This window comes from Roseovarius sp. MMSF_3281, assembly GCF_030733685.1.
Taxonomy (GTDB): Bacteria; Pseudomonadota; Alphaproteobacteria; order Rhodobacterales; family Rhodobacteraceae; genus Roseovarius.
This window is the reverse complement of record NZ_JASHIM010000011.1, coordinates 57,672-113,281: the sequence shown is the minus strand read 5'-3', so window position 1 is coordinate 113,281 and position 55,610 is coordinate 57,672. Positions and strand designations below refer to the sequence as shown.

55 protein-coding genes, 2 tRNA genes and 1 other RNA gene (2 of these 58 cut by a window edge) are annotated in these 55,610 nt (G+C 60.2%); 29 read left to right on the top strand and 29 right to left on the bottom strand.

Going from position 1 to position 55,610, the window contains the following annotated elements; genetic code table 11:
* A protein-coding gene (locus RBB32_RS12275; RefSeq protein ID WP_306152999.1) for a D-alanyl-D-alanine carboxypeptidase family protein crosses the window boundary here: on the bottom strand, positions 1–223 show its 5' end (the start). It extends 944 nt beyond the left edge of the window; only the first 223 of its 1,167 coding nucleotides appear in the window; it begins with the start codon at positions 221–223; its stop codon lies beyond the left edge, outside the window.
* Between the two features lie 13 nt (positions 224–236).
* Entirely contained in the window at positions 237–1,145 is a 909-nt protein-coding gene (locus RBB32_RS12270) for an SPOR domain-containing protein (protein WP_306152998.1), read from the bottom strand.
* Positions 1,146–1,343: 198 nt separating this feature from the next.
* Between RBB32_RS12270 and RBB32_RS12265 the strand changes: the two genes are divergently transcribed.
* A tRNA-Ser gene (locus tag RBB32_RS12265) sits at positions 1,344–1,433 on the top strand.
* A gap of 168 nt (positions 1,434–1,601) precedes the next feature.
* On the opposite strand, the gene RBB32_RS12260 is transcribed toward RBB32_RS12265, so the two are convergent.
* From RBB32_RS12260 to RBB32_RS12250, 3 genes are all read right to left on the bottom strand, one after another.
* A complete protein-coding gene (locus tag RBB32_RS12260) occupies positions 1,602–4,724 on the bottom strand; it encodes an efflux RND transporter permease subunit (RefSeq protein WP_306152997.1) in 3,123 nt (1,040 codons plus the stop codon).
* A gap of 12 nt (positions 4,725–4,736) precedes the next feature.
* Positions 4,737–5,927 (bottom strand): efflux RND transporter periplasmic adaptor subunit, encoded by a 1,191-nt coding sequence (locus tag RBB32_RS12255; RefSeq protein ID WP_371931053.1) that lies wholly within the window; start codon positions 5,925–5,927, stop codon positions 4,737–4,739.
* Between the two features lie 261 nt (positions 5,928–6,188).
* Positions 6,189–6,275: transfer RNA gene (locus RBB32_RS12250), tRNA-Leu, on the bottom strand.
* A gap of 148 nt (positions 6,276–6,423) precedes the next feature.
* Between RBB32_RS12250 and lipB the strand changes: the two genes are divergently transcribed.
* The gene (gene lipB, locus RBB32_RS12245; protein WP_306153013.1) at positions 6,424–7,098 is read left to right on the top strand and encodes a lipoyl(octanoyl) transferase LipB; all 675 of its coding nucleotides are present in this window, start codon (positions 6,424–6,426) and stop codon (positions 7,096–7,098) included.
* A gap of 119 nt (positions 7,099–7,217) precedes the next feature.
* On the opposite strand, the gene sugE is transcribed toward lipB, so the two are convergent.
* Positions 7,218–7,535 carry a quaternary ammonium compound efflux SMR transporter SugE gene (gene sugE / locus RBB32_RS12240; RefSeq protein ID WP_306152995.1) on the bottom strand — a complete coding sequence of 106 codons (318 nt, stop codon included), beginning with the start codon at positions 7,533–7,535 and terminating at the stop codon, positions 7,218–7,220.
* 336 nt (positions 7,536–7,871) lie between these two features.
* Here sugE and RBB32_RS12235 point away from each other — a divergent pair, with 336 nt between their 5' ends.
* The 5 genes from RBB32_RS12235 to folP all read left to right on the top strand — a co-directional run bounded on the left by RBB32_RS12235 (position 7,872) and on the right by folP (position 12,902).
* Positions 7,872–8,264, top strand: a complete 393-nt coding sequence (locus tag RBB32_RS12235; RefSeq protein WP_306152994.1) for a cytochrome c family protein — start codon at positions 7,872–7,874, stop codon at positions 8,262–8,264.
* Between the two features lie 213 nt (positions 8,265–8,477).
* Positions 8,478–10,151: a cytochrome c oxidase subunit I gene (gene ctaD / locus RBB32_RS12230; protein WP_306152993.1), complete on the top strand. Its 1,674-nt coding sequence runs from the start codon at positions 8,478–8,480 to the stop codon at positions 10,149–10,151.
* 80 nt (positions 10,152–10,231) lie between these two features.
* The gene (locus tag RBB32_RS12225) at positions 10,232–10,795 is read left to right on the top strand and encodes a hypothetical protein (protein ID WP_306152992.1); all 564 of its coding nucleotides are present in this window, start codon (positions 10,232–10,234) and stop codon (positions 10,793–10,795) included.
* Between the two features lie 88 nt (positions 10,796–10,883).
* On the top strand, positions 10,884–11,816 hold the full coding sequence (locus tag RBB32_RS12220) for a dihydroneopterin aldolase (RefSeq protein ID WP_306152991.1): 933 nt from the start codon (positions 10,884–10,886) through the stop codon (positions 11,814–11,816).
* Between the two features lie 72 nt (positions 11,817–11,888).
* A complete protein-coding gene (folP, locus tag RBB32_RS12215) occupies positions 11,889–12,902 on the top strand; it encodes a dihydropteroate synthase (RefSeq protein ID WP_306152990.1) in 1,014 nt (337 codons plus the stop codon).
* 118 nt (positions 12,903–13,020) lie between these two features.
* Here the strand turns inward: folP and RBB32_RS12210 are convergent, their stop codons facing one another.
* Entirely contained in the window at positions 13,021–13,902 is an 882-nt protein-coding gene (locus tag RBB32_RS12210; RefSeq protein ID WP_306153012.1) for a DMT family transporter, read from the bottom strand.
* 139 nt (positions 13,903–14,041) lie between these two features.
* Here RBB32_RS12210 and RBB32_RS12205 point away from each other — a divergent pair, with 139 nt between their 5' ends.
* The gene (locus RBB32_RS12205) at positions 14,042–14,182 is read left to right on the top strand and encodes a hypothetical protein (RefSeq protein ID WP_306152989.1); all 141 of its coding nucleotides are present in this window, start codon (positions 14,042–14,044) and stop codon (positions 14,180–14,182) included.
* A gap of 59 nt (positions 14,183–14,241) precedes the next feature.
* Here the strand turns inward: RBB32_RS12205 and ilvC are convergent, their stop codons facing one another.
* Both ilvC and RBB32_RS12195 read right to left on the bottom strand, forming a co-directional pair.
* Positions 14,242–15,264 carry a ketol-acid reductoisomerase gene (gene ilvC, locus RBB32_RS12200; protein ID WP_306152988.1) on the bottom strand — a complete coding sequence of 341 codons (1,023 nt, stop codon included), beginning with the start codon at positions 15,262–15,264 and terminating at the stop codon, positions 14,242–14,244.
* Between the two features lie 138 nt (positions 15,265–15,402).
* A complete protein-coding gene (locus RBB32_RS12195) occupies positions 15,403–16,566 on the bottom strand; it encodes a Hint domain-containing protein (RefSeq protein ID WP_306152987.1) in 1,164 nt (387 codons plus the stop codon).
* Between the two features lie 224 nt (positions 16,567–16,790).
* Between RBB32_RS12195 and RBB32_RS12190 the strand changes: the two genes are divergently transcribed.
* The 3 genes from RBB32_RS12190 (at position 16,791) to RBB32_RS12180 (ending at position 18,931) form a co-directional block, all read left to right on the top strand.
* Positions 16,791–17,246 carry an Lrp/AsnC family transcriptional regulator gene (locus tag RBB32_RS12190; protein ID WP_306153011.1) on the top strand — a complete coding sequence of 152 codons (456 nt, stop codon included), beginning with the start codon at positions 16,791–16,793 and terminating at the stop codon, positions 17,244–17,246.
* Positions 17,243–17,701 (top strand): Lrp/AsnC family transcriptional regulator, encoded by a 459-nt coding sequence (locus RBB32_RS12185; RefSeq protein WP_306152986.1) that lies wholly within the window; start codon positions 17,243–17,245, stop codon positions 17,699–17,701. Before RBB32_RS12190 ends, RBB32_RS12185 begins: the two co-directional genes overlap by 4 nt.
* Before the next feature lie 102 nt (positions 17,702–17,803).
* Complete coding sequence (locus RBB32_RS12180) at positions 17,804–18,931, top strand: aminotransferase class V-fold PLP-dependent enzyme (RefSeq protein WP_306152985.1); 1,128 nt, start codon at positions 17,804–17,806, stop codon at positions 18,929–18,931.
* Positions 18,932–18,934: 3 nt separating this feature from the next.
* Here RBB32_RS12180 and RBB32_RS12175 read toward each other — a convergent pair whose 3' ends face one another.
* From RBB32_RS12175 to RBB32_RS12165, 3 genes are all read right to left on the bottom strand, one after another.
* Positions 18,935–20,137, bottom strand: coding sequence for a UbiH/UbiF family hydroxylase (locus RBB32_RS12175; protein WP_306152984.1), 1,203 nt, complete (start codon positions 20,135–20,137; stop codon positions 18,935–18,937).
* Positions 20,138–20,168: 31 nt separating this feature from the next.
* Entirely contained in the window at positions 20,169–20,390 is a 222-nt protein-coding gene (locus RBB32_RS12170; RefSeq protein ID WP_306152983.1) for a hypothetical protein, read from the bottom strand.
* Between the two features lie 84 nt (positions 20,391–20,474).
* A complete protein-coding gene (locus RBB32_RS12165) occupies positions 20,475–21,119 on the bottom strand; it encodes a pyrimidine 5'-nucleotidase (RefSeq protein WP_306152982.1) in 645 nt (214 codons plus the stop codon).
* A 110-nt stretch (positions 21,120–21,229) separates the two neighbouring features.
* On the opposite strand from RBB32_RS12165, the gene RBB32_RS12160 reads away from it, so the two are divergent.
* Positions 21,230–21,874 carry a GntR family transcriptional regulator gene (locus tag RBB32_RS12160; RefSeq protein WP_306152981.1) on the top strand — a complete coding sequence of 215 codons (645 nt, stop codon included), beginning with the start codon at positions 21,230–21,232 and terminating at the stop codon, positions 21,872–21,874.
* Here the strand turns inward: RBB32_RS12160 and RBB32_RS12155 are convergent.
* A complete protein-coding gene (locus RBB32_RS12155) occupies positions 21,815–23,755 on the bottom strand; it encodes a glycosyltransferase family 2 protein (protein WP_306152980.1) in 1,941 nt (646 codons plus the stop codon). The genes RBB32_RS12160 and RBB32_RS12155 overlap by 60 nt on opposite strands.
* Positions 23,756–23,851: 96 nt before the next feature.
* Entirely contained in the window at positions 23,852–25,000 is a 1,149-nt protein-coding gene (gene carA / locus RBB32_RS12150; RefSeq protein ID WP_306152979.1) for a glutamine-hydrolyzing carbamoyl-phosphate synthase small subunit, read from the bottom strand.
* Positions 25,001–25,196: 196 nt separating this feature from the next.
* On the opposite strand from carA, the gene RBB32_RS12145 reads away from it, so the two are divergent.
* Positions 25,197–25,655, top strand: a complete 459-nt coding sequence (locus RBB32_RS12145; protein WP_306152978.1) for a GatB/YqeY domain-containing protein — start codon at positions 25,197–25,199, stop codon at positions 25,653–25,655.
* Positions 25,656–25,664: 9 nt separating this feature from the next.
* Here RBB32_RS12145 and RBB32_RS12140 read toward each other — a convergent pair whose 3' ends face one another.
* From RBB32_RS12140 to gatC, 6 genes are all read right to left on the bottom strand, one after another.
* Positions 25,665–26,171: a DUF2244 domain-containing protein gene (locus RBB32_RS12140; RefSeq protein WP_306152977.1), complete on the bottom strand. Its 507-nt coding sequence runs from the start codon at positions 26,169–26,171 to the stop codon at positions 25,665–25,667.
* Between the two features lie 94 nt (positions 26,172–26,265).
* Positions 26,266–26,666, bottom strand: an RNA gene (gene rnpB, locus RBB32_RS12135) — RNase P RNA component class A.
* Between the two features lie 11 nt (positions 26,667–26,677).
* The gene (locus tag RBB32_RS12130; protein WP_306152976.1) at positions 26,678–27,361 is read right to left on the bottom strand and encodes an N-acetylmuramoyl-L-alanine amidase; all 684 of its coding nucleotides are present in this window, start codon (positions 27,359–27,361) and stop codon (positions 26,678–26,680) included.
* Positions 27,362–27,373: 12 nt separating this feature from the next.
* Positions 27,374–28,105, bottom strand: a complete 732-nt coding sequence (locus RBB32_RS12125) for a hypothetical protein (protein WP_306152975.1) — start codon at positions 28,103–28,105, stop codon at positions 27,374–27,376.
* 35 nt (positions 28,106–28,140) lie between these two features.
* Positions 28,141–29,622, bottom strand: coding sequence for an Asp-tRNA(Asn)/Glu-tRNA(Gln) amidotransferase subunit GatA (gatA, locus tag RBB32_RS12120; protein ID WP_306152974.1), 1,482 nt, complete (start codon positions 29,620–29,622; stop codon positions 28,141–28,143).
* Positions 29,622–29,909, bottom strand: coding sequence for an Asp-tRNA(Asn)/Glu-tRNA(Gln) amidotransferase subunit GatC (gene gatC, locus RBB32_RS12115; RefSeq protein ID WP_306152973.1), 288 nt, complete (start codon positions 29,907–29,909; stop codon positions 29,622–29,624). The genes gatA and gatC overlap by 1 nt, the downstream gene beginning before the upstream one ends.
* Before the next feature lie 138 nt (positions 29,910–30,047).
* On the opposite strand from gatC, the gene RBB32_RS12110 reads away from it, so the two are divergent.
* Positions 30,048–30,740: a metal-dependent hydrolase gene (locus RBB32_RS12110; protein ID WP_306152972.1), complete on the top strand. Its 693-nt coding sequence runs from the start codon at positions 30,048–30,050 to the stop codon at positions 30,738–30,740.
* 67 nt (positions 30,741–30,807) lie between these two features.
* On the opposite strand, the gene RBB32_RS12105 is transcribed toward RBB32_RS12110, so the two are convergent.
* Positions 30,808–31,260: a nucleoside deaminase gene (locus RBB32_RS12105; protein WP_306152971.1), complete on the bottom strand. Its 453-nt coding sequence runs from the start codon at positions 31,258–31,260 to the stop codon at positions 30,808–30,810.
* 61 nt (positions 31,261–31,321) lie between these two features.
* Here RBB32_RS12105 and RBB32_RS12100 point away from each other — a divergent pair, with 61 nt between their 5' ends.
* Positions 31,322–32,128: a pseudouridine synthase gene (locus tag RBB32_RS12100; protein ID WP_306152970.1), complete on the top strand. Its 807-nt coding sequence runs from the start codon at positions 31,322–31,324 to the stop codon at positions 32,126–32,128.
* Between the two features lie 53 nt (positions 32,129–32,181).
* On the opposite strand, the gene RBB32_RS12095 is transcribed toward RBB32_RS12100, so the two are convergent.
* Positions 32,182–33,195, bottom strand: a complete 1,014-nt coding sequence (locus RBB32_RS12095; RefSeq protein WP_306152969.1) for a GlxA family transcriptional regulator — start codon at positions 33,193–33,195, stop codon at positions 32,182–32,184.
* 121 nt (positions 33,196–33,316) lie between these two features.
* Here RBB32_RS12095 and RBB32_RS12090 point away from each other — a divergent pair, with 121 nt between their 5' ends.
* The 10 genes from RBB32_RS12090 (at position 33,317) to RBB32_RS12045 (ending at position 42,216) form a co-directional block, all read left to right on the top strand.
* Entirely contained in the window at positions 33,317–34,135 is an 819-nt protein-coding gene (locus RBB32_RS12090) for a TerC family protein (protein ID WP_306152968.1), read from the top strand.
* A gap of 209 nt (positions 34,136–34,344) precedes the next feature.
* Positions 34,345–35,241: a 5-bromo-4-chloroindolyl phosphate hydrolysis family protein gene (locus tag RBB32_RS12085; RefSeq protein ID WP_306152967.1), complete on the top strand. Its 897-nt coding sequence runs from the start codon at positions 34,345–34,347 to the stop codon at positions 35,239–35,241.
* A 10-nt stretch (positions 35,242–35,251) separates the two neighbouring features.
* Positions 35,252–36,451 (top strand): toxic anion resistance protein, encoded by a 1,200-nt coding sequence (locus RBB32_RS12080; protein ID WP_306152966.1) that lies wholly within the window; start codon positions 35,252–35,254, stop codon positions 36,449–36,451.
* A gap of 5 nt (positions 36,452–36,456) precedes the next feature.
* On the top strand, positions 36,457–37,425 hold the full coding sequence (locus RBB32_RS12075) for a DUF2927 domain-containing protein (protein WP_371931051.1): 969 nt from the start codon (positions 36,457–36,459) through the stop codon (positions 37,423–37,425).
* Between the two features lie 23 nt (positions 37,426–37,448).
* Complete coding sequence (locus RBB32_RS12070; protein WP_306152964.1) at positions 37,449–38,564, top strand: SPFH domain-containing protein; 1,116 nt, start codon at positions 37,449–37,451, stop codon at positions 38,562–38,564.
* A 72-nt stretch (positions 38,565–38,636) separates the two neighbouring features.
* Positions 38,637–39,743: a TFIIB-type zinc finger domain-containing protein gene (locus RBB32_RS12065; RefSeq protein WP_306152963.1), complete on the top strand. Its 1,107-nt coding sequence runs from the start codon at positions 38,637–38,639 to the stop codon at positions 39,741–39,743.
* Positions 39,744–39,745: 2 nt separating this feature from the next.
* A complete protein-coding gene (locus RBB32_RS12060; protein ID WP_306153010.1) occupies positions 39,746–40,789 on the top strand; it encodes a proline racemase family protein in 1,044 nt (347 codons plus the stop codon).
* Complete coding sequence (locus tag RBB32_RS12055) at positions 40,786–41,457, top strand: nitroreductase (protein ID WP_306152962.1); 672 nt, start codon at positions 40,786–40,788, stop codon at positions 41,455–41,457. The genes RBB32_RS12060 and RBB32_RS12055 overlap by 4 nt, the downstream gene beginning before the upstream one ends.
* 21 nt (positions 41,458–41,478) lie before the next feature.
* Positions 41,479–41,973 carry a D-aminoacyl-tRNA deacylase gene (gene dtd, locus RBB32_RS12050; RefSeq protein ID WP_306152961.1) on the top strand — a complete coding sequence of 165 codons (495 nt, stop codon included), beginning with the start codon at positions 41,479–41,481 and terminating at the stop codon, positions 41,971–41,973.
* Positions 41,974–42,084: 111 nt separating this feature from the next.
* Entirely contained in the window at positions 42,085–42,216 is a 132-nt protein-coding gene (locus RBB32_RS12045; RefSeq protein ID WP_306152960.1) for a hypothetical protein, read from the top strand.
* A 44-nt stretch (positions 42,217–42,260) separates the two neighbouring features.
* Here the strand turns inward: RBB32_RS12045 and RBB32_RS12040 are convergent, their stop codons facing one another.
* Positions 42,261–43,274, bottom strand: a complete 1,014-nt coding sequence (locus RBB32_RS12040) for an NAD-dependent epimerase/dehydratase family protein (protein WP_306152959.1) — start codon at positions 43,272–43,274, stop codon at positions 42,261–42,263.
* Between the two features lie 196 nt (positions 43,275–43,470).
* Here RBB32_RS12040 and RBB32_RS12035 point away from each other — a divergent pair, with 196 nt between their 5' ends.
* Positions 43,471–44,499 carry an extracellular solute-binding protein gene (locus RBB32_RS12035; protein ID WP_306152958.1) on the top strand — a complete coding sequence of 343 codons (1,029 nt, stop codon included), beginning with the start codon at positions 43,471–43,473 and terminating at the stop codon, positions 44,497–44,499.
* Positions 44,500–44,895: 396 nt separating this feature from the next.
* Here RBB32_RS12035 and RBB32_RS12030 read toward each other — a convergent pair whose 3' ends face one another.
* From RBB32_RS12030 to RBB32_RS12015, 4 genes are all read right to left on the bottom strand, one after another.
* Entirely contained in the window at positions 44,896–45,300 is a 405-nt protein-coding gene (locus RBB32_RS12030) for a universal stress protein (protein ID WP_306152957.1), read from the bottom strand.
* 13 nt (positions 45,301–45,313) lie between these two features.
* The gene (locus tag RBB32_RS12025) at positions 45,314–46,621 is read right to left on the bottom strand and encodes a TRAP transporter large permease subunit (protein ID WP_306152956.1); all 1,308 of its coding nucleotides are present in this window, start codon (positions 46,619–46,621) and stop codon (positions 45,314–45,316) included.
* A 219-nt stretch (positions 46,622–46,840) separates the two neighbouring features.
* Positions 46,841–47,890, bottom strand: coding sequence for a TRAP transporter substrate-binding protein (locus tag RBB32_RS12020; protein ID WP_306152955.1), 1,050 nt, complete (start codon positions 47,888–47,890; stop codon positions 46,841–46,843).
* 78 nt (positions 47,891–47,968) lie between these two features.
* Complete coding sequence (locus tag RBB32_RS12015) at positions 47,969–48,463, bottom strand: TRAP transporter small permease subunit (protein ID WP_306152954.1); 495 nt, start codon at positions 48,461–48,463, stop codon at positions 47,969–47,971.
* A gap of 798 nt (positions 48,464–49,261) precedes the next feature.
* On the opposite strand from RBB32_RS12015, the gene RBB32_RS12010 reads away from it, so the two are divergent.
* Both RBB32_RS12010 and RBB32_RS12005 read left to right on the top strand, forming a co-directional pair.
* Positions 49,262–50,764 carry a CoA-acylating methylmalonate-semialdehyde dehydrogenase gene (locus RBB32_RS12010; RefSeq protein WP_371931050.1) on the top strand — a complete coding sequence of 501 codons (1,503 nt, stop codon included), beginning with the start codon at positions 49,262–49,264 and terminating at the stop codon, positions 50,762–50,764.
* A 181-nt stretch (positions 50,765–50,945) separates the two neighbouring features.
* Positions 50,946–52,415, top strand: a complete 1,470-nt coding sequence (locus tag RBB32_RS12005; protein ID WP_306152952.1) for a PLP-dependent aminotransferase family protein — start codon at positions 50,946–50,948, stop codon at positions 52,413–52,415.
* A gap of 634 nt (positions 52,416–53,049) precedes the next feature.
* On the opposite strand, the gene RBB32_RS12000 is transcribed toward RBB32_RS12005, so the two are convergent.
* Both RBB32_RS12000 and RBB32_RS11995 read right to left on the bottom strand, forming a co-directional pair.
* On the bottom strand, positions 53,050–54,522 hold the full coding sequence (locus tag RBB32_RS12000) for an FAD-binding oxidoreductase (protein ID WP_306152951.1): 1,473 nt from the start codon (positions 54,520–54,522) through the stop codon (positions 53,050–53,052).
* A gap of 47 nt (positions 54,523–54,569) precedes the next feature.
* The gene (locus RBB32_RS11995) at positions 54,570–55,460 is read right to left on the bottom strand and encodes a LysR family transcriptional regulator (RefSeq protein ID WP_306152950.1); all 891 of its coding nucleotides are present in this window, start codon (positions 55,458–55,460) and stop codon (positions 54,570–54,572) included.
* 142 nt (positions 55,461–55,602) lie between these two features.
* Between RBB32_RS11995 and comD the strand changes: the two genes are divergently transcribed.
* Positions 55,603–55,610, top strand: the start of a protein-coding gene (gene comD / locus RBB32_RS11990; protein ID WP_306152949.1) for a sulfopyruvate decarboxylase subunit alpha. It continues 490 nt past the right edge of the window; the window shows 8 of its 498 coding nt (coding positions 1–8); its start codon is at positions 55,603–55,605; its stop codon lies beyond the right edge, outside the window.

Here is a 55,610-nt window from a genome sequence, read left to right as displayed (position 1 = left end):
TCAGCCGCCCGTCGCGGATGGCCTCGAAAGCCACGTAAAGCGTCATCAGCTTGGACATCGAGGCCGGCGGCAAGGGTTGATCGGCATTCTTGCTCAGAAGCACCGTGCCGGTGCTCATGTCCATCACGAAGGCCGCCTTGGCACGCGTATCGAAGGCCTGCGCGGGCAAGGCCACCGCAACGGTCAAAAGCAACGCGGCGAAAACTCTGCAGATGCGGATCATGGCGGATCAGCCCCTAGTTTGTAACGGGATAGGCATCGTCGAATCCTACCCCCTTGATCTTCTTCAAAAGAACCGAACGTTCCGAGGTCGACGCCGCCGGCCCGACGATCACCCGCCAGAATGTCTTTCCTTGCGAGGTTTGCTCTTTCACCACGGGAACCATCCCTGCCTGGCGCATGGCGGTCGCGGTATTGCGGGCATTCTCCTCGACGCTGAAAATCCCGATCTGGATATAGGGCTTGTCCAGCGACGAGGCCTTGGGCCGCGGTTCGGGCGACGGCGACGGTGCAGCCGCCGCGGCGGGCGTAATCTCGTTGGTGCCTTCCACCTCGTCCAGCGCCGCGGCGGCGCCCGCCACCGCGCCGGAAGGCCCAAGCGTGGTTTCCTCAACACTGTCCGGAGCATCCAGCTCACCGGCCGGGGCCGCCGCCGCCGGGGCCGCCGCCGGATCCTGCGCTTCCTCGCGCCGCAGGGCCGTGACGTTCAATTGTGCCGGCGCCCCCGCCAACATGCCCAGCGCGGTCGCCGCATCCGACGACACCTGCAAAACCGGGCCGGGGTTTTCACGCTCGCGGCGGAACAGGGCCCCGATCACGAACTTTGAATTCTCGTTGTTGCGGATGATCACCCGCTCGGGCTCTTTCACGTCCGGGTGCGCCACCCAAACCCCGCCCAGCGAGGGGCGGCCATCCCAAAGCCCCATATCGGTGACCTGAAAAACATCCGGCGCCTCGACATCGCGCTCCACCAGCTTGACCGAGGATGTCTCGCCCGTGGCGGCCTCCTCGCCGGTCGGGGCCGTGTTCTGGAAAGGATTGGCAAACTGCCCGCTTTCATCACATGCCGAAAGAAACAGCGCCCCGGCACCCACCATCACGATGCGCCACATGCCACACCGGCTCTCATTACCTTTGACTGTCATGCCTCACCCCTTGCCTGTCACACGCGACGTTGCGCGCACACCGGTTTGCCCGGCCTTTGTTACGCCCCCGTGGGACACCCACTTGCGCGTATCCTAACGCCTTGCGCATCACAAGAAAAGTCCGGGCATCGGACTTCGGCGGATTTCCACACCAGACATCTTTCAGAATCGGAATCGGCGGTGTAGAGCATCCAGACCGGAGGAGTGGCAGAGTGGTCGAATGCACCGGTCTTGAAAACCGGCGTAGGTGAAAGCCTACCGTGGGTTCGAATCCCACCTCCTCCGCCACTGGGCAGTGAAATCCTTCATTAAACTCAAGAATTCTTGGGGTTATTCTTACCGTCAAGCTGACACAGGCAAAGCGTTGGGCTAGCGTTGCAACCCGATGCCTCGGCCCGATGCCCGCACCAAGCGCTTAGCGTTCCGCCGCCCTTCTGCAGGGCGGCGGTGCAAACCCTATCCCGCGTCCGAACCTTTGTCGGTTTTACGCCCGAACCTGAACAACCGGGTTACGATCACGAAGAACAGCGGCACGAATATGACGCCCAAAACGGTACCGGATATCGTGCCGCCAAGAACGCCCGAGCCAATCGCGTTACGCCCGCCGGACCCCGCGCCGGAACTGAGAACCAGCGGCAAGACCCCAAGCGAGAATGCCATCGAGGTCATGATGATCGGACGGAAACGCTGACGGGCGGCCTCGACCACGGCGTCGATGACGCGCTCGCCCGCCACGTGCCTGTCGCGTGCAAACTCGACGATCAGAATCGCGTTCTTGCCGGTCAGGCCGATCACCGTCAGCAGCCCCACCTGGAAGAAGACACCATTGTCGAACCCGCCGAAATAGGCGGCCGACAATGCCCCCACCACGCCGATCGGCATGGCCAGCATCACGGCGAAGGGAATCGACCAGCTTTCATAAAGGGCCGCAAGCGACAGGAACACCGCGGCAAGCGATAGCGCATAAAGCAAGGGCGCCTGGTTGCCCGATTGCCGTTCCTCCAGCGACAGGCCGGTCCAGGATAGCGCAAAACCGGGCGGCAATTGTTCGGCCAGGCGCTCCATCTCGGCCATCGCCGCGCCGGTGGACACGCCGGGGGCCGGTGCCCCCTGCAATTGCATCGACGGGATGCCGTTGAAGCGATACAGGCCTTGCGCGCCGTAGCTCCACGAGCCTTTCGCGAAGTTCGAGAACGGCACAAGGCCGCCGCTGGCATTGCGCACCCGCCACTTGTCAATATCTGTCGGGGTCGCGCGGTCGGCGGCGTCGCCCTGCACGTAGACGCGCTTGATCCGGCCCTGGTCGACGAAGTCGTTCACGTAGGACCCTGCCCATGCCACCGTCAGCAACTGGCCGACGTCGCTGGCCGTCACGCCCATCGCGCCCGCCTTGCGCCAGTCGATCTCAAGGTTGAACTGGGATGCGTCCTCCAAACCGTTGGGCCGGGCCGAGGCGATCAGATCGCTCTGCGCCGCCATTCCAAGCAGTTGGTTGCGGGCCTGCAGCAATTCCTCGTGGGTCTGCCCCCCGCGTGCCTGAAGGTAAACATCGAACCCCGAAACGTTGCCAAGTTCGATCACCGAGGGCGGCACGATCGGAAACACCATCGCGTCCCGTATCCCGCCAAGCGCCCCGAAGGCGCGCCCGGCCAATGCCTGCACGCTCTGCCCAGGCGATTTGCGCTCGGACCAGTCCTTCAACTGCACGAAGGCAAGGCCCATGTTCTGGCCGCTCCCCGCAAAGCTGAACCCGACGACGCCGAACATGGAATCCACCACGTCGGTCTCCTGCGTCAGGTAATAATCTTCGACCTGTTCCAGCACGTCCAGCGTCCGCTCCGCCGTTGCCCCGGTGGGTGTCTGGATCATCGTGAACAGGATGCCCTGATCCTCGTCGGGCAAGAACCCGGTCGGCGTGCGGGTGAACAGAAATGCCATGGCAACGGCAAGCGCGAGGTAAACCAGCCCCACCCGAAACGGGCGCTTGACGGTCCAGGCGACGGTGCCGCCATAGCGTTTCAACACCGCGTCGAACCCGCGGTTGAACCAGCCGAAGGCGCCTTTCGTCTTGTCGCGATGCTTGTGCTTCAGGATCGTCGCACACAGCGCCGGCGTCAGGGTCAGCGCGACCACCACCGACAGCGCCATCGCGGAAACAATCGTGATCGCGAACTGCTTGTAGATCACGCCGGTCGAGCCGGGGAAGAAAGCCATCGGTACGAACACCGCCGACAGCACCAGCGCGATCCCGATAAGCGCCCCGGTGATCTGTCCCATGGACTTGTGGGTTGCCTCCCGCGGGGACAGGCCCTCTTCTTCCATGATCCGCTCGACATTCTCGACCACGACGATGGCGTCATCGACCAACAGGCCGATCGCCAGAACCATGGCCAGCATCGTCAGCGTGTTGATCGTGAACCCCGCGACGGCCAGAACACCGAAGGTGCCCAGCAGGACCACCGGCACCGCCAGAGTCGGAATAAGCGTGGCGCGAAAGTTCTGCATGAACAGGAACATCACCAGGAAGACCAGGATGATCGCCTCGAACAGGGTCTTGATGACCTCCTCGATCGAGATCAGGACGAATGGCGTCGTGTCATAGGGGATGACGTATTCCACGCCTTCGGGAAAGAATTCCGCGAATTCGTCCATCCGCGCCTTAACGGCCTCCGCCGTGTCAAGCGCGTTGGCGCCGGGCGCAAGACTGACCGCAAGGCCCGAGGCCGGGTCCTGGTTGAAGCGCGCGATGGTCGAATAGTTCTCGGCGCCGATCTCGACACGCGCCACATCGTCCAGCAGAACAAGCCCGCCGTCGGTCTCGGCCCGCAAGACGATCTGGCGGAAATCCTCGGGCGACGTCAGCAGCGACTGCGCGGTGATCGTGGCGTTCAGCTGCTGACCCTCCACCGTTGGCCGCGTTCCGAATGCACCCGCCGAAATCTGGGCGTTCTGCGCGGAGACCGCGGCCACCACGTCGGCCGGCGTAAGTTCGAACGCCGACAGCTTGGAGGGGTCCAGCCAAATCCGCATCGCGTACTGGGCGCCGAACACCTGAACCGATCCGACACCCTCGACCCGGCTCAGTTCATCGACAAGGTTGGTGACCATGTAATCCGAAAGATCGACCTGGTCGAACCCCTCCCCGCGCGAGATCATCCCGATCACCATCAGGAACCCGGCCGAGGATTTCTCGACGGTCACGCCCTGCCGCTGAACCGTTTCCGGCAACAAGGGCGTGGCGCGCGACAGCTTGTTCTGGACCTGCACCTGCGCGATATCGACATCCGTGCCCGTCTCGAAGGTCAGCGTAATGCTCGCCTGCCCCGCCGAGGTCGAGTTGGACGAGAAATACCGCAAGCCGTCCAGCCCGGTCATCTGCTGCTCGATGACCTGCGTCACCGTGTTTGCCACGGTCTCGGCCGAGGCCCCGGGATAACTTGCGTTGATCGAGACCGATGGCGGCGCGATTTCGGGATACTGCGCGACCGGCAACAAGCGGATCGCCAGAACGCCGATCCCCATGATCAGGATCGCGATGACCCAGGCAAAGACTGGGCGATCAATGAAAAAGCGCGCCATCGGTTAAGATCCTTATGGGGATGTCTGTTCGCCCGCCTCGGCGGGCTCTTCGGTTTGCTCGCCGCTTGCATCGGCGTCGGCGTTCGGGCGTTCCTCGGGGGCAACGGTCGCACCGACCGCTGTTTTCTGGAATCCCGCGACGATAACCCGGTCGCCGTCTTCCAGCCCGCCCGTGACAACCCAATCGGACCCACGGTCCTGAAGAATCGTCACCTGCTGTTCCTTGACCACGTTATCGCCGTTCACCACCCAGGTGATCGGACGCCCGCGCCGGTCGCGCTGCACGGCTTCCTGCGGCACCAGCAGAACGTCCTCGGCGGTGCCCACCGGAAGTTCGACCTGCACATACATGCCCGGCAACAACAGCTCGTGCGGGTTGTCGAACTGCATCCGCAACACCACGACCCCGGTCTGCGGATCGACGCTCGGCTCGGCGGCGGTGATCTTGCCGGTTTCGCCATAATCCGACCCGTCCGCCAGCGTCAGCCGCACCGTCGTATCGGCATTGCTCAACTGGTCTTCCGTCTGCCCGCGGGTCCACCGCAGCAGGTCCGCGGCGGATTGGGTCACATCCACGTAAACCGGATCAATGTCACGGATCACGGCCATCGGCTCGGCCTGGCTGGCCGTCACAAGGGCGCCCGGACTGGTCCGCGCCAGGCCGATCTCGCCCGAAAGCCGCGCCCGGATCGTCGTGCGCTCAAGTTCGATTTCCGCCGACCGCAATTGCGCCCGGGCCACTTCAAGCGCGGCTGCCGCCGTGTCCCGAACCGCCTTGGCATCGTCGAAGGCGCGCTCGCTCGTCACGTTGCGCTCGCGCAGCTCCACCAGCCGCTCGGCCTCGATCTCTGCCGCATCCAGCTGCACCTGGGCCTGCGTCACCGCCGCCTGCGCCTGCTCGACCGCCGCGGAATAGGTAGCCGGATCAATACGGTAAAGCGCATCGCCGGCCTCGACATGCGCGCCCTCACGGAACAGCCGTTCGGTGATGATTCCATTGACCTGTGGGCGCACCTCCGCCTCCGCCGAGGCCGCGACCCGACCCGGAAGGGTCGAGGTAAGCGTCACCGTCTGCGCCTGCAGGGTAACGACCACGACAGGCGCCGGCCCCTGTGCCTGCTGAGACAATGCGCGCCCGGCGAAAAGGCTGGAAACAGTCAAGCCCAAGACCAACGTCGCGCTGACAAGGATGGAACGGTTCATCATACGTTTCGACCCCAAAATAACGGATTCTTGCCGCGATGTATTTGCGACACCGGCTTCCTAGCCTCTTCGCGTCCGAGTATCCATAGGAAATCCTGCGGGCCGATCGATGCCGCCTTCCCCCGCTGATAAAATGAGCACTGCCCCCGAACCGACCCTGCCGGGCAAGACCTCCCGCATGGACGAGCGGGGTTATGCCAAAGCAACAGCGCGGCACGAATGCCCGGAATTCAATGATACAAGGAACGGCCCTTGGTCAAATGGTGCGGTCGAGAAGACTCGAACTTCCACGGGTGTTACCCCACAGCGACCTCAACGCTGCGCGTCTACCAATTCCGCCACGACCGCACGTGATCCGGTAGGTGGGCGGCGTATACGCAAATCCTTTGCGCTTGTGAAGGGCAAAACGCATGGAATTTGCCCGCGGCTTGAAAATTTTCGCAACGCCCCGATCCGGCCCGTCCCCCGCACCGCCCAATGCTTCCCAAAGCGCGCCATTCGGGCTAAAGCGCACAGCATGGTAGAATGGATCACCTCCCCCGGCCTCACAGACTATGAAATGGCCGTTCAAACGATGGAAACCCGCGCCGAGGCCATCGCCCTCGGCACGGCGTCCGAGGCCATCTGGCTGCTCGAACACCCGCCGCTCTACACCGCCGGCACCTCCGCCAACCCCGCCGATCTCACCGATCCCGACCGTTTCCCGGTCTACCCCTCCAAACGCGGCGGGCAATATACCTACCACGGCCCGGGCCAACGGGTGATCTACGTGATGCTCGACCTCGACAAACGCGGCCGCGATATCCGCGCCTTCGTCAAACAGCTCGAACACTGGGTCATCGCCACGCTGGACCAGTTCAACGTCACCGGCGAGATTCGCGAGGGCCGCGTCGGCGTCTGGGTCCAACGCGACGACAAACCGCTGACCGCCACCGGCCAGAAACCCGAGGACAAGATCGCCGCCATCGGCATCCGCCTGCGCAAATGGGTTTCCTTCCACGGCATCTCGATCAATGTCGAACCCGAGCTTGACCATTTCACCGGGATCGTCCCCTGCGGTATCTCCGATCACGGTGTCACAAGCCTTGTGGACCTGGGCCTGCCGGTCACCATGGATGACCTCGACGTGGCCCTCAAACGCACCTTCCCCGACAGCTTCCCAACACCCTGACGGATTTCTTCCTTTTCCAAGATACCGGATAGGCGGATTAATGGCTGATGGGGCCTCGTCCCCCTAATCCGAAAGGTCGATAAGCCCAGCAACAAGATCCATCGTTAACACCCTCTATCTCAGGCGCTGGATAGCTTCATCAGCACCAGTCCTGAAACAATAAGGGTCACCGCAATGAGTCTCGCGGCGTTAACCGGTTCCGCCAAACATGCAATTCCGACAAGAAAAGCGCCGACAGCCCCTATGCCCGTCCAGATCGTGTAGGCGGTTCCAAGTGGAATGGTTCGCATCGCAACCGCTAACAGCCAAAAGCTAGCCATCATTGCGGAAATTGTAATGATTGATGGTATGAGCCGGCTGAAGCCATGAGATTGCTTCATCGCGTAAGCCCACACAATCTCAAGTACACCGGCAACAAGAAGGTAAATCCAAGGCATTGACCCCTCCGAAATATTACGGGGCCAGGTCGTCCTGGTCATTACGTCCCAAGATGGGGGAGGTCGTCCTCCTTTGTATGACTCTATGTAACGTGCCAAGGGACGCCGATCAATCATAACCTCCGTTAAGAAAATGACTTTGCGGCGCGCGACAGCACGCTTGAACCCGTGCGGCATCAGCCGCGCCTTTTGGCCCTCGCGAATCCTGAGTCGCGGATGCGACAATTCACCCGAAAGTCGCGCTTGCGCCCTGCCCTGGGTTACGGTTCATTCGCTGCCGAACGCGCAGTACGTACAGGACCACCCGGTTCAACCCAGACAACCAAGAGGTTCACAATGAAAACGCTTCTGACCGCTACCGCCGCCATGCTGGCCCTTGCCGCCCCCGCGCTTGCCGAAGGCGATGCCGCCGCGGGCGAAAAGGCCTTCCGCCAATGCAAGGCCTGCCACTCGATCCAGTCCCCCGATGGTGAAATGATCGTCAAGGGCGGCCGCGTCGGCCCCAACCTCTACGGCGTTATCGGTCGCACCGCCGGCTCGGTCGAGGATTTCCGCTACTCCAACGCGCTCGCCGCCAAGGCCGAGGACGGCCTTGTCTGGGACGAAACCAATATCGTCGAATACGCCAAGGATCCCAACGCATTCCTCGACGGGCGCGGCAAGATGACCTTCAGGCTGCGCAAGGGCGGCGAGGACATCGCGGCTTTCCTGGCAACCTTTTCCGAATAAATCTTTCCATATCAAGAACTTGAAAGGGTCCGACCTGTGCCGGGCCCTTTTTCTTTTACCCCGCCCTTGACGGGACAGGGTGCGACAAATTTATTTGATCTGGGTCAAACTCGCGCATTGCCCTACCCCGCCTGCCATTCTAAAACCTGAATGGATAGCGGGCACGCGGTGATTGGATTCGTGTGCTCAACGACCATCAGCAGGAGGCACACAATGGCAGACGCAGCCATTCACGGCCACGAGCACGAAGATCAGCGCGGGTTTTTCACCCGTTGGTTCATGTCCACAAACCACAAGGACATCGGCCTTCTTTACCTGGTTACTTCGGCAATCGTCGGCCTGATTTCGGTAATCTTCACCGTTTACATGCGCATGGAGCTCATGGAGCCCGGCGTTCAATACATGTGCCTAGAAGGCGCACGTTTCACCGCGGCCGCGGCGGGCGAATGTACCCCCAACGGCCACCTCTGGAACGTCATGATCACCTATCACGGTGTCCTGATGATGTTCTTCGTGGTGATCCCGGCGCTCTTCGGTGGCTTCGGCAACTACTTCATGCCGCTGCAGATCGGCGCGCCCGACATGGCCTTCCCGCGGATGAACAACCTCAGCTTCTGGCTCTACGTGGCCGGGACATCGCTGGGCGTGGCCTCGCTGCTCACACCGGGCGGCAACGGTCAGCTCGGCTCGGGTGTCGGCTGGGTGCTGTATCCGCCGCTCTCCACAACCGAGGCCGGTTTCTCGATGGACCTGGCGATCTTTGCCGTGCACGTTTCGGGCGCAAGCTCGATCCTCGGCGCGATCAACATGATCACCACTTTCCTGAACATGCGCGCCCCGGGCATGACGCTCTTCAAGGTGCCGCTGTTTGCCTGGTCGATCTTCGTCACCGCATGGTTGATCCTTCTGGCCCTGCCCGTGCTGGCCGGTGCCATCACCATGCTGCTGATGGACCGTAACTTCGGCACCACCTTCTTCGATCCTGCAGGCGGCGGTGACCCGATCCTCTACCAGCACATCCTGTGGTTCTTCGGCCACCCCGAGGTCTATATCATCGTCCTGCCGGCCTTTGGCATCATCTCTCACGTGATCGCCACCTTCAGCCGCAAACCGATCTTCGGCTACCTGCCGATGGTCTGGGCGATGATCGCCATCGGCCTTCTGGGCTTCGTCGTCTGGGCGCACCACATGTATACCGTCGGTATGTCCCTGACCCAGCAAAGCTATTTCATGCTGGCCACCATGGTCATCGCGGTGCCCACCGGCGTGAAGGTCTTCAGCTGGATCGCCACCATGTGGGGCGGCTCCATTGAATTCAGAACGCCGATGCTCTGGGCCTTCGGGTTCCTCTTCCTCTTCACCGTGGGCGGCGTGACCGGCATCGTCCTGTCACAGGCCGGCGTCGACCGCGCCTATCACGACACCTACTATGTCGTGGCGCACTTCCACTACGTGATGAGCCTTGGCGCCGTCTTCGGCATCTTCGCGGGGATCTACTTCTACTTCCCCAAGATGACCGGCAAGATGTACCCCGAATGGGCCGGCAAGCTGCACTTCTGGGCCATGTTCCTCGGTGCCAACCTGACCTTCTTCCCCCAGCACTTCCTGGGACGTCAGGGCATGCCGCGCCGCTACATCGACTACCCCGAGGCCTTCGCGGTCTGGAACTACTGGTCGTCGATCGGGGCCTTCATCAGCTTCGCCAGCTTCGTGTTCTTCTTCGGCGTGATGTTCTACTCGCTGACCCGCGGTGCCCGCAGCACGCAGGCAAACCCCTGGAACGAATATGCCGACACGCTGGAATGGACCCTGCCCAGCCCGCCGCCCGAGCATACGTTCGAACAGCTTCCCAAACAGGAAGACTGGGACAAGCAACCGGCGCACTAAGCCTCGGCTGACCTGACAACCACGGGCCCCGGAGAACCCCTCCGGGGCCCGTTTTCGTAGACCGTCACGAGTGCCCGGCCATGTCCCCCTATGCCATCACCTGCATCGTCATCTTCACCGCCGCCGCGCTGATCCACGCCAAGGGCGCGCGCCCGCTTTGGCTTTACGGGCTGACCGGCCTCGCATTTCTGGCCACGGGTACCGTCATGGACCTGCTGCCCACCCTCCTGTCACAGGCCTCGGATACCGTCCGCCCTGTGCCCACAGACCAAAGCGGCCCCCTGCAGGGGGCCTACCCCTTGGGTGACCGTTTCAGCCTCGCACGCTTCGTCGGCACACTCCTGCTCGCTGTCACGGCCTTTCCGGCCCTGCAACAGATGCTTGGCGCGATGTACCTGCCCCGCCTCACCCGCTGGCTTTTCTGGCCCCTGGCGGGCGGGCTGGCCCTCGCCCCCATCGTGCAGCCCCTGACACTCGGGCAAATCCCCCGCCGCTATACCCAGGTGCCCGACCGCTTCAGCGCCGCGCATACCCTCGAAGTCACGCTCGCATATATCATCTACGCCGCTGGTATACTCCTGCTGGCCCTCTTCCTCGGCTCCCTGCTCTGGCGGCTGAAAACCGCGCTCCGCACCGCCAAGTGACGCGCCACGCCGCGCAGCTGTCGCATTCACCCTTTCCCGTACAGCACCGCGCATGCTACCCCGCCCGCAACAGACGCAGGAAAGCCCCATGTCCAACGAGATCCGCCTCGCCTTCGAACACCCCTCCGCGCGCGCCGATGCCACCGCCCCCGACGGGCCGCTGGATCGCATCTCGGTCCGCGACCATATCGTCGAGGTCGAGATCGGCGCCTTTCAGGCCGAACGCGGTGTCACCCAACGGGTCTGTTTCAACGTGGTGGTCGAGGTGCGCCCCATCACCGACCCGCTGGAGGATGATGTCGACCGTATCCTCAGCTACGACAAGGTGACCGAGGCGATCGAGGCCGCGCTGGCCGAAGAACGCCTCAACCTTCTGGAAACACTGGCCGACCGCATCGCAGAATTCATCCTGTGGGAACCGCAGGCGGTGCGCACCTTTGTCCGCATCGAAAAGCTGGATCGCGGCCCCGGCGCGCTTGGCGTCGAAATCGTCCGCTCGGTCGAGGATCTGGCCACCACGCCCGTCGCCCCCCACGCCGATACCGCGCCGCATCCGCATGTGGTCTACCTCACCAACCCCGCGGTCCGCTCCCCCAACCTTGGCCGCTGGCTCGATCAGCTTGAGGCGCGGGCCGAACCGGTGATCCTCTGCGTCGGGCATGCCGATACCGACAGCCCCAAAACCGGCCACAAGATGACCCAGCGCCGGGTCGACCTTCTGGCACTGGAACAAAACGCATGGGTTCTGGCAGGCCGCGACGACCGCTGCGTCGTGGTCGGCACCCGGACCGAGTTGGACTGGGCCATGAAGAACGGCCAGATCAGCGTCTGGGCCCCCTCCAAGATCGTGCTCGATGCCGTCGACGGCCCGGAAACCGGCCCCGACGATCCCGTCGCCCTCGCCACGTGGTTCGCAGGCCATATCGAGGCCTCCGACCTGCTGCTCATCGGTGCCACCCCGCCCGAGGGCAAGGCGCCCGTGCCGGTCCTGGTGCAAGACATCGCGCAATCGGGCCTTTGAAGCGCACGCCCCGGGCTTGACCCGGGGCCTCAAGGATCAATAAAGGGGCATCCCCCTGCAAAGGACGCCCCGATGACCGCCTATTACCGCCCCATTCCCCGCACCGACCACGCCCGCCCCGCAGGCGCGTTGACGCTGGCAGGCGGCTGGACATGGTTCGACACGGTCGAAGTTCTGTACCGCGATGCGCCCTCGCGCCTCCTGCCCGCCTCCGAACTGCCCCAGCACGCGCTTGAGCGCCTCACAGCCCCGCGCGCCCCCATCGCCGGCCTTGGCTTCGAGGCTCCCCAACTCATGGGCATCCTCAACGTCACGCCCGACAGCTTCTCGGACGGGGGGCAGCATTTCGACCCCGCGGTCGCCACATCCCACGCCGCCACCATGCAGGCCCAAGGGGCCAGCATGATCGACGTGGGCGGCGAATCCACCCGCCCCGGTGCCGAAGAAGTGGCCATTGACGAAGAAGTGCGCCGCACCGCCCCGGTGATCAAGGCGATCCGCGAAGCCTCGCCCGTGCCGATTTCCATCGACACCCGCAAGGCCCCCGTCGCCCAGGCCGCGCATGAGGCCGGGGCCGACCTCGTCAACGACGTGGCGGGCTTCACCTTCGACCCCGCCCTTGCGCCATTTGCCGCCAAGGCGGGCCTGCCCGTCTGTGTCATGCACGCCCAGGGCACGCCCGACATCATGCAGGCCGATCCGCGCTACGATAACGTGGCGCTTGATATCTACGACTATCTCGAAAGCCGCATCACCGCGCTTGAGGCCACGGGCATCCCGCGCGCCCGGATCGTCACCGACCCCGGCATCGGCTTCGGCAAAACGCTGGAACATAATCTCACGCTTCTGCAAAATCTCGCGCTCTTCCATTCGCTGGGCTGTCCCGTCCTTCTGGGGGCCTCGCGCAAGCGCTTCATCGGCACCCTCGGCGGCACCGAAGAGGCTCGTCATCGCGCCCCCGGCTCCATCGCCGTGGCACTGGCCGGGGTGGCCCAAGGGGTGCAGATGCTCCGCGTCCACGACGTTCGCGAAACCGCCGAGGCGCTGCGCCTCTGGCAGGCCGCGACATTGGGGCAGGTAAGCTGACGTTAGGGTTTCACCGCGGCACAAATCCGGCGCTTTTCTACAAAATGTACAAACCTTGTCACAAGGTCTGCAAAAAACGTACAAAAGTCACCTACAGAACGTACAAACCGTACATAGGTTAACGACGTCTGAACAAGCGGCGCAGCGCGCCGTATTGGCTCACTCCCACACCGCAAAGGATCAATGCCAAGGCGCTCAAAAGGCTGGGTGGCAAAGGCTCCGACAGGATCAGCCCGCCCAGAACCACCGACCAGACCGGCACTTGGTAGTTCACAAGGCTCATGAAAACCGGCCCCGCCGTACGGATCACCAGAACCCGCAAAAGGCTTGCCCCGGCAGTTGGCACCAATCCCATAAAAAGCAATATATACAGGGTGTTACGATCCACTTCTGGTGGCGGCCCCTCGACGGTCCAAGCCGCCGCGATAACGATCACCGCGCCGATCAAAAGCGTCACCGCGTTCAATCCGATGGAATCCACATCCGGCAAAAGCCGCATCTGCACCGAACTCAAGGCATAGCATCCCGCCGCCGAAAGACAGGCCAGCCGCCCGAGCGGCTCAAGATATTCCCCAGTTGTTTCAAAGGCTTGGCCGCCGATCAAGATGACCACCCCGATAAATCCAACGACAAACCCAAAGGTCTTTCGCAGCGTCAACCGCTCCCCCGGAACAAGGAAATGGGCCAGCGGCAAAACGATCAAGGCCACCCCGGCCATGGAGACCCCCGCAAAGCCCGAGGTCACGAATTGCTGCCCCCAACTGAGCAGCATGAAAGGCATGGCCGAAGATAGTGCCCCGATCACGATAAGTCGGAAAATATCCGGTTTTTCAACAGGTTCAGCAAATAACTTAAAGCCCCGATAACCCCAGAACGCAATCATCAAAAGGGTCGCAAACCCGATGCGCGCAGCGGCCAGCCAAAAGGGAGTAATGCCTTCCAGGGCCAGTTCAATCACCGTGAAGGTCGCGCCCCAGATCAGGCCCAAAGCGCCCACCATCATCCAGCTTTGCGCGGTGATCTCAGGCAATTTTTCCTTATTCGTCAATGCCTTGATCCCCTGTGACAGGACGCCTCGGTTTTCCTGCCCTCACCTCGTCCCATATTGTCGGGCAGGTAAGCAACGAAAGGAGCGTACCATGAATACCTTTGTGATACCCATCGTGACCCTGACACTCATGGCCTTGTTGGGCGTTTTCGTCCTACGCCATCCGTCTGACGATGAAAATGATGAGAAACCGCGCCGCGCCAAGGCGAAATCATCGTATCGCAAGGTTTAAGAACTTGCTGATCCGGCCCATTGGGGCCGGATCAAGTTTTTCATGTAGGCTATTGAAATTTAGTTCTTTTCTTTATCGACCATCTTTCCGGCCGAAATCCAAGGCATCATCGCGCGCAGCTTTTCACCCACTTCTTCGATCTGGTGAGCGTCGTTCATGCGACGGGTCCCTTTGAAGAACGGTTGCCCCACGGAGTTTTCCTGCATGAAGTCACGCACGAACTTGCCCGACTGGATGTCGTGCAGGATCGCCTTCATCTCTTTCTTGGTGCGCTCATACGGCAGAACCCGCGGCCCGCTGACATATTCCCCGTACTCGGCCGTGTTCGAGATCGAGTAGTTCATGTTGGCGATACCGCCTTCATAGATCAGGTCAACGATCAGCTTCACTTCGTGCAAGCACTCAAAGTAAGCCATTTCAGGGGCATAGCCCGCCTCGACAAGGGTTTCAAAGCCCATGCGGATCAGCTCCACAAGGCCGCCACACAGCACCGCCTGCTCCCCGAAGAGGTCGGTTTCGCACTCTTCCTGGAAGTTGGTTTCGATGATGCCCGAACGGCCGCCGCCGATGGCCGAGCAGTAGCTGAGCCCGATTTCAAGCGCTTTACCCGAAGCATCGGTATCCACGGCCACAAGGCAAGGCACGCCGCCACCTTTGACATATTCACCGCGCACGGTGTGACCGGGGCCTTTCGGGGCCATCATGATCACGTCGACGCCTTCTTTCGGCTCGATCAGGCCGAAATGCACGTTCAGACCGTGGGCAAAGGCAATGGCCGCGCCGGGTTTGATGTGGTCGTGCACGTATTTCTTGTAGGTCTCTGCCTGAAGCTCGTCGGGCATGGTGAACATCATCACGTCACACCAGGCCGCGGCTTCGGAAATCTCTTTGACTTCAAGGCCTTCCGCTTCGGCCTTCTTGGCCGAGGCCGAGCCCTCGCGCAGGGCGACGCAAAGGTTCTTGGCACCGCTGTCACGCAGGTTCAGGGCATGGGCATGGCCTTGGCTGCCATAGCCCAAAATGGCGACTTTCTTGTCTTTGATCAGGTTGATATCGCAATCGCGATCATAATAAACGCGCATGTTCAGGTCCTCTTGCTTGATTCTCGGAGTAGCTTAAGCAAATCATGCCGAAAATGCGCACATTTCACCAGCTCTCGCCGAATAATATGCAAACTTCATGTGCCTATATCTGCTTTACTGTGTTTTTCATGCGCGCCCTCAAGCCGCATATGGCGCCACCATCCCTGCGCCGGTCCCGCGGGCAATTCCGGTGACATCCATTCCGGAACGCGACTGTTGAACCAAAAACCGCGCCTCCCACGAAGACAAGGCGGGATATCCAAGCGCTTGAGGTTGCGTTCCGATTTGTCGAAAAACCCCGCGTAATTCGGTCACCGTAGCGGCATCCAAAGCCCCGGTTTCGACGGCGCCGGCAAAAAGGCTTTCGGTTGCAAGGCCTTCGGAGAACACCATTTGATGCCCGTCCAGCAAAATATGCAGATACTCTGCCCGGCGCATCGGCGCACGGCTGACATGTGGATGCCCATGAAGGTCCTTGGCTGCGGCCAACACCATGAGATGCCCGCAATTCAACTCTGCCGCGGCTGAACGCAACAGGACCCGGTGATTGGGTGACACATAAAGGTCTCGTTCATTGCCCAGCCATCCCGCCGCGATACGCACCGGCGCCAGCGCCCCCAAGCCGCAAACCGTGCTGCCCCCGATCCAACGTATAGGTTGCGCGCCGTTGTCTAGCGTCAAAACCAAATCGCCTTTGCGCAAGTCTTCGACCCGACAGGGCCCGCCCGGGGTTTCTATCAACGTGCCCGACAAGAAACACGGCACACCATCGGGAATTGTCACACCACCATCCGCAGTCTTGCTATAAGACGATACACCCTGAATATAGTTCAAAGTTGTCCCCGGCGGCGGCGCACTACCATTGAACATCACACCGACGACCTGGGTGTCGTAGCCTTCGGCAATGCTAACACCGATCATCTCATAGGCCGTGCCTGCGTCATCAAAAAGTGTCACACGGTATTCCGCCTCGACATTGACCGGGGGTGGATCCATCCAACGGACGGTCTCCCCGCTTGGCGCGTAGGTTTCACCGTCAATTGTCACCGATTGCGTCAGCAGTTGATCGGCCACTTCGCTACCGGCAAAGGGATCGTCCTGCAAAACGCCATCAGAGTCGTCAAAGGAGATCCCGACCTGCGGCCCGGACAAGGTAATCTGAAGATCATTGGGCGTTTCCCAACTAAACGCATCGCCATTAAGCGCGTTTTGAAGGATATCCTGCTGGCTCGTCGGCGCACCGCCATCACGTGTTATCGTGACGTCGCCCGCACTCGTGACATAAATCGTACGTTCGCTCATTTACAATTACCCGCCTCGCGCGTCCGCCCTCATCGTGGCCGATTTAAGCCATTTTTTATGTAATTCCAGCATGACCTTACGGCGCTTTAAGCAGAACAAGTCCCTCACCTGCATTCGACCGAAGGCTGTGGCAATTTAGCTGCTTATTGAATGAATGGAATTTAACATGCTACGCTAGAAAGCGCATGGATTTTACAAGACCCCTCTAGGAAACCACCATTTTCATTCTGGATGATATAGATCGTCGCATCTTGCGCCATTATCAACGCGATGCCACGCTAAACCCCGCCGAGCTGGCCAATCTCGCGGGCCTGACGCCGGCCACCTGCGCCCGGCGCTTGGACAAACTGCATGTGCATGGCGTGATCCGGGGCAATCGCGCCGTAATCGATTGGCGCGTACTTGGCTACGAAGTCGAGGTTTCCCTGCGCATCACACTCGACAAGACACAGTCCCGCGCCTTCGAAGACTTCACCGACAAGGCGAAGACCATACCGGAAGTTGTTGAAATACAGTCTTTTCTGGGCCGGGTTGATCTGCGCCTTTCGGTGATCGCCCGGGATATGCAGCATTATCAACAGCTCTATCGCACCGCGATCCTGACCCTGCCGCATATCGCGGATATCGAAGCGCTCATGCATGTCGCGCGGCTGAAATCCGACGAGATCCTGCCGCTATGATCGACCTTGATACCACCGACCGCCAATTGCTTCGCGAACTCAGCCGGGACGCCACCCAAAGCGCCAGTGCCCTTGGCCGCAAACTGGGCATGTCGCAACCGGCCACTTGGCGGCGCATCAAGCGCCTGCGCGATGCAGGCGTCATCCGCGGACAACGCCTTGATCTGGATGCGGAAAAGCTGGGGTTCGGGGTGACGGTTTTCCTGGGGGTCAAACTTGCCACCAAGGGCCGCGTCAGCCTTGATGATTTTGAACGCGCGGTCTCGGCCATCCCCGAGGTGCAAACCGTGGAACATATCCTCGGGCTTTACGATTATCGTCTGCGCGTCGTGGCCCGCGATATCTCGGATTTCGAACGTATCTTGCGGCGGCGTCTGATGATGCTGCCCGGTGTAGGCGATATCGAGGCCAATGTCCTGCTAAGCGAAGAACGCCGCCCCGGGCCTATCGGGTGAACGAAGTGGCGCGCTTGGCCCCGAACGTGGCGCTTCCACGCATGGACTTATACGGCCCGTTGAGGTCAGTTACCCTCAAACACAGTTGCGCAGGAGACTGAAATGACCGCCCTACTTGATCACATCGACCCCGACGGCCTTCTTGAATTCTCGGTTGTCTTCACCGACCGCTCGCTCAATCACATGAGCAAGGCCTTCCAAACAGTGATGACCGATATCTCAAGCATGCTGAAGGAGGTTTACAAGGCCGATGCCGTGGCCCTGATCCCCGGCGGCGGCACCTATGCGATGGAGGCCGCTGCACGACAGTTCGGCCATGATGCCCATGCCCTCATCGTGCGAAACGGCTGGTTTTCCTACCGCTGGACACAGATTTTCGACGCGGGCCAGTTCACTTCGGACACGACCGTTTGCATGGCCCGCCAGAACGGCAATGGCGATACAGCGCCCTTTGCCCCCGCCCCGATTGAAGACGTCTGCGCCCAGATTCGCGAGGCCAAGCCCGATGTTGTTTTCGCCCCGCATGTGGAAACCTCGGCCGGGCTTATCCTGCCCGATGACTATGTAACCGAACTGGCCAAGGCCGCGCATGAGGTGGGCGCATTAATGGTTCTGGATTGCATCGCCTCGGGCTGTGCTTGGATCGACATGCAGGCAACCGGCGTGGACGTCCTGATTTCCGCCCCGCAAAAGGGCTGGTCGGCCTCGCCCTCGGCCGGGCTGGTGATGATGTCGGATCGCGCCTTGCAACGGCTTGAAAACACGACCTCGAACAGCTTTGCCATCGACCTCAAGAAATGGCACCAGATCATGCAGGCCTATGAAACTGGCGGCCATGCTTATCATGCCACCATGCCCACCGATGCCCTGCGCGCCTTCCGCGATACGATGCTGGAAACCCGTGACTATGGGTTTGAAAAACTGCGCGACGCGCAGTGGGCCTTGGGCAACGGTGTGCGGACCATGCTGGCCGAAAAGGGTGTCACCTCGGTTGCGGCAGACGGGTTCGGCGCGCCGGGTGTTGTGGTGAGTTATACGGATGACCCGGACATTCAGAATGGCAGCAAATTCGCCGCTGAAGGGATGCAAATTGCTGCCGGTGTTCCGCTGCAATGCAATGAACCCGAGGGCTTTCGCACCTTCCGCCTTGGCCTTTTCGGCCTCGATAAGCTCTATGATGTAGAGGCCAGCCTGAGCCGTTTGAAAACCGTGCTCGACAAGGTGCTTTAGGCCTTAGCCGCGTGCACCAAGGCCCAGTTGCATCAGGGTCTTGCGCACCGGGGCAAGCGAATAGATGGCATTGAGCCCCATGGCGCGCGCGTCGCGCAGGGGCTTGGCCCGCATCATCGAGGCGCGGTTCAATACATCGATGCCCGTGACCCGCGCCTTGACTTCGATATGCCGACGATCTTGATACGCCTTCAACATGGCCGCATCGCCCAACTGGCCGGGGTTGGCTTGGGCCAGTTCAAGAAGCACGCGCATATCCGCAAGGCTCATGTTCAGGCCCTGTGCACCGATGGGCGGGACAACATGCGCCGCCTCGGCCACAAGGGCCACGCGTTCAGAATACATCGTCTCGGCCATTTGGCTGATGATCGGCCAGACGGTGCGGTGAGAGGCCAATTCAAGAGGTCCGAACAAAAGGCATGAACGTTCGTTCATTTCCTGCTCGAACTCGGCCTTCGTCAACGCTGACAAGCGCTGCACCTCCGGCCCTTCCTCCATCCACACAACCGCCGACGAGGGCCGCCCCTCGTAATCCGGCAAAGGGACAAGGGTAAAAGGCCCGCCCCAGCGGTGAATTTCGGTCGACACGTTTTCATGTGGGATCGGGTGGGTGACTGCGAAGGCAAGGGCCTTTTGGCCATAGCGCGTCGTTTTCACGTCAATGCCAGCTGCCTCGCGCACAGGCGAATTTCGCCCATCCGCGGCGATCACCAAGCGCGCCCGGAGGCGCGCGCCATCCGACAATTCAACCCTCGCTTCGCTTTCGCGCGTGAACAGCGATTTGAACCCTGTGCCCGGACGAAACTCAACCGTCTCAAGGCTTTCCAGATGGGCCGCCAGTTCGCGCCGCAAAAGCCAATTGGGCAGGTTCCAGCCAAAAGGTTTATCCGAAATGTCCGAGGCATCGAACTCTTTGACGATGCGTGGTTCGGCCACTTCGCCGCCTGCATCCACGATACGCATGACTTGCAGATCGGCGGCATGAGGTGCAAATCGCGCCCATACGTCAGCCTGCTCAAGAAGCGCTTGCGAGGGTTGCAAGAAAGCCGTCGTGCGCAGGTCAGAGCCTTGCGCATCTCGTTCCGTCACCGGCGGCGCAGGGTCGACGCAAACCACAGAGAACCCCGCCGAGCCGAAAATAGCCGCCGCCGACAGGCCGGCCACGCCCCCTCCGGATACGACGATATCGACATCTTTTGTGGTCATTTTCCGGCCCTCCGCTTTCAGAAGAAATGCCTTATCCGCGCGAGATGAGCAACAATATCCCCATCATCACAGGCACCATGGCAAGCGCCGGAATATACAGCCCGGGGATGCCCCATGTGGCCACGCTCAGGCCCCAGCCGATCACGGCAAGAAGCACGGTTATCAGGATTTTGGCGGCAAGACGCCCCTCCCCCCCGTCAGATACGGATTGAGCGGTGGTGTCGGTCATGGTCTGGGTATCTGGCGCGGTCATAACTGCCTCTGCTTAGGGTGGGTTAACCCTCTACATAGGCACCTTGCCCGTGGGTGAAAGGCGCGTTTCGCCGCAGGAGGCGCGCTACACCAGCTTGGCCAAGAATGCGCTCAGGTCATTTGTGTGATGGTGAATATATGCCGCCTCACGTGCTTCGGGGGCGACATGCACGGTTCTCATGCCCATATCGTGGGGGGCTGCAAGATTGCGCGGATCGTCTTCGAACATCGCGGCCCGATCCGGGACCACCCCGTCACGCTTGAAAACGGTGTCGAATGCCTCGGGGTCAGGCTTGGGGCGGAACGCGGCATGTTCGACGCCATAGACCGCGTCGAATACGCCTGACAAACCGCGCGCATCTATCACACGTTCGGCATAGGGCGCGCTACCGTTGGTGTAGACGATCCGGCGACCTGGCAGCGCGGCAATTCGCGCGCGTAGTTCGGCGTCAGGGGTCAGCGCGTCGAAGGAAATGTCGTGCACGGCGACCAGATAATCATGCGGTTCCATATCGTGTTCGCGCATCAACCCGGCCAGCGTGGTACCGTGCAGGTGCCAGTAATGATCGCGCAGGCGGTCCGCCTCGGCGCGATCCACTTTCAAGGCTCGCATGACGTATTCGGTCATCTTTACCTCGATCTGGTCAAACAGGCGCACGCTTGGACAATAGAGCGTGTTATCAAGGTCGAAGACCCAAGTCTCGATATGTGAGAAATGCTGCTTTGGCATGGGGCCAAGGTAGTGCGCCGCGACAATGGGCGCAACGCGCCAAGGCTTGATCGCACCAAATTCGGCGCGTACGGTTCGCCGATAACAAAATCGCAGGGACGGAACCAATCATGAAAGCGCCGCAAAAAGATGCCTATACGCTGATCCTCGAAGCGATCGACATGGGCATATACAAGCCCGGGGATCGCCTTGTGGAAAGCGATTTGGCCGAGCAATTCGGCATGTCGCGCACTCCGATCCGCGAAGCCCTGCAGCGGCTTGAAACGCAATCCCTTCTAACCCGCGACGGGCGCAGCCTGATCGTGGCCTCTTTGGATCACAACCAATTGGCCGAGCTTTACGTGGTCCGCGCACAGCTTGAGGCCTTGGCGGCCAACCTTGCAGCGCGCCACGCCACGGACGAAGAGGTGCGCGTGCTGCGCGACATGGTCGAGGATGACCGGAAACTCATGAATAATCCGCAGGCCATGGCGCGGGCCAACCGCCGCTTTCACAAGCAGATTCACCTTGCCTCTCACAATCGCTTTTTGGTTCAACAGCTTGACCTTGTGCATCGCTCCATGGCCTTGATGGCCACAACGTCACTGGCCGCGGCAGGGCGGCCCGAGGATGCCATCAAGGAACATGACCGCATCGTCAGGTCAATCGAGGCGCGGGATTCAGAAACCGCCGGCGAAGCCTTAAAAGCGCATATTTCAAAGGCTTTTGTGACCCGCCTCAAGCTTGACTCCGGTGAAGTCGACAGCATCGTCTGATCCTGCAGTGCCTGCCCTTTGCAGCGACAAGCCATGGACCGTCTTTTCCCAAAAGAAGGGCTTGGCGATCAATTCGTAAAGCGCCTTGTAGGCTGCAAAGGATCCCAAAGGGATATAGAAATGCATCGTCGGAACCCATGCAATCAGATGTCGGTGCCTTTGGCCAGATACGGCAACCAAATGGATCGCGATGTTGATGGCCTCAATGATCAGGAAAAGCGTCCCGAATGCAACTAGCACAGCTCGCGAAAGAACCGGGTCAAGTGGATGCGGCAGCCCGAAAAGCACCAGCCAAAAGGTCCACAACAAGGGGGCCAAAAGAAACTGCGACAGGGCCGTTATGAAATGGGCCTGAAAGCCCAGGAATTTCCAAGCCCCCAACTGTCGATACAGCAACCGCGGGCGCCGCATGTGAACGAGGTACGTGGTCATATATCCCTTGAGCCATCTTGAACGCTGCTTGATCCAAGGCCACAGGCGGCAATTCGCCTCCTCGCCGGTGACTGTCCCGATCATTTCCGTCCGGTAGCCGTGCCGGGCAAGACGAAAGCCAAGGTCAGCATCTTCCGTCACGTTATGCGCGTCCCACCCGCCAAGCTTTTCCAATACATCACGCCGGAAATAGAGCGTGGTCCCGCCAAGCGGTATCGCGAAGCCCAGTTTTTCCATACCGGGAAGGATCATGCGAAACCACGTCGCGTATTCGATGGTAAAACAGCGCGCCAGCCAATTCTGGTTGGAATTGTAATAATCCAAGACCCCCTGAAGACAGACGACATCATCAGGCACCTCTTGAAACCGACGGGCCACGGTGGTGATTTGATCCGGGTCAGGCGCATCTTCGGCATCGAAAATGCCAACGATCTCGCCCTCGCAAAAATCAAGCGCGTAGTTCATGGCGCGCGGTTTGGTGCGTGGCTGTCCATCCGGTACGACCACGGCACGCATCCACGAAGGAAGGTCGATCGACGCCAGAGTTTCCCACGTGGTTTCATCTTCTTCCTCGAGAATAAGCACCACGTCCAGAAGGCACTTGGGATAGGTCAGTTGTGACAACCGGGCAATCAGGTGATGCGCGATCTCGGTCTCTTTGAAGAGCGGGACAAGGATTGAAACCTTCGGCAAGGGCGCTTTGCGCTTTGGTGAGGTGTCGGGCAAACCCTCTTCCATGGTTGCCATCCGGGCCACGAAAGCCGCTGTTTTCATGACGGCCGAGACAATCAGGGTTATCGCGGCCCATGCAACGAAAATGCCCAGCACCAGTGTCGGCGCGCTCCAGACCACCAAGGCCAAAACAAGCAAGACAACCAAACTGAAGGCCAAGCGGCGTGTTCCGCGACCGCCCCACGTCCGGCAGCTTTCGATCTCGGGAACACGGCTTTGTGCCAGGGCTGTCAACTCGGCCCTGTTCCGCTTGGCGATCTCGGACTGAACAGCCTGCGGATCGGCGATAAGTACACGCCGCGCTTCATCGCCCTCTTTTCGGCTTTGTGCATCGCCAAGCCCAACCGCATCCGCTTGGCCGGTCAAGATCGCTGTTGTGCCATCACGGTCAACAACTGGCATCGCCGCGTGTTTGATCAGATCGCGTGGATCCGCGTCCATGCGACAGTCTTCAAGGTTTACAAGCTCTTGCTCCGAGAGGCGGCGGCTGTTGAGACGGCGGGCATGTGCGTCAAGCAAAGCATCCTGACTGGCAAGACCTTCTGCCATCAGCACGCGATCCAGCGTTGCGTCGCAGTGGCGCCGCACGACGCTGGCAAGGGCCATGTCTTCGGCGTCGATCACGCCTTGACGAACCAATTCATCGCCAAGCGTATCGAATGCGCCACCGTCGCTTTCAGGCCCGAGTGCAGCCTGACGCAATTCCGAGATTCCCATCTTATGTCCCTCGCTGTCCCCTTCAGGACAGCTTGAACATGTTTGGTTAATCTAGGGTAAACGAGGGGTTAACAACTGGTTAACCCCGACAGGGCGTCATTTTGCCAACGAGGCCGCGAACCGTTCAAAAAGATAAAAACTGTCCTGCGGGCCGGGGCTTGCCTCGGGGTGGTGCTGAACCGAGAAAACCGGCGCATCGATCATCCGGATCCCACAATTCGACCCATCAAACAAAGAAACATGGGTCTCCTTGACACCCTCCGGCAAGGTTTGGCTATCGACCGCGAAACCATGATTCATCGACGTGATTTCAACCTTGCCGGTTTCCATATCCTTGACGGGGTGGTTCGCGCCGTGATGGCCATGGTTCATCTTGACGGTCTTTGCCCCTAGCGCGAGGGCCAACATCTGATGCCCAAGGCAGATTCCGAACATTGGCAAGCCCTTGTCCAGAATCCCCTTGATCATCGGCACGGCATATTCGCCGGTCGCGGCCGGATCACCCGGACCGTTGGACAGGAAAACCCCATCTGGATCATGCGCCAAGACTTCCTCGGCCGTGGCCGTGGCGGGCAGAACCGTCACCTCGCAACCGGCACTGGCAAGGCACCGCAGAATATTGCGCTTGGCCCCGTAATCCACGGCAACGACGCGATACTTGGTATCGGTCTGCGGGCTGTAGCCATCAGGCCAGGCCCAACGCATCTCGTTCCAGCGATAGGATTGCGCACAGGTGACTTGCTTGGCCAAGTCCATCCCTTCCAGCCCGGCAAACCGACGCGCTTTTTCAACCAATGCTTCGGTATCGAAATCGCCTTCGGGATCGTGGGCCAAGGCCACATGCGGCGCACCTTGCTGTCGAATGGCCCGCGTCAAACGCCGGGTATCGACCCCGCCAATGGCAATCCGCCCACGCTTGGCCAGCCAATCCCCAAGCGTTTCGGTCGCGCGCCAATTGCTTGGTTCCGTCGGGTCCCATTTGACGACCATGCCCTCGGCCACCGGGTCGGCGGTTTCATCGTCGTCCGGGTTAACGCCGACGTTACCAATATGCGGGAACGTGAAGGTCACGACTTGCCCGGCATAGCTGGGATCGGTCATGATTTCCTGATACCCCGTCATCGCGGTATTGAAACAAAGCTCGGCCACGGTATCGCCCGTTGCTCCAAAACCTTTACCATAGAACAAGGTCCCATCGGCAAGGGCGAGGCATGCGGTTGGGCGGTCCTGGTTCTCTGAAGCCATGACGTGAGTCTCCGATATGGGCAAATTGGCGTATACCTATGGGGCGCGACAACAAGGGTCAAGCCACAAGATGCGCCATTTGAACCTGCTTTTTCAGGGCCACCGGGACACCCGCCTGCCGTTTCGAAACGGTTGCCACTGACCCATGTTTTAGATAGGGTCGCAAACTTGCACGCATAGTAGGGGATGCATTGCCATGGGTTTGCGAGAGCGGATCAACACGGCCCTCAAGACGGCCATGAAAGAAAAAGACAGCGCCCGCTTGGGCACGCTGCGCCTGATCAATGCGGCCATCAAGGATCAAGATATCGCGCGACGCGGCTCCGAGGACGACACGGGGGTAAGCGATGCCGATATCCTCGGAATTCTCGGCAAGATGACAAAGCAACGGCAAGAAAGCGTCCGCGCCTACGAAGAAGGTGGTCGGCTAGACCTGGCCGAGCGCGAGAGACAAGAAGTCGCGATTATCGAAGAATTTCTTCCGCAACAGCTTTCCGATGACGACGTCGAAGCCGCGATAGACGCGGCAATCGCCGATGTCGGTGCCACGTCGATCCGCGACATGGGCAAGATCATGGGCAAGCTCAAGCAGAAATACACAGGCCAGATGGATTTCGGTGCCGTCGGGCCGCGGGTCAAGGCAAAATTGGGTTAAAGCCGCGCTTTACTGCGCGGGTTCAGGCGTGATTGCATTGCGCAACGCCTCCACCAACTCGCCATGCAGCGCCTTACGCTCATCCTCGGACAGGAATGCCCCGATCTCAACTTCGCGGCCCTTGCCGCTCATGGTAATGTAATGCGCAACCGGCCCACCGGTGGGGTACATATCCACCTTGGCCCAATAGCTGTTGCAATCCCATTCCTGCGTTTTGCCAGCGGGATCGGTGCGTTTGAGGTGTACCTTGTCTGGGTCGATGATCAATTCCTCGATCATATCGGCGTCACGGTACGACCTCTCCAAAGCCCACCAAATACCGCCAACCGCAATCAGCAAGAAGGGCAAGAGCCCCCAAAGAACGAAGGTTCCCAAAAGCGGGTAAAGCGGAAAGGTGATAAGGATGAAGGTCCCCAAAACGAAGGCCGCAAAGCCACGGCGCGGCAATGACCTGTGCGGCCAAAGTTTAAGCTGGATCCGGTGACCGCGGGTATCTTCGTTCCATTCATATGGCATGTTTATAGTTTAGCGCGGCTTGGGGTGCTGAAAAGGGAGCAGTTGCACCAAGCCCCGCGTAAATCCGCCGCGATCCTGGATACGGTGAAGAATCAAGCGCGGAGGGCCTGTAAGCCGGATTCTGTCCACCCCTTGCGGGGCTGGATGACCATTCCTCTAGGCGTGTTGTCACCAACACGCGTCTAGCTGCCAACCCGGATCGCAGGGCCAAGGCGGCCTGCGGGCGGTATCCCGGAGTTTCCTCCCGGACCGGCCCCCGCGTGCGATCCCTATTCGGCATTGCTCCCGGTGGGGCTTGCCATGCCAGTCCTGTTGCCAGTCCCGCGGTGGGCTCTTACCCCACCGTTTCACCCTCACTCCGGCAGGCCGGAGCAGACTATTCTCTGTGGCGCTTTCCCTGGGGTTGCCCCCGCCGGGCGTTACCCGGCACCGTTGCCTTGTGGAGTCCGGACTTTCCTCGCGGCCCTTGAGCCCCGCGGCCATCCGGCCCTCCGCGCATCTTGCACTTAGGCGTTCGGTGCAGCACGGTCAACGGGATAGCGTGCGGCAAGGTTGGCCATAAGCGCCCGGTCCGTGTCGGATAGTGGCCCAGAGGCCCATGGCCGAAACCTTTGACGGAAGACATCCAAAATCTCGGTTTCGCCAACGTCGTCAGACAGCACATACCCAAACACTTGCGCATCACGCAGGAAATCGCCGGGTGCATGGCCTGCCCCGGGCCAGATGCTAAGCCCTTCTCGCGCCAAGCGGCGCCAGTCAAACTTTCGACCGGGATCAAACTTCCGTTGCGGGGCCATGTCCGAATGGCCAATGACCCGGTCCTTCGAGATCGACCACCGTTGCATGATCCCGCCCATGAGGTCGCAGAGTGCTGTCATCTGTGGGTTTGGGAAAGGATGCGCGCCCGTATTGGCAAGCTCAATCCCGATGGAGCGGGAATTGACATCGCAGACCGCGCCCCAAGCCCCTGCCCCGGCATGCCATGCGCGCTGATCCTCCGGGACCATCGACACCACCTGCCCCGCTTCACAGATCAGGTAGTGCGCCGAAACCTCGGCGTCAGGCTCGCACAGACGATCAAGCGCCGCTTCGGCGCTTTCCATCGCGGTATAGTGTAAGACAATCAAATCGGGCCGCGCGCCTTCGCGTCGCGGCCCGTAATTCGGCGAATGTCGCTGTGTGACAGTCACGGGCACCGCCCGTTACCCGCCAACCGCCTTTTGGAAAGGGGCCGGGTTCCAACCGCAGGCATAGCCATCGCCATCGGGATCAAGCCCAAGCCGGTCTTTCTTTGGACCGCCGCGTGCCAGGAAATCTTCCTGCGCGCGATCGGGTGACGCATACTTCGCGCAGTTTCTGCGGAACTTGGCCTCCTTGTTGAAACCCACACGATTATAAACCTGGGTGCCAACGGGATGTTTTGTTGCCAAGGCATAGGCCACGATATTCGGCTCCTGTGTACCGCTTCGCGATGGCAGGGCCTCGACATCCACGACTTTATACCGCGCACGATTTCGGGCGATCAGCGCGGCGTCACTTTCGATGGAACGCTGTTCGCCAACGGCCTCAAAATCATTCTCACCCGAAATCCCTGTCGCGGTATTCACCGTTGCCGGGGCTGGATTGCTTGGGCTGGCATGAACAACACTTTCGCCAGAGTTGGCGTCTGCCTCGGCCAGGGCGGCCTCAGCTTCCGCGGCGATCGCCTCGGCATCGTTGTCCGACACTGTTGCGCCGCTGGTATTCAGGCTTTCCGAAGAAACCGCATCGGGCGCGGGTAATGCCCCGCCGCCCGATAGCTGCGCATCGCGCGCACGCTTGTCCTCAAGGTAGCCATCATAGTTATCGAAACCAACACCGGCCCCACTATCAGGAACACTCGTGGTACAAGCGCCAAGGACCGTAAGGCCGACTGCACAAAGAAAAACACGCATCTGCTTTTATCCTGCCAATTAACTTGCCGGAGGGTTTACCACCATTTCTCGGGCTTTGCCACAAAACCGGCGGCCTGCTCCAACGCGTAAGCGGTGTTCAGCAAATCGCCTTCCTCCCATGGGCGGCCAATCAGTTGCAAACCAAGCGGCAGGCCCTGTTTGTCCAGTCCCGCAGGCACCGATATGCCCGGCAGACCGGCAAGGTTGACCGTGACGGTAAAAACGTCGTTAAGGTACATCTGCACCGGGTCGGCCTCGGCCATCTCACCCAGACCAAAGGCCGGGGAAGGCGTGGCCGGGGTCAGGATCGCGTCGATGCCTTGGTCGAACACCTGCTCAAAATCACGCTTGATCAAGGTACGAACCTTGCGAGCACGGTTGTAATAAGCGTCGTAGAACCCGGCGGACAACACATAGGTGCCAACCATCACACGGCGTTGCACCTCGTGACCGAAGCCCTCGGCGCGGGTTTTCTCATACATCTCGGAGATGCCGTCGCCTTGTTCCAGCTTGGCGCGGTGGCCATAACGCACCCCGTCATAACGCGCGAGGTTCGAAGACGCCTCGGCCGGGGCAATCACGTAATAGGCGGGCAGTGCATACTTGGTGTGCGGCAAGGAAATATCGCGGATTTCCGCCCCTGCATCTTTCAGCATCGCGGTGCCATCGGCCCAAAGCTTTTCGATCTCTTCGGGCATGCCGTCCATACGGTATTCTTGTGGAATACCGATCACCTTGCCCTTGATGTCACCGGTCAGCATCGCCTCGAAATCCGGCACCGGGATATCGGCGCTGGTGCTGTCCTTGGGGTCATGACCGCACATCGCCTCAAGCATGATGGCCGCATCACGCACATCCTTGGTCATCGGGCCCGCCTGATCCAGCGAGGAAGCAAAGGCCACGATGCCCCAACGCGAGCAACGGCCATAGGTGGGCTTGATACCGGTAATACCGGTGAAGGCGGCAGGCTGACGGATCGAACCGCCGGTATCCGTGCCGGTCGCGGCAAGGCAGAGATCGGCGGCAACCGCACTGGCCGACCCACCCGAAGACCCGCCGGGCGTCAACTCCTGCCCGCCCGCTTTCCACGGGTTCACGGCATTGCCGTAAACGCTGGTTTCATTGGACGAGCCCATGGCGAACTCATCCATGTTGAGCTTGCCAAGCATCACCGCACCTGCATCAAACAGGTTTTGCGTGACGGTCGACTCATACTCGGGCTTGAACCCTTCGAGAATACCGCTGGCCGCTTGGCTGACCACGCCTTTTGTGCAGAAGAGATCCTTGATCCCCAAGGGGATACCGCACATCGCGGGCGCATCGCCCCCCTTGATCCGCTCATCCGCCGCCTTGGCCTGATCGCGCGCCAGATCCGACGTATCGTGCACGAACGCGTTGAGCGCCCCTGCCCCTTCGACAGCCCCAAGGCAGGCCTCGGTCAGTTCCGCGCTTGTCACCTCGCCCTTGCGCAGGGCATCGCGGGCGGCGGCGATGGTCAGTTTGTTCAGATCGGTCATTATTCCACCACCTTCGGCACGGCAAAGAATCCTTCACGCGCATCGGGCGCGTTGGACAGAACCTTTTCGGGCATGCCCCCCTCGGTCACCCTATCCTCGCGCCGTTTGAGGCGCATAGGGGTGACACTGGTCATTGGCTCAACACCTTCAACGTCCACTTCGCTCAATTGTTCGATAAAGCCGAGGATGTTGTTGAATTCCTCCGCCAGCGCGGGCAGTGCATCGTCTTCCACGCGGATGCGGGCCAGCTTGGCCACCTTGGCGGCGGTTTCCTTGTCGATCGACATTGCCTGATCTCCCGTATTTCGGTTGCCTTGCGTTTAGCGTCGCAGGCCATGACCCGCAAGCACCCCGACCACGCAAATCCCCCTTTTCGCGGATCAAACCCATGTTAGGCTTGGGGAAACAACATTATGGAGGACAAGATGAAAATCATTTGGCTGGGCCATGCCTCGTTCCGGATCGAAATCGGCGGTCAGTGCCTGCTTGTTGACCCTTGGCTGACAGGCAACCCGATGATGCCTGAAGACAAACGCGACAAAGCCACCCAAGGGGCTACGCATATCCTTCTGACCCATGCGCATTTTGACCACGTGTCAGACGTTCTTGGCGTCGCGAAAGCACAGGAAATCCCCGTCGTCGGACAATTCGATTTGATGTCCTATTGGGAAAAAACCGAAAAGATCGAGGTTGTCGGCTTCAACAAGGGCGGCACCGTGGACCTTGGGGGCGTCAAAGTAACGATGGTGCATGCGGTGCATTCCTCAAGCTTTGGGGGCGAAAATGGACCCAATGTGCCGGGCACCGAATGCGGCTACATGATCGAAGGCGAAGGCCGGACGATTTACGTCTCGGGCGATACTGACGTCATGGCCGACATGAAAATTTTCAACGCGTTGCACAAACCCGATATCGGCATCCTGTGTGCAGGCGGGCATTTCACCATGGACATGCGCCGCGCAGGGTATGCCGCCAAGGAATTCTTTGACTTCAAAACCGTGATCCCTTGTCACTACAAGACCTTCCCCATCCTCGAACAATCGGCCGAGGAACTGGCCAAGGCCCTGCCCGGGGTGGACGTGATCGAGCCCGAGGTCCTGGTGCCGATCGAGCTGTGATTTGGGGGGCTTTGCCCCCGGGGCCCTTGGCCCCTCCCCCAGGATATTTTGCAAAAAGTAGAAAGGATTAGAGGCGTTTTGCCTTGAAGAAGTCAGTCAGCAGGGCTTCGGCCTCCACCGCGCTGATGCCATCGTAGACCTCCGGAGCATGATGGCATTGCGGGTGGGAAAAGACCCGCGCGCCATGCGCCACCCCTCCGGACTTTGGATCGCCCGCCCCATAGTATACCCGCGCGATGCGGGCTGCCGAGATGGCCGTGGCACACATCGCGCAAGGCTCTAGCGTGACATAAAGCGCGTGGCCCGGAAGGCGTTCGCTGCCCGCTTTGACGCAGGCCTCGCGGATCACGAGAATTTCGGCATGCGCGGTGGGGTCGTGCAATTCACGAGTACGGTTGCCCGCCTGTGCCACCACTTGGCCGCGCGGATCTACGAGCACGGCACCAACAGGAACCTCGCCGCGGTCTGCGGCGGCGCGGGCCTCGGACAGGGCCAAATCCATGTGGCTGGTGAAACGCATACTCCCTATTGCCGCGCGATCCGTGCTTTCGCAAGCCCGGGCTTTGCGCTAATCGGGGCGCATGACAGAAAGCCAACATAAGGGCGAGCGGATCGCCAAGGTTATTGCCCGGGCCGGCGTTGCCAGCCGGCGCGAAGCCGAACGCATGATCGAGTCCGGCCGGGTCAAGGTCAATGACAAGGTCATCGAGCGGGCGGCCCTGAACGTAACGGACAAGGACAAGGTAACCGTGGATGGGCGGGACTTGTCAGCCCCCGAACCGCCGCGGCTTTGGCTCTATCACAAGCCCACGGGCCTTGTGACCACAACCCGCGACGAGCAAGGCCGGGCAACGATTTATGACGAGCTACCCGAAGACCTGCCACGCGTGATGAGCGTGGGGCGGTTGGACCTCAATTCCGAAGGCTTGCTATTGTTGACCAATGACGGTGGGATCAAGCGCAAGCTGGAACTGCCTTCGACCGGATGGCTGCGCAAATACCGGGTGCGCGTGAAAGGCCGACCAAGTGACAAAACATTGGAGCCGCTGCGGCAAGGCATTGAAATAGAAGGCGAAAAGTTCCAATCCATGACCGTTTCGCTGGACCGGCAACAGGGTGCCAACGCCTGGGTGACGGTGAGCCTGCGCGAGGGCAAAAACCGCGAGATCAGACGCGCGATGGAGGCTGTGGGGCTGTCGGTGAACCGTTTGATCCGCATCTCTTACGGGCCATTCCAACTTGGCCAATTGAAGCGCGGAGAGGTACAGGAAATTCGCCCCCGGGTTCTGAAGGATCAGCTTGGGATGCAGGGCGAGGACGACAAGAAACCCGGCAAACCGACCCCGAAGCGGACCCGCCGGAAACCGGGCAAACCGCGGCAAAAATAGCTTTCGGTCAAACCTCGGATTTTTGCCGGTATTACTTTGGTGAATAAGATGCCCTACCCCGGCACCTGCCAGCTTTTGCGGTAGGCGCGCGGCGACATGCCGTACCGCTTGCGGAATCGCGCGCCCATCTGCGAGGCACTGTTAAAGCCGGTGGCCGCCGCGATCTCGGCCACGCTTAGATCGGTTTCATTCAACAGCGCATGGGCCCGGGCGATCCGCAAATCCATGTAGAATTGCGCCGGGGTGGTACCGACGTGACCGGTGAACAGCCTTTCAAGCTGACGCCGCGAAATGCCCAGCTGCTCGGCCAGTTTCCCGATCTCAAGCGGGGCTTCGATGGTTTCGTTCATCGCCCGCATGGCGGCGATCAGATGGGGGTTGCGGCTACTGAGGGCATGGGAAAAGCCCGATCGCTGCGGTGCCTCATGAGTGGAGGCGCGGAAATGCAGGCACATGTCGGCCACCACGCTGGCCAAATCCGCGCCATGATCGCGCTCAATCAGATGCAGCATCATATCTGTGGCGGCACTTCCCCCGCCACAGGTAATCAAGCCTCGGTCAATCTCGTAAAGCGCGCCGGAGGGTTCCAGCCCGATGAAACGCTCGATGAAGGCGGGCTGATTTTCCCAGTGCAAAGTAAAGCGCCGCCCTTCCAGAAGCCCGGCGCGGGCAAGCGCGAAAGCCCCGGTGCAAATCCCGCCCACGGTACAGCCAAAGGCACGTTGGCGGCTGATCCAGCGGGTGGCGCGGGCGCTGACGGTTTCGGTTGGCTCGATCCCGGCGCAAACGAAGGCCAAGGCCTCGCGCGGGACATCCTGCAAGCCGCTGTCGGGCGTGATCGTCACCCCGCAGGAGCACGAGACCGGGCCGCCATCCTCGCTCATCAAGAACCAACGATAGAGTTCTCGCCCGGCCACCTGATTGGCCACGCGCAGCGGCTCAAGCGCCGAGGTGAAGGCCAACAGCGTGAGTTTAGGCAGCAACAGAAAGTGCACGTCCCGTGGCGGGCCGTCGTAATCCACCCGAAAACTGGCCGCACCGCGGGGCACGAAACTACGTGTCATCATGTGCTTTGGATATCACGGCCAATCCGGCGTCATAGGGTAAAGACACGCGTTTCATTTTGTTTTTGCGACAAGCCTGGGCTAAAGCGCCCCCTCACATGTAACGAACGAGGGGCTTTCAAACATGGCCGATCTGTTGACTATCGAAAACCTGGGTAACTTGCTTATGCTGTGCTTTTTGCAGGCGGTGCTGGGCTTCGACAACCTGCTTTATATCTCGATTGAATCGCAGCGCGCTCCGGTGGCACAGCAAAAAGCGGTGCGCTACTGGGGCATCATCATTGCTGTGGCGTTACGGGTGATACTGCTTTTCACCATGATCCAACTGATCGACGCCATGGCCGAGCCTTTTTATATCTTCGATTGGACAGGCGTGATCGAGGGCGGCGTGAACTTTGCCACCTGTGTCTTCATCATTGGCGGGATTTTCATCATCTACACCGCCGTCAAGGAAATCGGCCATATGCTGACCGTCGAGAAACTGGATACAGATATGGCCGGAAAATCCGGCAAGTCGGCGACACAAGTCATCATGCTGATCGTGACGATGAACCTGATCTTCTCGTTCGATTCGGTGCTGTCGGCCTTAGCAATCACCGATGTTTTCCCGATCCTGGCCTTCGCGATCATCCTCTCGGGGCTTGCCATGCTGGTTCTTGCCGATGGTGTAACGGCCTTTCTTGAGAAAAACCGGATGTACGAGGTTCTGGGCCTGTTCATCCTGTTGATCGTGGGGGTTGTTTTGCTGGGCGAAGCGGGCCAAGCGGCGGCCCACGCCATGCATGACGATGCGCTGGCACTTAAGTTCTTTGGCTACGAAGTGATCCCAATGTCCAAGACTACCTTCTATTTCTCGGTCCTCGTTCTCGTGGCCGTCGAAGTGATCCAATCGGGCTATACCCGCAAACTCAATGCCGAACGGCGGACCGCCCCGCGGCATTGACCCGCGCCGGTGGCGCACTGTCCGAACGCCGTGAGGCGGTGCGCCACTCACCCGAATCTTCCCCCTAGCATGCAAACGCAGCATGGCCTAAGTTCCTTGTGAACCGCTGGGCTATGGGGGATTTATGTCCGATACCGGGTTGCAAAAACTGGCGTTTTTTCTGCTTGTTGCATTGATGCTTTACGTCTCAATCGCAGGAGGCGCTTGATATGGCCCAAAGATACGGCGGGAAATACAGCCCCGATGGCGGGCAAGGCGGGCCTGCACCGGTGGATCGCGGCAGTTTCCAAGGCGCGAAACGTACCAAGGCCGGTGGGCGAGTGAACCTGCTGTTTCTTGCCCCTTTGCCTCTGATTTTCAAGGCCTTCACGTCTGAGCCGATTGACATGGCGATGTATCTGGCCGCGCTTGGCCTGTTGATCTTGGCGGCGTGGCTAACGCGTGAAGGGATCTTGGCACAGGAGGCCTATGAGGCGCGCAAAGTGGCGCGACGCCCTGCCCTGCCGCGCAAGATCGTGGGGTCGCTGGCCACCGGGTTAGGCCTCGGGATTGCGGGGTTCGCCGGATTTGGGGCGCTGGAGGCTGTGATTTTCGCCGCGCTGGGCGCGGTGATCCACAGCTTTGCCTTCGGGCTGGACCCCTTGAAAGACAAGGGCGCCGAGGGCGTGGACATGTTTCAAACCGACCGCGTGGCGCGCGCCGTGGACGAGGCGGAAAAGCACCTGGTCGCGATGTCGGAGGCGATCAAGCGCGCCGGCGACCGACAGCTCGAGGGCCGTGTTGAGCGGTTCAAATCCACCGCACGCGACCTCTTTCGCACGGTCGAGGAAGACCCCCGCGACCTGACGGCGGCACGCAAGTACCTGTCAGTTTACTTGCTGGGGGCCAAGGACGCGACGGTGAAATTCGCCGATATCTACAGCCGCAACCGCGATAGCGCAGCGCGGCAGGATTACCTGACGCTTCTGGACGATCTGGAAGGCAACTTTGCCGCCCGGACAGAAAAGCTACTGCTGGATGATCGCAGCGATTTGACGATTGAAATTGACGTGCTGCGCGACCGGTTGCAGCGCGAGGGCATCCGCCCGGACAGCAACAACGAGTAAGGGGACAACCATGTCAGAGAATACCCGTCAGAAAGCCGAGGCCGCGCTGGCCGAGGTCGAGGAAGTCAGCCGCGCGATCCTGCCCGAACCGGCGGATGCCAATTCGATTGTCCCGCTTGAAAGCGCCGATGCACCTGTGGGGGCCGAAATCCGCAAACGGATGGACGAGATCGACATGGGCGATACCAATTCGATCGTCTCCTTCGGCTCCGCCGCGCAGGCCGAATTGCAGGAAATCTCGCAAAGCATGTTGCACGGTGTGCGCAACAAGGATGTGGGGCCGGCCGGGGATTCCTTGCGTGGGATCGTGACGACCATTCGCGGTTTCTCGGTGTCGGAACTAGATGTCCGCCGCGAGAGGACATGGTGGGAAAAACTTTTGGGTAAAGCTGCCCCCTTTGCCAAGTTCACCGCCCGTTTTGAGACCGTGCAAGGCCAGATCGACAAGATCACCGACGAGTTGCTGCACCATGAGCATACCCTGCTCAAGGATATCAAATCGCTGGACCTGCTTTATGAAAAAACCCTGCAATTCTACGACGAACTGGCCCTTTATATCTCGGCAGGCGAAGAAAAACTGAAAGAGCTGGATGAAAAGATCATCCCGGCCAAGGAGGCCGAAGTTCAGGCCGCGCCGGAAAACGACCAGGTGATCAAGGCGCAGGAATTGCGCGATCTGCGCGCCGCCCGCGACGATCTGGAACGCCGGGTGCATGACCTCAAGCTGACCCGTCAGGTGACCATGCAATCGCTGCCCTCGATCCGCTTGGTGCAGGAAAACGACAAATCGCTGGTCACCAAGATCAACTCGACCCTCGTCAACACCGTGCCGCTTTGGGAAACCCAACTGGCCCAAGCCGTCACCATCCAGCGCAGCGCCGAAGCCGCAGCCGCGGTGCGGGACGCCAATGACCTGACCAATGAATTGCTGACCTCGAATGCCGAAAACCTGCGCGAAAGCAACAAGATGATCCGCGAAGAGATGGAGCGCGGCGTTTTCGATATCGAAGCGGTCAAGAAGGCCAATGCCGACCTTATTGGCACCATCGAGGAAAGCCTGCAGATCGCCGACGAAGGCAAGGCCAAGCGCGCCGCCGCCGAGGAAGACCTCAAGAAGATGGAAACCGAATTGCGCGATACGCTGGCCTCGGCCAAGGCGCGCAAGGATGGCGTGGGCGACAACACCGGCACTGCCGTGCCGAAGGCCTAAGCCAAATGGGCAAGGCGCATCGCACACTGCATGCAGGGCTTACAGGGCTGGCATTGCTGGCCCTGTCGGCTTGTATGGCGGCGCCGCCTGCTCCGCCCTCGACCAAACCGCAGGCGCGCCCGGCGGGCATGGCTCCGGCTCCCCGGCCCGGGCCGGCCCGGGCCGAGCCGTCACAACGCAGCCGGAACCTTGCGCGCTATTATTCCGCCGTGCAGGCCGATTTGCTGGCTCAAGGGCTGTTGCGCACGGGTGGCGGCGGGGTGGACACGCCCTATACCGACACCGACGTGATGCGCAACTTCGAGCGGATCGCCTTTTATGACGAATATGCCCGCGACGGGGGCTTCAGGCGTGCCGCCGACACGCCCGGCGGGTTGCGCAAATGGACAGGCCCGGTGCGTATGGCGGTAGAATTCGGCACCAATGTGCCGCGTGATCAGCGCGCCACCGATCAATCCATGGTCAACAGCTATGCCGCGCGCCTTAGGCAGATCACTGGCCACCCGATCAGCGCGGGCAGTTCAAAACCCAACTTCCACGTCCTGTTCATGAGCGAGGACGACCGCGACCAAGCGGTCAACCGCATCCAACAGATCGTGCCCAACATCGGCACCAATTCACTGGCCCTGTTCCGCACCTTGCCGCGCTCGATCCATTGTCTTGTCGTGGCCTTTTCCGACAGCAACAATGACTATCGCTATAGCCGCGCAATCGCGTTTATCCGCTCGGAACACCCCGAATTGATGCGCCGCTCTTGCGTTCATGAAGAACTTGCCCAAGGGCTTGGGCTTGCCAATGACAGCCCACAGGCGCGGCCTTCGATTTTCAATGACGACGATGAATTCGCGCTGCTGACCACCCATGACGAGGAATTGCTGCGCCTGCTTTACAACCCGGCGCTGAAACCCGGCATGACTCCGGATGAGGCCCGCCCAATCATCCGCCGCATCCTGTTGGGCAGCGGGCCGATCTGACGTATATGAAGGAGACCTGAAATATGGGTATTTTCGATTTTCTGACTGGTGAGTTCATCGACGTCATCCATTGGGTCGACGACAGCCGTGATACAATGGTCTGGCGTTTCGAGCGCGAAGGCCATGAGATCAAGTACGGTGCCAAGCTGACCGTGCGCGAGGGGCAATCGGCGGTTTTCGTGCACGAGGGCCAACTGGCCGATGTCTTTACACCTGGCCTTTATTTCCTAGAAACCAACAACATGCCGATCCTGACGACCCTCAATCATTGGGATCACGGCTTCAAATCGCCTTTCAAATCCGAGGTGTATTTCGTCAACACCACCCGCTTCAGTGATCTGAAGTGGGGCACGAAAAACCCCATCATGCTGCGCGACCCCGAGTTCGGGCCGACCCGCATTCGCGCCTTCGGCACCTATGCGGTGAAGGTCAGCGACCCGGCCAAATTCCTGACCGAGATCGTCGGCACCGATGGTGAGTTCACCATGGACGAGATCAGCTATCAAATCCGCAATATCATCGTGCAGGCCTTTTCGCGGATCATCGCAGGTAGCGGCATCCCGGTGCTCGACATAGCTGCCAATACCCAGGATTTGGGCAAGCTGGTGGCGGCGGAAATTACCAAGGTGGTCTCCGAGTACGGCCTGGTGATCCCCGAATTCTATATCGAGAACATCTCGCTTCCCCCTGCGGTGGAAGAGGCATTGGACAAGCGTACTTCGATGGGTCTGGCCGGTGACCTGGGCAAGTTCACGCAGTATTCCGCGGCCGAGGCCATGACCTCCGCCGCTGGCACACCCTCGGGCGGTGGCGGCATGGGTGCGGGCCTTGGGATGGGTATGGGCATGGCCATGGCGCAGAACATGGCGGACCAAAAGCCTTGGGGGGCGCAGGCGCCGCAATCATCGCCCGCCGCTCCGCCGCCTCCGCCGGTGGAGCATGTCTGGCATATTGCCGAAGGGGGCGAGACCAAGGGGCCCTACTCCAAGGCCGCACTTGGCCGGATGGCCACCGAAGGCAAGATCAGTCGTGACACCTATGTTTGGACTGCCGGGCAGGATGGCTGGATGCGGGCCGAGGACGTGCAGGAACTGGCGCAACTGTTCACCATTTTGCCGCCGCCCCCACCGGGGGCGTGATCCCCACCTCGTGATCGCCGCCGCGCGGGCCCTGACCTGTCGCGGTGTGCCTTGCCCTGACAGGTGATCGTCATGACAGCCAGTCCCGTCGAAGAACACCGCTTTCCCTGCGATCAATGCGGGGCGGATTACCGGTTTGCCCCAGACAGGGGTGAATTGGTCTGCGATCACTGCGGCCATACCGAAGCGATTTCCCAATCAGGCCCGTGGCAAAGCACAATCCGGGAGTTGGATTTCCGCCGTGCCTTGGCGCAGGACCTGCCCGAACAGGAGATCGAGGAAACCCGCGTTCTGAACTGCCCCAATTGCGCGGCGCAGGTGGAATTCGACGCCAGCGTGCACGCCGCCGAATGCCCGTTTTGCGCAACCCCCGTTGTGACCGACACCGGCTCGCACCGCCACATCAAGCCACGTGGTTTGCTGCCATTTGCCTTGGACGAGGAAAAGGCACGCGAGGCGATGAACGATTGGCTGGGGGGGCTTTGGTTTGCGCCCAACGGGTTGCAGGCCTATGCCCGCAAGGGGCGGAAGATGCAGGGGATTTACGTCCCCTACTGGACCTTCGATGCCGACACAGCCTCGCGATACAGCGGTGAGCGTGGGACGATTTATTACGAGACCCAAACCGTTTATCGCGATGGCAAGCTCGAACAAGTACGCGTGCCCAAGGTCCGTTGGCAGCGGGTGTCGGGGCGCGTGGCGCGGTTTTTCGACGATGTGCTGGTGCTGGCCTCACGTAGCCTGCCCAAGCGGTTTACCGATGCGTTGGAACCGTGGGATTTGTCGGCCCTTGAACCCTACAACCCCGAATACCTCGCAGGCTTTCGCGCCGAGGGTTACACGGTTGAGTTGGGGGAGGGCTTCACCGAGGCGCGCGCCCATATGGACCGGGTGATCGCCCGCGATGTGAAGTTCGACATCGGCGGGGATCGGCAGCGCATCCACGACATCCAAACCCGGGTCAGCGATGTCACCTTCAAGCATGTGCTGCTGCCGGTCTGGCTGGCGGCCTATAAATACCGTGGCGAAACCTATCGGTTCGTCGTCAATGGCCGGACCGGGCGGGTGCAGGGCGAACGGCCTTGGTCGGCATGGAAGATCACCTTTGCCGTTGTCATCGGCCTGCTGATCGCGGGCGCCGTGGGCTATGCCGTGGCGATGAATGAAGGGCAATTCTGATGGTGCGCAGCCTGAAGAACGTTCAGGTGATATCGGCCCATGCCGAGGGCGAGGTGGGTGATGTGATCACCGGCGGCGTGGCCACGCCGCCCGGCGAAACCCTATGGGATCAATCGCGCTTTATTGCCCACGATAACACCCTTCGGCAGTTCGTTTTGAACGAACCGCGCGGTGGTGTCTTTCGGCATATCAATCTACTTGTCCCGCCCAAGGACCCGCGCGCCGATATGGGGTTCATCATCATGGAGCCCTGCGATACGCCGCCCATGTCCGGCTCCAATTCGATCTGCGTGGCAACGGTTCTTTTGGATTCCGGGATCATCCCGATGCAGGAGCCGGTCACAAAGCTGACGCTGGAAGCCCCCGGCGGGCTGGTTGAGATACGCGCCGACTGTGCGGGTGGGAAGGCGCAGCGGGTTCACGTAACGAACATCCCGTCTTTCGCCGCAGAAATGAATGCGGAAATCGAGGTGCCGGGACTGGGCAGCCTGACCGTCGATACCGCCTTTGGCGGGGATAGTTTCGTGGTTGTGGATGCCGAAGGTTTAGGCTTTGACCTGGTGCCAGAAAACGCCCGACCCCTCGCGGAACTTGGCACGCGCATTACTAGGGCAGCAACCGAACAGTTGGGCTTTCACCACCCCACAAATCCCGATTGGCAGCATATCTCCTTCTGCCTCTTCACCCATGCCCCGCGCGAAACCGACCAAGGGCTTGAGGCGCGGCACGCCGTGGCCATCCGCCCCGGCAAGATTGATCGCTCCCCCACCGGCACGGCCCTGTCGGCGCGCATGGCGCTGTTGCACGCACGCGGGCAGATGGGCAAAGGGGATCGCTACGCTGCGGCCTCGCTGATCGACTCGCGCTTCGAGGGACGGATCAAGGCCCTGACCGAGCTTCAAGGCACCCCTGCCGTGATCCCTGAAATCTCGGGCCGGGGATGGATCACCGGCATGCACACCCATATGCTCGACCCCGATGATCCATGGCCGCACGGGTATCGCCTCTCCGATACATGGCCCAACGATAAGGACAATGAGGCATGAGCCAAGCCGACACTCTGCGCGAGACCCTTGATGCGCGCTATTCCTGCCGTGCCTACCGCCCCGATCCGGTGTCAGCGGAGGTGATTGCCGAGGTGGTCCGCGATGCGGGCCGCGCGCCGTCGTGGTGCAATGCGCAGCCATGGCAGGTGGTCGTCACCCAAGGCGCGGAAACCGAAGCCTTCCGCACGGCCCTTCTGGCCGAGGTGGAGCGCGGCAAACCCGGGGCCGACATGCCATGGCCCGAAGGTTATCCCGGCGTTTACGGCGAGCGGCGGCGCACCTGCGGCTATCGGCTTTATGAGGCTGTCGGCATCGCCCGGGAGGATCGCGCAGGTCGCGCCGAGCAATCCATGCAGAACTATCACCTGTTCGGCGCGCCGCATGTGGCGATTATACATGCCGAGGCGGCCCTTGGCCCATACGGGGCTATGGACACCGGCGGCTTTGTCACCGCCTTTCTGTTGGCGGCCACGGCGCGGGGCTTGGGCACCATCGCGCAAGCCTCGGTCGCGGCCTATCCTGATCTGATCCGCGCACATTTCGACCTGCCCGACACGCGCAACATCCTTTGCGCCATCAGCTTTGGTTACCCCGACCCGGACCACCCTGCCAACCAATTCCGCACCGAGCGCGCGGCGCTTGACGATATCCTAGACCTGCGCGGTTGAGCCAAGGAAAGGACCCCGACCATGCGCGCGCTTTTGCAACGTGTCTCCCACGCCTCGGTCACTGTCGACGGCCAAGTGATCGGCCAGACCGGCCCCGGCCTTTTGGTACTGATATGCGCCATGCAGGGCGACGCGCAGGCGCAGGCCGACCAATTGGCCGCCAAGATCGCCAAGCTGCGGATTTTCACTGATGAGGCGGGCAAGATGAACCGCTCGATCCGCGATATCGGCGGATCGGCCCTTGTGGTCAGTCAATTCACGCTGGCCGCCGATACATCGCGCGGCAACCGCCCCGGGTTTTCCACCGCGGCATCCCCCGACGAGGGCAAGCAGCTTTACCAGTATTTCGCAGAACAATTAGCTGACCAAGGCCTGCCCGTGGAAACCGGGGAATTTGGCGCCGACATGAAGGTGGAATTGCTCAACGATGGACCGGTGACCATCTGGATGGACACCGATTCAGGAAAAGGGCGCGGCATGACTTTATCGAAACGAGGCCGGGTGCCCGAGGCCTGAGAAGCGCGGTTTCAGGATATCGCGGGCCAAACCGCAAAATCCGGCTCCGGCGCCTGTGCTGGCCGACCGCTATTCGGTGGACATCGACGGCCTGCGTGATCCGCCCATAAGGTGACCCCCGCGCTGATCACCATCGGCGGACGCCTGAACCTCTTTGAACATTCCGTAGCCAAGGCCCGCGCCGTGGCCGTGGAGGTCGCCGCCCTCCGGGCCGAATTCACGACCCTGCACTACGCCACCTGAGGGGGCCGAAATCTTTGAAGAAATCGTCGCAGGCCACGGGTGGCTCACGTCTCGTAATAATCGCGGTACCACGCCACGAAACGCTTGATCCCCTCATGCACATCGGTCTGCGGGCAATAACCCGTCAAATCCTGCAATAGTGTGGCATCGGCCCATGTGGCCGGAACATCGCCTTTCTGCATCTCCATCATGTTGCGCGTGGCACTCATACCCAGCGCCTCTTCGATGGCTTCAATGAAATCCAGCAAACGCACGGTTTGCGAATTGCCGATATTGACAACCCGATAGGGTGCCACAGGTGACAGGCTGTCTTGTGCGGCAATCTCATCTGGGTTTTCAGGGCGCTGCGGGACTGCATCGATCAACAGCCGAATGCCCCGCACCAGATCGTCTATGTAGGTGAAATCGCGGTACATGTCACCGTGATTATAAACGTCAATCGGCTGCCCTTTAAGGATCGCATCAACGAACTTGAAATACGCCATGTCCGGCCGTCCCCACGGGCCGTAGACAGTGAAGAACCGGAACATCGTGGTCGGAATATTCCACAGATGCGCATAAGAATGGCCCAATGCCTCACCCGCCTTTTTGGTCGCGGCGTAAACGGTCATCTGCGTATCGGCTTTTTGCGTCTCGCGGTAAGGCATTTCCGTTTCGGCCCCGTAAACCGAACTGGTCGAAGCCATCAGCAAATGCTTGACCGCGTGGCGCCGCGCCACTTCCATCACATTAAAGCTGCCCATGACATTGGCGTCGATGTAGGCGCGCGGATTTTCAAGACTGTAACGCACCCCCGCTTGGGCGGCCAGATGGACGATGACTTCCGGACGAAACTCATCTGTGATGCGGTTCAGGGTTTCCACATCCTCAAGCATCGCCTCGACCCCGACGAACCCGGGGTGCTGCGACAGCATCTGGTGCCGACGCCGCTTGAGGCCCACGTCGTAATAATCGGTCATCCCGTCAAGGCCCAGAACGGCATGCCCCTCGCGCAATAACAGGTCTGACAGATGATAGCCGATAAACCCCGCAGTTCCGGTGATGAAAACCCGTGTCATGCGCCCCTGCCCCTTATTCTTATGCCATTTACCGTGGCGTCAACGCCTATGGTTCACAAGCAAAATTGCTTGCCGCAAGTCAATGTATTTCTCCGAGCGGACAATTTCCGACTAATTCAGTCATATAATTGTTGACCCATGTGGCCCACATGGTATCTGACAAAATTAGTAAACATTGGAACCTCAGGAGGACCTTATGTCATCCCTTCGCACCACATCCATCCTCGCCCTTGCCGCCAGCATCGCGCTGGGGGCCGCCGTTCAGGCCAAGGCCGAAGACTTGAACCTTTATTCCTCGCGCCACTACGACACCGATGAACGCCTCTACAGCGACTTCGAAGAGATGACCGGCATCACCATCAACCGCATCGAAGGCAAGGCTGATGAGTTGATCGCGCGCATGAAGGCTGAAGGTGACAACTCCCCCGCCGACGTTTTGCTGACGGTCGACACCTCGCGCCTTGAACGCGCCAAGAACGAAGGCGTCTTGCAGTCGGTGGACAGCGATGTTCTGGAAAACCGCATCCCGGCCTACCTGCAAGACGACGACAACCAGTGGTTTGGCTTCTCGCAACGCGCGCGCATTATCTTCTACGACAAAACCGATGTGGAGAATCCGCCCAAATCCTATGTCGAACTGGCCGACCCCGCCTACAAGGGCATGGTTTGCCACCGTTCTTCAACCAACGTCTATTCCCTGACGCTGCTGTCGTCGGTCATCGAAAACCACGGCGAAGAGGCCGCCAAGGAATGGGCCAAAGGCGTGGTCGACAACTTCGCACGTGACCCCCAGGGCGGCGACACCGATCAGCTGCGCGGCCTGGTTTCGGGTGAATGCGATGTCTCGGTCGGCAACACCTATTACTTCGCTCGCGCATTGCGCAGGGACGTCAGCGGCCTGCCCGCCGACGCCATGGAAAACATCGGCTGGGTCTTCCCCGCGCAGGATGCCGAAGGTGCGCACATGAACCTTTCGGGTGGCGGCGTGGCGGCCCACGCGCCCAACCGCGACAACGCGGTGAAATTCCTTGAATACCTCGCCTCAGATCAAGCGCAGAAGTATTTCTCGGCGGGCAATGACGAATATCCGGCCGTACCCGGTGTCGGCCTCAGCGACTCGGTTGCCCAACTGGGTATCTTCAAACCCGATGACGTCGACCTGAGCGAAGTGGCGAAAAACGTGCCCACCGCGCAAAAAATCTTTAACGAAGTGGGTTGGAAATAACCCGCCCCCTAAGCTCACACCAAACGGGCGCGAGGCACCTCGCGCCCGTTTTCATTTGCGCCAGCTTATGGCACCAAGAAAAAGACGGCGCGTTTCTTGAGCGGATACCAAAAGCCGCCCTTCTGGGCGGCTGAAAAACGTCTACGTGAACGTAGGGCGGCAAGACTAGCCATGTATCCCGGGTAAACCTGCCTCGAGCCTGTCGGCACGGCAGAAATCCATTCCAATCTTCCTCGGTTTCTTCAAAACGCCGAATGCCCCGAAGGCGAATGGCCCTGTGTTCAGGCATTCGAGTTCAGCTTGCCCATTTGTCACCGAGCGCCCGCAATCTACGGCGGCAAGTAATCGGTCAACGAAGGCCCAATTTGCCCCAACGACGGCAATAACGAGTTACAATCAGCGCAAAACCACGACGCTACATTTGGCGTGCCGGACAACCCTTGCTGCTGTCGACCCAAGCAAAAGGCCCGACAGGCCCGCCCGGTGCGACGCGACAACGATGCAATCCACACGGTTCTTGTTGGCCCAGTTGAGGACCGTGTTCGTCGGATGCCCGGACACGACATGCGTTTCGATATTATCCGAGGGCATCGCCTTCTTGAGCGCCTTGTCAAACCTGTCGATGCTCTCGCGGACCTGATCCTTGGGGAAATACGATCCGACATAGGATGGCAGTTCTTCCACCACCGACAGTACCGAAAGATTTCCATCAGGGGCAAGAAGGCGCTGAGCAGCGTCCAGTTGGGCTTCACAATCGTTTATGTGGTCGGGCGCGACCGGAACAAGGATATTTTTGTACATCTCAATCTCCGATTTACTTGAAGACGCCGGGCAGCCAAGTGGCGATTTGCGGGAACAGGAAGATCAGGGTCAGGCCAAGGAACTGAAGCGCCACGAAGGGGCCGACAGAATTGTAGACATCGCCCATGCTGACATCCCGCGGCAGCACCCCCTTGATCCAGAAAAGGACAAAGCCGAAGGGCGGGGTAAGATAGGCGATCTGGATGTTGACGATGAACAGCGCGCCGAACCACAGTTTGTCGATCCCCAGTTCATCCACGATCGGGATGAACAGCGGGGTACACAGCATGATGATGGCCCAGTCGTCCATGACCATCCCCAGCACGAGGATAATCAGCATCATCATCAACAGGATCCCCGTGCTGCCGCCCGGCATGGAAAGCACCAGATCGGTCAACAGGTCCTGGCTGCCCAACGTGTTGAAGACGTTAAGGTATACCGTCGCGCCGATCAGGATCCACAGGCCCATACCGCTTAGTTTCAGCGTGGACATAAGCGAATCCAGCAGGACGCGCCGGGTCAGCTTGCCGTAAATCAGGTTGATGATGAAGGCGCCCGCCGCTCCGAATGCCGCGGCTTCCGCAGGTGTGGCGATACCGCCCCAGATGATGCCCAAAACGATGACGATAAGCAGGGCAAAGGGCCAGATGCTGAGCACAGCAGTCAGTTTTTCCCTCGGCGTGAACTTTTTCTCCGACGGCAGTGCCGGCCCCAATTCAGGTTGCACACGGCAGCGAACACCGATGTAGATCGTGTAGAATGCTGCCAGCATGAGCCCCGGCATCAGGCCTGCCATAAACAGATCACCAATCGATACCTTGGCCAGCAGGCCATAGAAGATGAACGGAACGCTGGGCGGGATCAACGCGCCCAGGGCACCGCCCGCCGCGATCGAGCCGATGGCGATCCGCCGATCGTAATTGTAACGCACCATGGAAGGATAAGCGATCTGACCCATCGTGGTGGTCGCCGGCGGCGTGATGCCGGTAATGGCCGCGAAGACGGTACAAACCTGAACCGTCCCCATGGCCAGCCCGCCATGGATATGGCCGATCAGTTTATAGACCGCATCATAGGCGGCCTCGGCTATGCCGGAAAACCGGATCAGTGACCCCATGAACAGGAACAATGGTACCGTGACCAGAACCGAATTCCATGGTGTCGAATAGAACGCACTGGGAACGGCAAGCAACGCGCGCGGCTCGACGAGAATGGCAAACAGGACAGCTGTCCCTCCAAGGCCAAACGCAACCGGCAGGCCCATGAACAAGATGCTGAACAAGACCAGAAAATACAGCGCTGTGATTAATTCGAGACTCATGATCTTCGGTTTCCTTACCTAAAGCGCTTCGCGGAAAACCTGAATCACGGATTCTCGCGAAATACGGTGCAACACCCAATCCTTGCGCGCGTTTCACCTTTCTCTGATGGCTCAGCTCAACGGCGGTCGGCGCGCAACGGTCTGGCATTACGCTGGCCTGCCGGGCAGGCCAGCGTAGTCTATTTAGGGTTGTCTGTGACGGGTCACGTCTCAGGGGCCTTATTCCGAAGCGGCCTTGTCTTCGAGAAACTGCTTGTAGATCTCGACACCCTTGGCGTTGCCGTCAGAGGCTTCTGCGACCTGCGGCCATACCTTCTCGATCGACATCTCACGCATCCGTTGAACTTCCTCGTCGCTCATCTCGATCACCGTACCACCGGCATCGCGCAACGCTTGCAAGGCCCCTTCGACACCTTCCGCATGAATGCGGCTGGTCTCAAAGTAGGTTTCCTTGAAGATGCCATCGATCTGTTCGCGCTGCCAATCGGTAAGGGCATTCCAGCTTTCGAGGTTGATGAAAATCTCCTGATGCTGCGCCGGGTTCCAGCCAGGCATGATCGCATAGTCGACCACTTCGTGGAACGACATGTCATCAATCCCGCCTGTGTCCCAGTAGGTCCCGTCGATCGTACCAAGCTTGATGGCAGTATAGATTTCACCGGCATTCATCGACACCGGCGAGCCGCCCACGGTGGAGTGGAAAATCGCCTGCGGTCCGCCCGCGCGCATCTTGCGCCCGGAAAGGTCTTCGATCTTCTCGACCGGGAACTTGGTGAACATCGCGTTCGGGCCTTGGTTGGTCCAGCCGGCCCAGTGCAGGTTGCGCGCATGCGCCGCTTCCTGAACGATGTCGCCAACGCGGTAATCAGGGTTGCCCCACATCACCTCCCAGGCTTCCTCGGCGCTTTCTGCCCCCATGGCCAGACCGAAGGCAAGCATACCCTCCGGCATGTCCCCGCCATAGACCGAGCCCCAACCGGCGTAGCCGTCGGTAACACCCGCAGCCGCAGCACCGAAGGCCTCCGAGCCGCTGACCAATGCGCCGGCCGGCTCGACCCGGATCTTGACGGTCCCCTCGGTGGCTTCCTCGACGGCTTCCACCCATGGCATCAGGCCACCGGCCCAGCCGGCATCGCTTTGGTCGAAAGCGGGCTGAAAGGTCCATTCGGTTACCTCGTCCGGGGGGCCGTCCTGCCCTACGGCAACGCTCGCAGTTACCGCGAAAGCGCCCGCCCACATGGTCGAGTGAATAAATCTATTGATCGTCATTTAGTTTCCTCCTTGTTGATGGTTCGGTCATTTTTTATTGGCCCTGAAAGCGGCAAGCCGCTTTCGAAGGCAGGAATTTCAATCGCGGCCGAAAATGATCTTCAGGTCGCGAATGAAATGTTTCAGCACGATCAGCAGCACCAAGCATGCACTCAGTGGTATCGCGAATTTTATCGGGTAGATGGGAATCGGAATGGCCGTCGGGGTTTGCTGGTTAAGCATCAGCGAAAGCGATGCCGCCTCGTAACCCTTCACGATCAGCGCCCCCAGAAACAGCAAGGCGAATGGCATTGTCAGCACATCCAGAATAGCCTTATTCCGGCTGCTGGCATTCGCGTAAAACAGATCAAGTTTGACGAAACTTTCATGCTGCAGCGCATAAACGCCTCCCGCACAGGCCATGAGAACCATAGCCGCCTGCAATGAAGTTCCTATCCATTGCGACGGCGCGTTAAGCACGTAGCGCATGAAAACGTCCGAGACGCCAAAAGCCATGCAATAAAGGATCAGGAACCAGCCAATATACCCCGCGACCCCGGAGATCGCGCCGGTCAACCACTCAAGCCCGCGCATCAGCATCGTGCAACCTGTCGAGTTTTCATGAGATCGGTCTCCTTCAAGATCGTTATGCCACCTCGGGGCTGCGGTTGCAGTTGGGACAGGCGCCGCCCCTTTGCGGACGCCCTCCTGCGCTCGTCAGTGGGTTTCGCGGCCCACCACGCACCAGATGGCCCTTCACGCGGGCTTGCCCGGTTGATTTGCAGATAAACAGCGCCATGCAATCAGCCCCCCATTTATCACGATAGCACAGATCGGCGCGCCGGTCTCGACTGCGCGATCTCCATTTTACGTTGATACAGCAAACGACATGATCCGGGGGGAGGAAAGATACAGATGCGGCTAAACAAGGGTACAGATTGCCAAGGCGGCACGCGCTCGGATACAACCGCTTTGCCTCGACGTTTGAAAATTCCACCCTCTGTCAGCGAAGGGATCTGTATGGCGGATCCCCCACCGGCGGGGCCTCTCATACCGCCAGGCCCTCCCCTCCGGCCAACGTTGAGAAACCTCATGAATCGCAACAGGATACATAGGTTCAAGCCGCGCCCCTGTGGTTGGATTTCCTGTCGGTTACGCCACGATCTACGCCCTAGGACGCCTTGCCATACTGCCGTTTCGCCACAGACCGGGCATGCCCCGCCCGGCAAATCCACATCGCCCAACTGTCCCCTTTGACGTTCTCAACTGTACCTGTCGCGCCTTTTCGTATCGGCTTACCAATGGTCAGGACACAAAGCGAAAACCAACATGTTTCGCTTGCCCAAGGCGTCGGCCCGGGACTGCGAAACACCAATATAGGGAGAACACCAAATGGGCCAGATCGGTCACTTCATGTCGAATAAACCTTGGGTCGGAACCTCTGACCGAACTGCAGACATTCGCAATCCCGCCACGGGCGCCGTAACCGGACAGGTCGCGCTTGCCAGCAAATCGGACGTCGATACCGTGGTGGACACCGCCGCCGATGCCCTTGCGGATTGGGCTGCGACCCCTCCGGCAAAGCGCGCAGCGGTGATGTTCGAATTCCGCGACCTACTAAAGAAACACATCGACGAACTGGCCAACCTGCTGTCGGCCGAACACGGCAAGACCCTCCCCGATGCAAAAGGTGAAATCGCGCGCGGCATCGAAGTTGTCGAATTCGCCTGCGGTATTCCGCAGCTTCTCAAGGGGGAATATTCCGAAGCCGTCGCCCAGAACGTCGATAGTTTCAGCGTGCGCCAACCGGTGGGCGTGGTGGCGGGGATTACCCCGTTCAATTTCCCGGCCATGGTGCCTCTGTGGATGTACCCGGTCGCCATCGCCTGCGGCAATACCTTCGTGCTTAAGCCCTCGGAAAAGGACCCCAGCGTCGTCATGCGAATTGCCGAATTGCTGACACAGGCCGGGCTGCCCGAAGGCGTGTTCAACGTCGTCAACGGCGACAAGGAGGCCGTGGACGCCCTGCTCGACAATCCCAAGGTCGAGGCGGTCAGTTTCGTGGGCTCGACACCGATCGGCCATTACATCTATACGCGCGGCACCGACAACGGGAAACGCGTGCAGGCCCTGTGTGGCGCGAAAAACCACATGGTCATCATGCCCGACGCGGATATGGAACAGGTAACCGACGCCCTGATCGGATCGGCCTATGGCTCGGCCGGGGAACGCTGCATGGCGATCTCGGTGGCCGTTCCGGTCGGCGAGGAAACCGCCGACAGGCTTGTTGCGGCGCTTGAGCCGCGCATTCGCGCGCTGAAAATTGCACCTTACACCGACCCCGAGTCCGAACTGGGGCCGGTCATTTCGAAACAGAGCTACGACAAGATTCACAACCTGATCGCCGATGGTCTGGATCAGGGGGCAAATCTGGTCGTTGACGGCCGCGATACCACGCTTCAGGGGTACGAAAACGGGTATTTCATCGGCGGTTGCCTGTTCGACAACGTGACAACCGACATGTCGATCTACAAGGAAGAGATATTCGGCCCGGTCCTGTCGGTCGTGCGGGCCGCCGACTATGATACCGCCGTACAGATGATCAACGATCACGAATACGGCAACGGAACGGCGATCTTCACCCGTGACGGCGACGCGGCGCGCAATTTCTGGGCGCGGGCGCATATCGGCATGGTCGGGGTGAATGTCCCCATTCCGGTGCCTGTGGCCTATCATTCCTTTGGCGGCTGGAAGCGGTCGCTTTTTGGCGATCATCACATCCATGGCATGGAAGGTGTCAGGTTCTATACGCGGCTGAAAACCATGACCATGCGCTGGCCGTCGGGCATCCGCACCGGCGCCGAGTTCAATTTCACAAGTGGCAAGGACGCCTGACCACCAGCCACCAAAGCGGCGCCGTTAACCTCCCCGGCGCCGCTTGTCGATCCAATCAGGGAAAACCGCGCCCCACGGCTTGCCTTGCATCCAAGCCCATGCTTCGATCAATTGACGTACTGACATATTTCACGGACCCGTCCAAACTGGGCAGGCCCCAACCCCCACGAGCTTTCGAATGATGCAGCGGCTCACCATCGACAAAACACTGTCCAACGGGCTGCGCGACCAGATCGTTTCGCAGATTTCACGCCTGATTTTCCAAGGCCTTATGCCCAATGGGATGAAGCTTGCATCATGCCGGAAACTGGCCCGCGAACTTGATGTGTCGATCAACACGGTGGTCTCGGCCTATCGCAAGCTGGAAGAGGAACAATTGATCAAGGCCCGCCCCCGGTCGGGCTATTTCGTGTCTTCCGACCACGGCATGCGCCTCGACAATGCCAGGCAGGGCCGGAAGAAAGCCAGCCGGCGCGCGCCTATCGGCGATAAGATCAACAAGCTGCGGCGCGCCGATGACATCGAAACCATCACCCGCCCGCACAACTGGCACGCCTATGATTACCCCTTCGTCTGCAACCAGATCAACGAAGACAGCTTCCCGGTCACCGAATGGCGCGAATGCACCCGACTGGCCATGAGCCGCAAAGACCTCAAGATCTGGTCGGCCGACGGCTTTTACGGCGATAGCGAGGAACTGATCGAACAGGTCAGCCAACGTATTCTTCCCCGCCGGGGCATCTTCGAACCCGGCAGTTCAATTCTGATCACGCTGGGAACCCAGAACGGGCTGTTCATCACAAGCCTGTTGTTCGGAGGGCGTGATCGCATCGCCGCGATGGAAGACCCCGGATACCCGGATGCACGCAAGATCCTGCGGTCGAATTTCGGGGCTTTGAAATTTCAGCCGGTGGATGACGAGGGCATGATCGTCGACGAACGCCTGCGCGACGTCGATCTGGTTTTCGTGACTCCCAATCGTCAGGTGCCGACAACGGTCACCATGTCCGAACGCCGTCGGCAAACGCTTCTGCAAGCCGCCGAGGCCTATGATTTCTATATCGTCGAGGACGACTACGAATGTGACGTGGACTACCGGCACTCCACCCCGTTGCCGCTGCACAGTCTGGATAATACCGGGCGGCTGATTTACCTTGGCAGCCTGTCCAAGGGGCTTTCGCCGGGCTTGCGGCTGGGCTATTTGACCGCCCCAGAGGAATACATCGAGGCGGCGCGCGATTGCCGGGGCATGATGCTGCGCCATCCACCGATGATCCTCCAACAGACCGCGGCCGCTTTCATCCGGCAGGGGTGCTATGACGGGTTACTTCGCAGGCTCCGACAGGATTACGAGCAACGCTGGCGTCTGGCCGACACGATACTTCGCGACCGGCTGCCCGATTTCCTGCAATCAGGGGAATACGGCGGAACGAATTTCGTTCTGGCCAACGACGATCCAAGGCTGAATGCCAAGGCCATTACCGAGGCCGCGCTTGAAAAAGGGGTCATCGTGGAACCACTGGCGCCGTGCTTTTCCGACACTGCAACCGGCGAAAAGTTCTTTCGGCTTGGCGTGTCTTCGATCAACCTTGATCTTATCGAAAGCGGCATTGACCTTTTGCGCGACGCAATCAACGACCTGCGGCGATAAAGCGTGTCGCCGAGCCCCCGAAGCACAGAGCCTCGCTTAATACAATGCAGCACCCTGCCCTTGCGCGCGTCTGCTTTTCGCCGATGCCTCAGCTTGAAAGCGAACCGCCTTTGAGATTCAAAGATGTCTCTTCACGCCCCGTCGCAAGATAATTCCTGATGACCGGGTCGATCCGCCGGCTGTCCGCCGCATAAAGCCCGCATAATCGCAACAGGTCCCGTGGTGCCCTGTAGTCGGCTATGCGTTTCCAAACCACGCCCGACGCAAACGGCGTACGCCGCGGAAGCGAGGCGAGAAAGGACATCTTACCAAACAGGTGTTTTTTGCCTGTGCGGGGGGATCAGAATGGACATGCCCCCCCCTCGTTCTTCTCCTTGTGGGCGATCACGAAGATGAGTCCGTTGTGACAAGCGTTCTTGCCGTCACATTGTGTCCATCGGCGCGAATGCGCGCTGCTGTCGGAAAGCACCACGGCCCGCCGGGTGTGTACCAGACCATCCCGTTCATCACGAAACACGTTCCGGCCACTTTCACAGCCATTTCGCAACAAAATCAGCCGAAAGCTGACTATGGAAGGTCTTCTGAACTCCTATCAGCCTCTTGCCGGGGCTGGAGACTCAGCGCCCCGGCCGCTCTAATCGATCAGCGCGCCGGGGTTCATGATGTTGTTGGGGTCGATGGCCTGCTTGATCTGGCGCAGCACGGTCATCTTGCTGGAACTTGCATGTCTCTGCAGGTCTTTCCGTTTCAGGCGGCCGATCCCGTGCTCCGCACTGATTGATCCATCCAGTGCCAAGGTCGCTTCGTTGATCGCCCTCCGTACACGATTGGCGATGCCGGGGTGGGCTTGCAGGAAGTCGGCCTTGGAGATGCCCTCTGGCGGAAAGACGTTATGGTGAATGTTCCCGTCACCGATGTGACCATAGCTGTTCGTCCGCAACCCCTCGTGAACGCCGGTGATCGCCGAATGCGTTCGCGACACAAACGCGTCGATCTGACCGATAGGCACCGAGGTATCGCTACTGCAGAACGCGCCGGTCTTGCGGTTGGCGTCGGGCGTATGTTCACGCAGCGACCAGAGTGCGCTGCGCTGAGCTTCAGATTCAGCCATCACCACGTCGATCACGCCCCCCTTCTCGATACAGTCCGCCAGCGCCGCTTCGGTTTCGTCACGCACGCCTAGGCTCCCCGCGGCATCGATCAGCAAGTACCAATGATGATCGTCGGCAAAGGGTTTTCTCAGCGTCGGGAAATGCTCGCAAACAAGGTCCACGCCAAAGCCGCTCATCAATTCCATCCCGTTTATACGGTTGCCGATGGCCGCGCGCAGCGCGCGCAGGGTCCGCAAGGCATCAGCCGGCGACGTGATGGCGCAAAAGGCTGTCACGGCCTCTGGATCAAGCGGCTTCAACGTCAGGCTGGCGGCGGTGATGATCCCAAGGGTGCCTTCACTGCCGATCAGCAGATGCCGCAGGTCATAACCTGTGTTGTTCTTGCGCAGGGGGCTCAGTTCCTCCAGCACATCGCCCGACGGCATCACCGCCTCGATCCCCACGCAAAGGTCGCGGGCATTGCCGTGGCGCAGCACCTGTATACCGCCCGCGTTGGTGGCCAGATTTCCGCCGATGGTGCAACTGCCCTTCGACGCCATGCTGAGCGGGAACATCAGGTCGTGCCGCTCGGCCTCGGCGTGGATATTTTCCAGCACACAGCCAGCCTCGGCCACCATCACGAAATCGTCTGGCGACACGCTGCGCACTCGGTTCATTCGCTCCAGCGAAAGGATGATGGCCGCGTCGCTGTCCAGAGAAAGCTGCCCGGCGACCACGCCGGTGCCCCCGCCATAGGGGATAATCGCGATGCCGGCCTCGTTGCACAGCCGCACGATCTGCGACACCTGGCCGGTCGTCTCGGGCAGGACAACGACACAGTCCTTGCCGGTGAAGCTGCCGCGCGGGTCTTCATAGTATCGCGCGGCATCCTGACCGGACTTGCAGCCGGCCTCCCCGACAATCGCCCTGATATCGTTCAAAGTTCTTTCTTCCGCGGTCTTGAAAGCCACCAACTGCCCGGTGCTCCTGTCGTCTGAATCCTCGTTCTGACTCATTCTGTGGCAAAAGCATCCTTTAGCAAGGCAAGATAATTTACGATTATCTAAGCGATCTCTTTAGAAACCGTGCGCCCGCCATGCGCCGTGACCGTCTCGATCAGTTCATCCAGGAACCGCTCGACCAGCCGATATTTCGAGCAATCCGAGCGGCTCAGGATACCCAGCGTCCGCGATGGCGCCGTAGGCCCCAATGAAAGTTTGCGCAGGCTGCCGAAGATCGGGTCCGGCACGCAGAAATCCGGCCCGATCGACACGCCCAGATCATGCGCCACCATGCTCGCGATCGTGTCAAGCGAGCTCATCTCCATCATGTCGCGCACCTTCAGCTTGCGTCGCGCCAGCCAGTCCTGGGCCGACAACGCGCTGTGCCGGATGAAGGGTTTCGCAGACAGGATGCGCTCGGGGTCGGTTTCGGTCACCTCCACCGAGGTCAGCAGCACCAGCTTTTCCACCGCAAAGGGCGTCCAGGTCATCGTGGCCGGCGTCCGGTTCGGCTCGCTGACCAGCGCGGCGTCGACGGTGCCGGTCTCGACCATCTCCTGCAAGGTCGGGCTCAACCCCGGCACCACCCGGATGCGTAGGTCCGGATATTGCCCAATCAGCCCCTTCATCGCCTTGGGCACAAGTCCGCGCAGCGTCGACGGCACCGCCCCCAAAACGATATCCCCGATCAGGCGCGGATCGCCGGTCAGGTCATCAAGGATCGTCTCGTAAGCGGCGACGACCTCCTTCGCCTTGGGCACCATGGCGCGCCCCAGCTGGTTCAGGCGTGGGGACTTCTGCGAGCGGTCGAACAAGGCGACGCCCAGCGTCTCTTCCAGCCGCTTCATCTGCTGGCCCACCGCCGCATGAGTCACGCAGACACGATCCGCTGCAGCATTGAAACTGCCTTCCTCGGCGACAGCGATAAGGGTTTTGAACAGCGAGATCGACATTCTGAGCAGCTTTCACAACAGGGCCAAATACATGACGCACTAAAGCAAAGATTTACGAATAGGAAAAGAATGTTGGTTTGTTAAAGCGTCTCTTTTGCCGCAAGATCGCAACATAAGAACTCATCGAGGAGGAGACCTGCGCGTGAGCAT

Excerpts from the sequence above, each read along its gene's own strand:
- RBB32_RS12270 (WP_306152998.1), bottom strand. The coding sequence starts at position 1,145 with ATGACAGTCAAAGGTAATGAGAGCCGGTGTGGCATGTGGCGCATCGTG.
- RBB32_RS12260 (WP_306152997.1), bottom strand. The coding sequence starts at position 4,724 with ATGGCGCGCTTTTTCATTGATCGCCCAGTCTTTGCCTGGGTCATCGCG.
- RBB32_RS12255 (WP_371931053.1), bottom strand. The coding sequence starts at position 5,927 with ATGAACCGTTCCATCCTTGTCAGCGCGACGTTGGTCTTGGGCTTGACT.
- sugE (WP_306152995.1), bottom strand. The coding sequence starts at position 7,535 with ATGCCTTGGATTTACCTTCTTGTTGCCGGTGTACTTGAGATTGTGTGG.
- RBB32_RS12235 (WP_306152994.1), top strand. The coding sequence starts at position 7,872 with ATGAAAACGCTTCTGACCGCTACCGCCGCCATGCTGGCCCTTGCCGCC.
- ctaD (WP_306152993.1), top strand. The coding sequence starts at position 8,478 with ATGGCAGACGCAGCCATTCACGGCCACGAGCACGAAGATCAGCGCGGG.
- RBB32_RS12225 (WP_306152992.1), top strand. The coding sequence starts at position 10,232 with ATGTCCCCCTATGCCATCACCTGCATCGTCATCTTCACCGCCGCCGCG.
- RBB32_RS12220 (WP_306152991.1), top strand. The coding sequence starts at position 10,884 with ATGTCCAACGAGATCCGCCTCGCCTTCGAACACCCCTCCGCGCGCGCC.
- folP (WP_306152990.1), top strand. The coding sequence starts at position 11,889 with ATGACCGCCTATTACCGCCCCATTCCCCGCACCGACCACGCCCGCCCC.
- RBB32_RS12210 (WP_306153012.1), bottom strand. The coding sequence starts at position 13,902 with ATGGTGGGCGCTTTGGGCCTGATCTGGGGCGCGACCTTCACGGTGATT.
- RBB32_RS12205 (WP_306152989.1), top strand. The coding sequence starts at position 14,042 with ATGAATACCTTTGTGATACCCATCGTGACCCTGACACTCATGGCCTTG.
- ilvC (WP_306152988.1), bottom strand. The coding sequence starts at position 15,264 with ATGCGCGTTTATTATGATCGCGATTGCGATATCAACCTGATCAAAGAC.
- RBB32_RS12195 (WP_306152987.1), bottom strand. The coding sequence starts at position 16,566 with ATGAGCGAACGTACGATTTATGTCACGAGTGCGGGCGACGTCACGATA.
- RBB32_RS12185 (WP_306152986.1), top strand. The coding sequence starts at position 17,243 with ATGATCGACCTTGATACCACCGACCGCCAATTGCTTCGCGAACTCAGC.
- RBB32_RS12180 (WP_306152985.1), top strand. The coding sequence starts at position 17,804 with ATGACCGCCCTACTTGATCACATCGACCCCGACGGCCTTCTTGAATTC.
- RBB32_RS12175 (WP_306152984.1), bottom strand. The coding sequence starts at position 20,137 with ATGACCACAAAAGATGTCGATATCGTCGTATCCGGAGGGGGCGTGGCC.
- RBB32_RS12170 (WP_306152983.1), bottom strand. The coding sequence starts at position 20,390 with ATGACCGCGCCAGATACCCAGACCATGACCGACACCACCGCTCAATCC.
- RBB32_RS12165 (WP_306152982.1), bottom strand. The coding sequence starts at position 21,119 with ATGCCAAAGCAGCATTTCTCACATATCGAGACTTGGGTCTTCGACCTT.
- RBB32_RS12160 (WP_306152981.1), top strand. The coding sequence starts at position 21,230 with ATGAAAGCGCCGCAAAAAGATGCCTATACGCTGATCCTCGAAGCGATC.
- RBB32_RS12155 (WP_306152980.1), bottom strand. The coding sequence starts at position 23,755 with ATGGGAATCTCGGAATTGCGTCAGGCTGCACTCGGGCCTGAAAGCGAC.
- carA (WP_306152979.1), bottom strand. The coding sequence starts at position 25,000 with ATGGCTTCAGAGAACCAGGACCGCCCAACCGCATGCCTCGCCCTTGCC.
- RBB32_RS12145 (WP_306152978.1), top strand. The coding sequence starts at position 25,197 with ATGGGTTTGCGAGAGCGGATCAACACGGCCCTCAAGACGGCCATGAAA.
- RBB32_RS12140 (WP_306152977.1), bottom strand. The coding sequence starts at position 26,171 with ATGCCATATGAATGGAACGAAGATACCCGCGGTCACCGGATCCAGCTT.
- RBB32_RS12125 (WP_306152975.1), bottom strand. The coding sequence starts at position 28,105 with ATGCGTGTTTTTCTTTGTGCAGTCGGCCTTACGGTCCTTGGCGCTTGT.
- gatA (WP_306152974.1), bottom strand. The coding sequence starts at position 29,622 with ATGACCGATCTGAACAAACTGACCATCGCCGCCGCCCGCGATGCCCTG.
- gatC (WP_306152973.1), bottom strand. The coding sequence starts at position 29,909 with ATGTCGATCGACAAGGAAACCGCCGCCAAGGTGGCCAAGCTGGCCCGC.
- RBB32_RS12110 (WP_306152972.1), top strand. The coding sequence starts at position 30,048 with ATGAAAATCATTTGGCTGGGCCATGCCTCGTTCCGGATCGAAATCGGC.
- RBB32_RS12105 (WP_306152971.1), bottom strand. The coding sequence starts at position 31,260 with ATGCGTTTCACCAGCCACATGGATTTGGCCCTGTCCGAGGCCCGCGCC.
- RBB32_RS12100 (WP_306152970.1), top strand. The coding sequence starts at position 31,322 with ATGACAGAAAGCCAACATAAGGGCGAGCGGATCGCCAAGGTTATTGCC.
- RBB32_RS12095 (WP_306152969.1), bottom strand. The coding sequence starts at position 33,195 with ATGATGACACGTAGTTTCGTGCCCCGCGGTGCGGCCAGTTTTCGGGTG.
- RBB32_RS12090 (WP_306152968.1), top strand. The coding sequence starts at position 33,317 with ATGGCCGATCTGTTGACTATCGAAAACCTGGGTAACTTGCTTATGCTG.
- RBB32_RS12085 (WP_306152967.1), top strand. The coding sequence starts at position 34,345 with ATGGCCCAAAGATACGGCGGGAAATACAGCCCCGATGGCGGGCAAGGC.
- RBB32_RS12080 (WP_306152966.1), top strand. The coding sequence starts at position 35,252 with ATGTCAGAGAATACCCGTCAGAAAGCCGAGGCCGCGCTGGCCGAGGTC.
- RBB32_RS12075 (WP_371931051.1), top strand. The coding sequence starts at position 36,457 with ATGGGCAAGGCGCATCGCACACTGCATGCAGGGCTTACAGGGCTGGCA.
- RBB32_RS12070 (WP_306152964.1), top strand. The coding sequence starts at position 37,449 with ATGGGTATTTTCGATTTTCTGACTGGTGAGTTCATCGACGTCATCCAT.
- RBB32_RS12065 (WP_306152963.1), top strand. The coding sequence starts at position 38,637 with ATGACAGCCAGTCCCGTCGAAGAACACCGCTTTCCCTGCGATCAATGC.
- RBB32_RS12055 (WP_306152962.1), top strand. The coding sequence starts at position 40,786 with ATGAGCCAAGCCGACACTCTGCGCGAGACCCTTGATGCGCGCTATTCC.
- dtd (WP_306152961.1), top strand. The coding sequence starts at position 41,479 with ATGCGCGCGCTTTTGCAACGTGTCTCCCACGCCTCGGTCACTGTCGAC.
- RBB32_RS12040 (WP_306152959.1), bottom strand. The coding sequence starts at position 43,274 with ATGACACGGGTTTTCATCACCGGAACTGCGGGGTTTATCGGCTATCAT.
- RBB32_RS12035 (WP_306152958.1), top strand. The coding sequence starts at position 43,471 with ATGTCATCCCTTCGCACCACATCCATCCTCGCCCTTGCCGCCAGCATC.
- RBB32_RS12030 (WP_306152957.1), bottom strand. The coding sequence starts at position 45,300 with ATGTACAAAAATATCCTTGTTCCGGTCGCGCCCGACCACATAAACGAT.
- RBB32_RS12025 (WP_306152956.1), bottom strand. The coding sequence starts at position 46,621 with ATGAGTCTCGAATTAATCACAGCGCTGTATTTTCTGGTCTTGTTCAGC.
- RBB32_RS12020 (WP_306152955.1), bottom strand. The coding sequence starts at position 47,890 with ATGACGATCAATAGATTTATTCACTCGACCATGTGGGCGGGCGCTTTC.
- RBB32_RS12015 (WP_306152954.1), bottom strand. The coding sequence starts at position 48,463 with ATGCGCGGGCTTGAGTGGTTGACCGGCGCGATCTCCGGGGTCGCGGGG.
- RBB32_RS12010 (WP_371931050.1), top strand. The coding sequence starts at position 49,262 with ATGGGCCAGATCGGTCACTTCATGTCGAATAAACCTTGGGTCGGAACC.
- RBB32_RS12005 (WP_306152952.1), top strand. The coding sequence starts at position 50,946 with ATGCAGCGGCTCACCATCGACAAAACACTGTCCAACGGGCTGCGCGAC.
- RBB32_RS12000 (WP_306152951.1), bottom strand. The coding sequence starts at position 54,522 with ATGAGTCAGAACGAGGATTCAGACGACAGGAGCACCGGGCAGTTGGTG.
- RBB32_RS11995 (WP_306152950.1), bottom strand. The coding sequence starts at position 55,460 with ATGTCGATCTCGCTGTTCAAAACCCTTATCGCTGTCGCCGAGGAAGGC.